This window comes from Spirillospora albida (genome assembly GCF_000718255.1).
In the GTDB taxonomy this organism is placed as follows: Bacteria; Actinomycetota; Actinomycetes; order Streptosporangiales; family Streptosporangiaceae; genus Spirillospora; species Spirillospora albida.
In genome coordinates this window covers 1-57671 of the sequence record NZ_JOFJ01000017.1, presented here as the reverse complement: position 1 = coordinate 57671, position 57671 = coordinate 1, and the positions used below count along the sequence as shown (strand labels likewise).

Below are 57671 nucleotides of genomic sequence, written 5' to 3'. Positions count from 1 at the left end.
GGCGCCGACTGCGGGGTCCTCGTCCTGCACGCCGTCATCCGGGGCTGCTGGTTCCGCTGGTACGAGGCCGGGACGCTGCGCCGCGACGTCTTCGTCACCGCCGATGACGGCGTCGTCGTCGACCAGGGCGCCCGCCTCCCCGCCGAGCGCCCCTTCTGGGCGGCGATCGACGCCGGCGCCCCCGACGTCCCGCTGCCGTTCGACCCGGAGGCGTTCGGGCTCGCGCTCGCCGAGACCCACATGTTCGGCCGCGGCATCGCCGACCGCGGCGACGACGGCTTCCTCCCCCTCGAACTGCCGATGCGGCGGTTCAAGCACGCGTGACCGGAGGCGTCCCGGGAAGACGCCCCCCGTCCCGGAGCGTTGCAATCACCGTCTAGGCTTCGGCAGATCCCCCACTCGCCCTCCGGAAGGTGCCCGTGACCGCTGCGCCGCCCACGATCGGTGTCCTCGCCCTGCAGGGAGACGTGCGCGAGCACGCCCGCGCGCTGGAGTCCGCCGGCGCGAAGGTGATCACCGTGCGCCGCCCCGGGGAGCTGGAGCGCGTGGACGGGCTCGTCCTGCCCGGCGGGGAGTCCACCACGATGTGGCGCCTCGCCCGCACCTTCGACCTCCTCGAGCCGCTCCGCAAGCGCGTCGAGGGCGGGATGCCCGCCTACGGCTCCTGCGCCGGCATGATCATGCTCGCGGATCGGATCCGCGGCGGCGTCGCGGGCCAGGAGACCGTCGGCGGCATCGACATGACGGTGCGCCGCAACGCGTTCGGCCGCCAGGTCGACTCGTTCGAGTGCGCCGTCCCCCTCACGGGCATGGGCGAGGAGCCCTACCGCGCCGTCTTCATCCGCGCGCCCTGGGTCGAGTCCGTCGGCGAGGGCGTCGAGGTCCTCGGACGAGCCGAGGGCGGCCGGAACGCCGGTAGGATCGTCGCCGTCCGTCAGGGCCGCCTCATGGCGACCTCCTTCCATCCGGAGCTGACGGGCGATCACCGCGTGCACCGCTACTTCGCCGATCTGGTGCGCCGGGCGATGACCGAGGAGGACTGACAGCCATGTCCGGCCATTCCAAATGGGCGACCACCAAGCACAAGAAGGCCGCCCTCGACGCCAAGCGGGGCAAGCTCTTCGCCAAGCTGATCAAGAACATCGAGGTGGCGGCGCGTACCGGCGGCGGCGACCCCGACGCCAACCCGACGCTCTACGACGCCATCTACAAGGCGAAGAAGAACTCCGTCCCCAACGACAACATCGAGCGCGCGCGCAAGCGCGGCGCCGGTGAGGAGGCGGGCGGCGCCGACTGGCAGAACATCACCTACGAGGGCTACGCCCCGGGCGGCGTCGCGGTGCTCATCGAGTGCCTCACCGACAACCGCAACCGGGCCGCCTCCGAGGTCCGCGTCGCCCTGACCCGCAACGGCGGCTCCCTCGCCGACCCGGGCTCGGTGTCGTACATGTTCACCCGCAAGGGCGTCGTCATCGTCCCGAAGACGGGCATCGAGGAGGACGACCTCATGATGGCCGTCCTGGACGCCGGCGCCGAGGAGGTCAACGACCTCGACGACAGCTTCGAGGTCGTCTGCGAGGCCGGCGACCTGCTCGCCGTCCGCACCGCCCTCCAGGACGCCGGCATCGACTACGAGTCCGCCGAGTCGAAGTTCCTGCCCAGCGTCTCCGTCCCCCTCGACGAGGAGAACGCCAAGAAGGTGTTCCGCCTCCTCGACGCCCTGGAGGACTCCGACGACGTCCAGGAGGTCTACGCGAACTTCGACGTGAGCGACGAGATCATGGCGGCGATCGACGCCTGAGCCGGTGCGGCGCCGCGATCTTGAGGATCGCGGCGACCCCGGTTGACCTGGGGTGCCGTACGGTCGAGATCATGCAGATCCGTGTACTCGGCTCGGGGGAGCTCGACGAGACCCGCGACATCCGGTCGCGCGCGTTCGGGCGGCTGTCCGACTCGGCGTGGGCGCAGAGCGCCCGGATGGCGCGGCCCGCGCTGGAGGCCGGCCGGCAGTTCGCCGGGTTCGAGGGCGGCCGGATCGTCGCGACCGGGCGGCTGAACGACCTGACGCAGTGGTGGCAGGGCCGCGCCGTCTCCGTCGCGGGCGTCGGCGGGGTGGCGGTCGCGCCCGAGGCGCGCGGCCGGGGGCTCGGCCGGGCGCTGCTGACCGACCTGCTGGAACGCTGCGTCCGGTTCGGGCATCCGCTCGCGATGCTGTACCCGGCGACCACGCCGCTGTACCGATCGCTCGGCTGGGAGCACGCGGGCGGCCTCCACCACGTCGAGTTGCCCGCGGAGGCGCTGCGGACCCTCGCGGCCGAGCGGGTCCCCGTCCGCCGGGTCGGGCCGCAGGACGCGGAGGAGGTCGCGGCCGTGGTGGCCCGCGTCCACGAGGCGGCGGGCGACTGCGGGCCGATCGGCTGGCGGCACGGGGTGTGGCGCGTCCTGCTCGGCACCGAGGGCCACTACACCTACCTGGCGGAGGACGGGTTCGTCTCCTACCGGTGGGACGGGAACGGGGAGGGCCTGGAGGTGACGCGGCTCGTGGCGGGCTCCGAGGGGACGCTCCGGGCGCTGTGGGCGCTGGTCGGGTCGGGTTCCTCCACGGCGGCCTCCGTCCGGGCCTGCGTCGCGCCGTCCGACCCGGTGCTGTGGGCGATCCGCGAACGCGAGTGCGAGACCGTCGACCGCCGCCAGTGGATGCTCCGCGTCGTGGACGCGCCGGCCGCGATCGGGGCGCGCGGATTCCCCGCGGGCGTGTCGGCTCGGGCGGCGCTGCTGATCGACGACCCGGACGTCCCCGCGAACGCGGGCCACTGGCACCTCACGGTCGAGGACGGGACGGGCCGGCTGGAGCGCTCCGGCGGCGATCCCGACCCGGTCCGGCTGGGCGCCCGGGGCCTGGCCGCGCTCTACGCGGGCGTCCCGGTCCCCACGCTGCGCCGCGCGGGCCTCCTGCACGGCGGCGACGCCGGGACGCTGGGGGCCGCGTTCGCCGCCACGCCGTACGCGCTGGACTACTTCTGAGAGCGCGGCGGGCTTGATAGCGTGGCGGCCGAACACATGATCGAAGGAGCGGCCGTGCGGGTGATGGGGGTCGACCCCGGGCTCACCCGGTGCGGGGTGGGCGTCGTGGAGGGCGTCCCCGGCGCGCGGCTGCACCTGGTGCACGTGGCCGTCGTCCGCACGCCGCCGGACGACGACCACGCGCTCCGGCTGCTCGGCATCGAGCGGGGCATCGAGGCCCTGATGGACGAGCTGGCCCCCGAGGCCGTCGCCGTCGAGCGGGTGTTCTCCCAGCACAACGTCCGCACGGTGATGGGCACCGCGCAGGCCGCCGGGATCGCCATGCTGGCCGCCGCCCGCCGCGGGCTGCCCGTCGCGCTGCACACCCCGTCCGAGGCGAAGGCCGCCGTCACCGGCAACGGCCGCGCCGACAAGGCGCAGGTGACCGCGATGGTGACCCGGCTGCTGCGGCTGGACGAGGCGCCCCGCCCGGCGGACGCGGCGGACGCGCTCGCGCTCGCGATCTGCCACGTGTGGCGGGGCGGCGCGCGGCAGCGGCCGGCCGCGGCGGCGCGGTCCCGGATCGAGGAGGCGGCACTGGCCGAGCGCGCCCGGCTCGCCGCCCGGAACAGAGGAGGAGACGTTCGGTGATCGCCTTCGTCAGCGGCCGGGTGGCCGCCGCCGGGCCGGACGGGGCGGTGATCGACGTGCACGGCGTCGGCCTCGCCGTCCAGTGCACGCCCGCGACCCTCGCCGGGCTGCGGGTCGGCGAGCAGGCGACCGTGCCGACGTCCCTGATCGTCCGGGAGGACTCGCTCACCCTGTTCGGGTTCGCCGACGACGACGAGCGCGCCGTCTTCGAGATGCTGCAGACCGCGAGCGGGGTGGGGCCCCGCCTGGCGCTCGCGATGCTCGCCGTCCACACCCCCGACGCGCTGCGCCGCGCCGTCTCCGCCGAGGACCTGAACGCCCTCACGAAGGTGCCCGGCATCGGGAAGAAGGGCGCGCAGCGGATCGTGCTGGAGCTGAGGGACCGGCTGGGAGCCCCCGTCGGCGCCGCCGCCGCGGAACGCGCCCCCGCCGCGTCCGAGGCGTGGCGCGAGCAGGTCCGGATGGGCCTGGTCAACCTCGGCTGGTCCGGGCGGGACGCCGACGCCGCCGTGGACGCGGTCGCCGCCGACCTCGACGGCGCCGAGACGCCCCCGGTCGCGACCCTGCTGAAGTCCGCCCTCAGGAAGCTGAGCAGGTGAGCGGGCCGGAGCGGCTCGTGTCGCCCGACGCCGACGGCGTCGACGAGCAGATGATCGAGGCCGCGCTGCGGCCGAAGCGGCTCGCGGACTTCGTCGGGCAGGAGCGGGTGCGCGAGCAGCTGTCGCTGGTGCTGCACAGCGCGCTGCGGCGCGGCCGGACGCCCGATCACGTGCTGCTGTCCGGCGGTCCGGGGCTCGGCAAGACCACCCTCGCGATGATCATCGCGGCGGAGCTGGGGCAGCCGCTGCGGATCTCGTCCGGCCCCGCGATCGAGCGGGCCGGCGACCTCGCCGCGGTGCTGTCCACCCTGGCCGAGGGCGAGGTCCTCTTCCTGGACGAGATCCACCGGCTGGCGCGGCCCGCCGAGGAGATGCTCTACATGGCCATGGAGGACTTCCGGGTCGACGTCGTCGTCGGGAAGGGGCCGGGCGCGACCGCCGTCCCGCTCGACATCGCGCCGTTCACGCTGGTGGGCGCCACGACCCGGGCGGGGATGCTGCCGGGGCCGCTGCGCGACCGGTTCGGGTTCGTCGCCCACATGGACTTCTACGCCCCCGCCGACCTGGAGGAGATCGTCCGGCGGTCGGCCCGGCTGCTCGGCGTCCGGGTCGAGGACGACGCCGCGGCCGAGGTCGCCGGCCGGTCCCGGGGCACCCCGCGGATCGCGAACCGGCTGCTGCGCCGCGTCCGCGACTACGCCGAGGTGCGCGCGGACGGAGTGGTCACCCTCGAGCTGGCGCGCGCCGCGCTGCGCGTCTACGAGGTGGACGAGCGCGGCCTGGACCGCCTCGACCGCGCCGTCCTCGACTCGCTGCTGCGCAAGTTCGGCGGCGGCCCGGTGGGGCTGTCGACGCTCGCGGTGTCGGTGGGGGAGGAGCCCGAGACGGTCGAGGTGGTCGCCGAGCCGTTCCTGGTCAGGCAGGGCCTGCTGGCCCGGACGCCGCGCGGCCGGATCGCGACCCCCGCAGCGTGGGAGCACCTCGGCCTCACCCCGCCGCCGTCCGTTCCGCCGTCCATGCCCCCGGCGCTTTTCGAGGTGGACGACGACACCGCGGATCAGCCCGAATAGTGATCATCGGGTAACGGCTTGGGAACTTCCCGGCCTCGCCGGCCGTCGTCTCGTTGCCGGTGCCTGGCGTACTCTCTAGACTCCGGGACCGGTTCACCGTCACCAGCCGACGCGTCTCCGGGACGGCCGATCAGGCCACAGGCTGGGCACACCAATGCGGAAGGATGCCCCACTGATGGGCGGCGACATGATTCTCGCGGCGAACAACGGCGGCAGCGGCGCCTTCAACCTGCTGCTGCTCCTCGCCGTACCCCTGGTCTTCTACTTCCTGCTGATCCGCCCGCAGAGCAAGCGGCGCAAGGAGCAGCTGCAGATGCAGACCTCCATCCAGCCGGGATCGCGCGTCATGACGACCAGCGGGATGCACGCGACCGTGGTCGCGGTCGACGACGACGGCCTCCTGCTGGAGATCGCCCCGGGCGTCGAGGCGCGCTTCATCAAGCAGGCCGTCATGCAGGTCCTGAAGGACGACGAGCCCGAGGAGCTCGACGACGAGGCCGATGAGGCCGACGAGGACCTCGACGGCTCCGCCGAGCGGGCCGAGGCCCGCGACGACGACGCCGTGGAGCTCACCAAGGACGGCGCCGCGAAGAAGCCCAGCGCCTGAGTTCCCCCCAGGTGACGATCCGAGACGGGAAGTAAACCGAACCAGTGGCCTCGCCCAACAACGTCCCCAAGCCGGGGCGCACGCTCCTCGTGCTGTTCGCGGTCCTGGTCCTGCTGGCGGGGGTGACGTACCTGCAGGGGTCGACCACGCCCAAGCTGGGCCTCGACCTCGCCGGCGGGACGACCGTCACGCTGACCGCCGAGACCGAGAGCGGAAAGAACCCGCCCGCCGCCCTGATGGACCAGGCCGTCAAGATCATGACGCAGCGGGTCAACGGGCTCGGCGTGTCCGATGCGGAGGTCGCCAAGCAGGGCGGCAACAACATCGTCGTGAACGTGCCGGGCGAGGGTCAGGGCCGGGTCGTCGAGCTGATCGGCACGACCGCCAAGCTCCAGTTCCGGCAGGTGTTCGCGACCGCCGACGGCCGGCCGTCCACGGCGCCGTCGCCGTCGCCGTCGCCGTCCGGCAAGAAGGGCAAGGACGACGAGAAGGGGAAGAAGAAGCCGGGCACCTCGCTGATCCCGTCCGGCTCGCCCTCGCCCTCGCCGTCCGCGTCGGCCACGCCCTCTCCATCCGCGTCGGCCACGCCGCGGGGCCGCGCGCTTTCGCAGGCCCTCGCCGCCCCGACGCCCTCGCCGTCCGGGTCGGGGACGGCGTCGCCCACCGCCAAGCCGTCGGCCGAACCGTCCGCGTCGTCGTCGCCCGCCCCCTCGGCGATCCTGCCGAGCCAGCTCCAGCAGGGCCTCGGGCAGGACTACACCGGCATCGACGACAAGCAGGTCATCGCCCAGTTCGAGGCGCTGAACTGCTACACCGGCGACCGCCGGGTGCCCGGCGCGAACGACCCGAACCGCAAGTGGGTCGTCTCCTGCGACCAGGAGCCCGAGGAGGACGGCTCGATCGCCAAGTACATCCTCGGTCCCGTCCGCGTCCTCGGCGAGAACGTCGACGAGGCCGCCGCGATGCCGCCGGACGCGCAGAACAACCAGCCGAGCTGGTCGGTGTCGCTGGAGTTCGACGGCAAGGGCGCCCGCCAGTTCGGCGAGGTCACCACCGAGGCGTTCCAGGCGTACCAGCAGAGCCAGGGCTCGCCGCGCTCGCAGATCGCGATCGTCCTGGACGGCCAGGTCGTGTCCGCGCCCAGCATCAACCGGGGCGCGATCACCGGCGGCACCGCCAGCATCGACGGCCCGCCCGACAGCTTCGACCAGCAGTACGCCACGGACCTCGCGAACGTGCTGAAGTACGGGGCGCTGCCGCTGGAGTTCAAGCAGAGCTCCATCGACGAGGTGTCCTCCACGCTGGGCTCCGACCAGCTGCGCGGCGGCCTCATCGCGGGCGGCATCGGCCTCGTCCTCGTCGTCCTGTACTGCATGTTCTACTACCGGGGCCTCGGCCTCGTCGCGGTGTCCAGCCTGGTCGTCGCGTCCGCGATCACGTACGTGTCGGTGGTGCTGCTCGGCGAGGGGATGGGCTTCCGGCTCTCGCTGCCGCACATCATCGGCCTGATCGTGTCCATCGGCATCACCGCCGACTCGTTCATCGTGTACTTCGAGCGGCTCCGCGACGAGCTGCGGGCCGGCCGCCGGCTCCGCCCGTCCGTGGAGACCGCGTGGAAGCGCGCCCGCCGCACGATCCTCGTCGCGGACGCCGTGACGTTCCTCGCCGCGCTGGTGCTGTACTTCCTCGCGGTCGGCGGCGTCGCCGGGTTCGCGTTCGCGATGGGCCTCACCACGCTGATCGACATCATCGTGGTGTTCTTCTTCACCAAGCCGCTGGTGGCGCTGCTGTCGCGCACCGACTTCTTCGGCAAGGGGCATCCCATGTCCGGGCTCGATCCGAGGCGCCTGCACAAGGCCACGCCGGAGGCGACCGCCTCCCGCCCGACCCGGCAGGGGGTGTGAGGGATGGCGTTCCGCGCGACGCTCGCCCGGCTCTACCGCGGTGAGGTCAGTGCCGACATCGTCGGCCGCCCGAAGCTCTGGTACTCCCTGTCCGGACTGCTCCTGGCGTTCTCGGTCGCCGGCCTGCTCGTCATGGGCCTGAACTTCGGCGTCGAGTTCAAGGGCGGCTCGGTCTTCACGTTCCCGGCGCAGAAGACCTCGATCGAGGACGTGCGCGCCGCCGTCCGCGACGGCGGCGTCCACCAGGTCATCGTGCAGAAGGCGGGCGACGACTGGCGGGTCACCACCGAAAGCCTCACCTCCGCCCAGGTGACGAAGGTGAAGGCCGGCGTCGCCCAGGACCTGGCGATACCGGCCGACAAGATCAGCACCCAGGTCGTCGGCGCCTCGTGGGGCGGTGAGATCCAGCAGAAGGCCTGGCAGGCGCTGATCGTCTTCATGATCCTGATCGTCGGGTACCTGTCGGTCGCGTTCGAGTGGCGGATGGCGATCGCGGCGGTCGTCGCGCTCGTCCACGACCTCGTGATCACGGCGGGCATCTACGCCTGGTCCGGGTTCGAGGTCACCCCGGCGACCCTGCTCGGCTTCCTGACGATCCTCGGCTACTCGCTGTACGACGCGGTCGTCGTCTTCGACATGATCAAGGAGGTCACCAAGCCGCTCGGCCCGACCTCCAGGACGACCTACAGCGAGGCCGCCAACGAGGCGCTGAGCAGCACCCTCGTGCGCTCCCTCAACACCTCGCTGGTGGCGATCCTGCCGGTCGCCGCGATCCTGTTCATCGGCACGACGCTGTTCGGCGCGGGTACCCTGAAGGACCTCTCGCTGGCGCTGTTCGTCGGCATGATCGTCGGGACGTACTCGTCGATCTGCGTGGCGACGCCGCTGCTCGTGCAGCTCAAGGAGCGGGAGCCGATGTACCGGCAGATCCGCGCCAACATCGCGCGCCGCGAGGCCAGTGCCAAGCGTAAGACCAAGGTCGCCGCCGCGACCTCCGTCGGTTCCGGGGCCGACGGCGATCCCGCCGGCGACGATGACTCCGACGCCGCCGAGCGGGCGCCCGACGGGAACGCCGAGCCGGGCCCGCCGCCCGGTGTCACGGTGCGCAAGGTGGTGCAGCAGGGGCCGCGGCAGCAGCCCAGGCGCGGCACCCGCCAGCAGCGCCGCGGCAGGTAGCGCGAACACGAATGGAACACCGGCCGTGTCCGGGCACCCCGAGCGGGTGCCCGGACACGGCCGAATTCATGATCTAAGGAGTGCGACGGTGGACCTCGAACGGCTGATCAGGGACCGGATCCGCGATGTGGCCGACTACCCGAAGCCCGGCGTGGTGTTCAAGGACATCACCCCGCTGCTCGCCGACCACACCGCGTTCGCGGGCGTCATCGACTCGATCGTCGACCACCACGGCCGGGGCGCCATCGACAAGATCGTCGGGATCGAGGCACGCGGCTTCATCATCGCCGCCCCGGTCGCCTACCACTTCGGCGCCGGGTTCGTTCCGGTACGGAAAAAGGGGAAGCTGCCCTCCCGGACGCACGAGGAGACCTATGATCTCGAGTACGGGACCGAGACGATCGAGATGCACGTCGACGCGTTCGCGCCGGGCGACCGCGTCCTGATCGTGGACGACGTCCTCGCCACCGGCGGCACCGCCGCCGCCGCGGCCGAACTCGTCCGCCGTGCGGGCGGCGAGGTCGCCGGACTGTCCGTCCTGATCGAGCTGTCGTTCCTCGACGGCCGCTCCAAGCTGGGGAATCTGGACGTCCATTCCCTCGTTTCGGTCTAAGCACGAAATAGGTGCCGGATACACTGGCACCACGTCCGGTGGGGACGGGGCATCCTGCGGGGCGGGTAGCGAACGGCGCCCCTTGGGACCAAGGAGGCTGGGTGCGCGGTGAGGCGGTATCGACCGACGCGGTGAGCGCCGCGGCCGGCGCCGACACGCCGGAGACGCGGCCCGCGCCGCCGGGCCCGGCCGCGACCGCCGGGGCGCCCGGCACGGACGCGGGCGGCGGCGCGACCGCCGCGACCGGCGACCGGACCGCCGCCGGCGATGCGCGCGGCGCGACACAAGAGAGCGACGGAGCCGGTGAGCCGCCGGCGTCAGGCCCCGCCCCGGGTTCCGGTGGCGGGGCCTCCCGTTCGGACGCGGTCGCCGGCGACGCGGCCGCCGCCGAGTCCGGTCAATCCGCCAGGCCGACGCCGGCCACGATCCCACCGTCCGCCGCCCGGGTGCGCCGCAGGCTCGCCCGCCTGGGAGCGCAGCGCGGTTCCGCCATGAATCCGGTACTCGAACCACTCATCAAGACGGTCCGCAACACGCATCCCAAGGCGGACCTCCGGCTCATCGAACGCGCCTACGACGTCGCCGCGCACTTCCACCGGCACCAGAAGCGCAAGAGCGGCGACCCCTACATCACGCACCCGCTCGCGGTCGCCACGATCCTCGCCGAACTCGGCATGAACACCGAGACGCTGTGCGCGGCGCTGCTGCACGACACCGTCGAGGACACCCCGTACACGCTGGAGGAGCTCCGCGACGACTTCGGCGACGAGATCGCCGCGCTGGTCGACGGCGTCACCAAGCTCGACAAGGTCAAGTACGGCGAGGCGGCCGAGGCCGAGACCGTCCGCAAGATGGTCGTCGCGATGTCGCGCGACATCCGCGTCCTGGTGATCAAGCTGGGCGACCGGCTGCACAACATGCGGACGCTGCGCTACATGCCGCGGCACAAGCAGGAGAAGAAGGCCCGCGAGACCCTGGAGGTGTTCGCGCCGCTCGCCCACCGGCTCGGCATGAACACCCTGAAGTGGGAACTCGAGGACCTCGCGTTCGCGACGCTGTACCCGAAGCGGTTCGACGAGATCGCCCGGCTGGTGTCCGAGCGCGCCCCGCGCCGCGACGTCTACCTGCAGGAGGTCATCGAGAACGTCTCGGCCGACCTGCGCGAGGCCCGCATCAAGGCGACCGTGACCGGCCGCCCGAAGCACTACTACTCGATCTACCAGAAGATGATCGCCCGGGACGTCGGCTTCGACGACATCTACGACCTCGTCGGCATCCGGGTGCTCGTCGACAGCGTCCGCGACTGCTACGCGGCGCTCGGCTCGATCCACGCGCGGTGGAACCCGGTCCCCGGCCGGTTCAAGGACTACATCGCGATGCCGAAGTTCAACATGTACCAGTCGCTGCACACGACGGTGATCGGCCCCGAGGGCAAGCCCGTCGAGCTGCAGATCCGCACCTGGGGCATGCACCGCCGCGCCGAGTACGGCGTCGCCGCGCACTGGAAGTACAAGGAGGAGACGGTCGGCGGCCGGAAGGCCGGCGACATGCAGTGGCTCCGCCAGCTCCTCGACTGGCAGAAGGAGACCGCGGACCCCGCGGAGTTCCTGGAGTCGCTGCGGTTCGACCTGTCGGTCTCCGAGGTGTTCGTGTTCACCCCGAAGGGCGACGTGATCGCGCTGCCGCAGGGCGCGACGCCCGTCGACTTCGCGTACGCGATCCACACCGAGGTCGGGCACCGATGTATCGGCGCCCGGGTCAACGGCCGGCTCGTCCCGCTGGAGTCGACGCTCGACAACGGCGACGCCGTCGAGGTGTTCACGTCCAAGTCGCCGGACGCCGGGCCGAGCCGCGACTGGCTCGGGTTCGTCAAGTCGGCCCGCGCCCGCAACAAGATCAAGCACTGGTTCTCGAAGGAGCGCCGCGAGACCGCGATCGAGTCCGGCAAGGACTCGATCGCCCGCGCGATGCGCAAGCAGAACATGCCGCTGCAGCGGATGATGTCGGCGGAGGCGCTGCTCGCCCTCGCCCGCGACATGCGCTACGCCGACGTGTCGTCGCTGTACGCGGCGGTCGGCGAGGGGCACGTGTCGGCGCAGACGGTCGTCCAGCGGCTCGTGGAGGCGCTCGGCGGGGTGGAGAGCGCCGAGGAGGACCTCGCCGAGATCGTCCTGCCGACGCACCGCCGGCGCAGCCGCCCGGCGGGCGGGCCGGGCGTGGTGGTCGCGGACGACCCCGATGTGTGGGTGCGGCTGTCCCGCTGCTGCACGCCCGTCCCCGGCGACGCGATCGTCGGGTTCGTCACCCGCGGGCACGGCGTGTCGGTGCACCGCGCGGACTGCGCGAACGTCGAGAGCCTGAAGTCGCAGCCCGACCGGCTGATCGACGTGAAGTGGTCCCCCGGGGAGGACTCGGTCTTCCTCGTCGCGATCCAGGTCGAGGCGCTCGACCGGCCGCGGCTGCTGTCGGACGTGACGCGCGTCCTGTCCGACCAGCACGTCAACATCCTGTCGGCGTCCGTCACCACGACCCGCGACCGCGTCGCGGTGAGCCGGTTCACGTTCGAGATGGGCGACCCGAAGCACCTCGGGCACGTGCTGCGGGCCGTCCGGTCCATCGACGGCGTCTACGACGTGTACCGCACGACCAGCGGCGCCACCCGCTGAGCGAGCGCGAGAAGGGCGGCCGCCGAACGGCGGCCGCCCTTCGACGTCCGCGGCGTCAGTCCCCGGCGGGCTCGTCCTCGGGGACGACGTCCACACCGGCCTCCTTGCGCTGCCCCGGCGTGATCGGGGTCGGCGCGGCGGTCAGCGGGTCGTAGCCGGACGCCGCCTTCGGGAACGCGATCACGTCCCGGATCGACTCCTGCCCGGCCAGCAGCATGATCGTCCGGTCCCAGCCGAACGCGATGCCGCCGTGCGGCGGCGGGCCGAACTTGAACGCCTCCAGCAGGAACCCGAACTTCGACTCCGCCTCCCCCTTCGTCATGCCGAGCACGTCGAAGACGCGCTGCTGCATCTCGGCGCGGTGGATACGGACGGACCCGCCGCCGATCTCGTTGCCGTTCAGCACGAGGTCGTAGGCGTTGGCGAGCGCGGCGCCGGGGTCGGTGTGGAAGGTGTCGGCGTACTCGGCCTTCGGGGCGGTGAACGGGTGGTGGACGGACGTCCAGCCGATCTGCTCGCCCTTGTCGTCCTCGACCGGCTCGAAGATCGGGGCGTCGACGACCCACACGAAGTTCCACGCGGACTCGTCGATGAGGCCGCGGCGGCGGCCGATCTCCAGCCGGGCCGCGCCGAGCAGCTCCTGGGTGGCGTGCCGCTTGCCGGCGCCGAAGAACACCGCGTCGCCGGGGGCGGCGCCGGTCTTCGCGGCGAGGCCGTCCTTCTCGGCGTCGGACAGGTTCTTCGCGACGGGGCCGGTGAGCGTCCCGTCCTCCTGGAGCAGGACGTACGCGAGGCCGCGGGCGCCGCGGGACTTCGCCCAGTCCTGCCAGGCGTCCAGCTCCTTGCGGGTCTGGGACGCGCCGCCCGGCATGACGACCGCGCCGACGTACGGCGCCTGGAACACCCGGAACGACGTGTCGGCGAAGTACTCCGTCATCTCGGTCAGCTCCTGGCCGAACCGCAGGTCCGGCTTGTCGGAGCCGTAGCGCGCCATGGCGTCGGCGTAGGTGATGTGGGGGATCGGCCGGGGGATCTCGTACCCGGCGATGTCCTTCCACAGGCGGGCGATGAGGTCCTCGCCGACGTTCAGGACGTCGTCCTGGTCGACGAACGACATCTCGATGTCGATCTGGGTGAACTCGGGCTGCCGGTCGGCGCGGAAGTCCTCGTCCCGGTAGCAGCGGGCGATCTGGTAGTACCGCTCCAGCCCGCCGACCATGAGCAGCTGCTTGAACAGCTGCGGCGACTGCGGCAGCGCGTACCAGTGGCCCGGCTTGAGGCGGGCGGGGACCAGGAAGTCGCGGGCGCCCTCCGGCGTGGACGCGGTCAGCGTCGGGGTCTCGACGTTGACGAACCCGTGCCCGCGCATCACCTCGTGGACGAGGAACGACGCCTCGGACCGGATCCGCATGGCGCGCGCGACGGCCTCGCGGCGGACGTCGAGGTACCGGTGCTTGAGCCGGATCTCCTCGTGGACGTTGACGTCCCCCTCGACCGGGAACGGCAGCGGCGCGGCCTCCGACAGGACCTCGATCTCCGCGGCGGCGACCTCGATCCCGCCGGTGGGGATCTCGGGGTTCTCGTTGCCCTCGGGCCGGATCCGGACCTCTCCGGTCACCTTCACGCAGAACTCGGACCGCAGGTCGTGCGCCGCGTCCTCCTCCCGGAAGACGACCTGGGCGGTGCCGGACGCGTCGCGCAGGTCGATGAACGTGACGCCGCCGTGGTCGCGGCGCCGCGCCACCCAGCCGGCGAGGACGACCTGCTGCCCGGCGTGCTCCGGGCGCAGCGTCCCCGCGTCGTGCGTGCGGATCATGTGGCGAGCCTTTCCTTCAACGTCGAAGTGATGTCGGCCAGGGGCACGGCGGTCTGCTCGCCGGCGGCGAGGTCCTTGACCTGGGCGACGCCGTCCGCGATGTCCCGCTCGCCGAGGATGACGGCGTAGCGGGCGCCGGAGCGGTCGGCGTCCTTCATCGCGCCCTTGAGCTTCTTGCCGCCGAACGCCATGTCGGCCGCGACCCCGGCCCGGCGCAGCTCGGCGACCAGCGCGAACATCCGGCGCTCGGCGGTCTCGCCGAGCGCGACCCCGAACGCCTCGCAGCGCGGCCGGGCCGCGAACCCCGCGCTCCCCGACGCGTTCTCGGCGTCCAGCGCGAGGATCGTCCGGTCGAGGCCCAGGCCGAACCCGATGCCGGGCAGCGGCGGGCCGCCGATGTCCTCGGACAGGCCGTCGTAGCGCCCGCCGCCGCCGATGCCGGACTGCGCGCCGAGCAGCGGGTGGTCGAACTCGTAGGTGGTGCGGGTGTAGTAGTCGAGGCCCCGCACCAGCCGCGGCGCGTCCTCCCAGGCGATGCCGAGGTCGCCGAGGAGTTCCCGGACGCGGTCGTGGTAGGCCTTGCACGCCCCGCACAGGTGGTCGGCCATCAGCGGCGCGTCGTCCAGTTGCGCCTTGACCTGCGGCCTCTTGTCGTCCAGGACGCGCAGCGGGTTGATCTCGATGCGGGCGCGGGTCGCCTCGTCCAGGTCGAGGCCCCGCAGGAAGCCCTGCAGCAGTTCCCGGTACGCCGGACGGCACTCCTTGCAGCCCAGCGAGTTCAGCAGCAGCCGCACCCGCGTCAGGCCGAGCGAGCGGTACCAGTTCGCCGCGATCGCGATCGTCTCGGCGTCGACCTGCGGGTCCTCGCTGCCGATCGCCTCCAGGTCGAGCTGGTAGAACTGCCGGTACCGGCCCTGCTGGGGCCGCTCCGCGCGGAACGCGGGGCCGCTCGTCCAGACCTTCACCGGCAGCGCGCCCTGCTTGTGCAGGTTGTTCTCCAGGACGGCGCGGAGCACGCTCGCGGTGAACTCGGGGCGCAGCGTCAGCGAGCGGCCGCCCTGGTCCTCGAACGTGTACATCTCCTTGGACACGACGTCGGTGGACTCCCCGACCCCCCGCTTGAACAGGTTCGTGTCCTCGAAGACGGCCAGCTCCAGATAGCCGTAGCCGGCCAGCCGGGCCTGCTCGGCGAACGCCTCGCGAATGGCGTAGAAGAGGTCCGCGCGCGGCGTGACGTATTCCTTGACCCCCTTGGGGGCCTGAAAGCTCGAACTCATGATCTTTTGGTCAGAATCCCTTGTGCGGGCCCTCGGCCGGCGTCAGGTCGGCCAGGAAGGGGTTGGTGGCGCGTTCGCGCCCGATGGTGGTCTGCGGGCCGTGGCCGGGCAGGACCGCGGTCTCCTCGGGCATCCGCAGGCATACCCGGGACAGGCTGGCGAGGATCTGCTCGTACGATCCGCCGGGCAGGTCGGTGCGGCCGATCGACCCCGCGAACAGCAGGTCGCCGGTGAACATCACGTCCGGGACCTCCCCGGCGGGCGGCGTCCGGAACGTCACCGAGCCGGGAGTGTGGCCCGGCGCGTGGTCGACGGTGAGGCTCAGCCCGGCCAGTTCCAGGACGGCTCCGTCAGCGAGCTCGCGGACGTCGTCCGGCTCCGTCAGCTCCAGCCCGCCGAACAGCTGCTGCCCGGCGCCCAGCGACAGGCCCTTCGCCGGATCGGTGAGCAGGTCGCGGTCGTCCGGATGGATCCAGGCGGGGACGTCCTTCGCGCCGCAGACCGGCGCGACCGACCAGACGTGGTCGAGATGGCCGTGCGTCAGCAGCACCGCGACCGGCTTCAGCCGGTGCTCGCGGAGGATCTCGTCGATCCCGGCCGCGGCGTCCTCGCCCGGGTCGATGATCACGCACTCCTCACCCGCGGCGGGCGCCACGACGTAGCAGTTCGCGGCGAACGATCCAGCGGGGAACCCGGCGACGAGCACGGCCGTCCTTCCTTGGAGCCATCGTGGGGTTCGAGCGTACCGGCGCGGCCGTGGCCATCGCGAACGAGATGCCGCTCGCCGTGTCGCCGCCGACCCGCCCGGTACCGCTACTATGCGCTGCACGTTCACCTGATCACACCGGAGGGGCTTGCACGTGGCGGCGAAGGACCGCAAGAAGCAGCTCGCGCGGCAGCGTTTCGAGCGCCAGCAGGAACGCCGGCGGGCGGAGCGCGCCCGCGCCCGCCGCATCAAGATCATCGGTGCGGCCGGGGCGGTCGCGGTGGTCGCGGCCGGGGGCGGCGGCGTCGCGCTCTACATGAACGACTCGGACGCCGACGAGGGCCGCTGCTCCTACACCGCGGCGCCCGGCGAGAGCGCCGGGAAGGCCGGCCGCCCGCCGTCCGATCCGGCCTACGGCGGCATGGTCCAGGCGACCGTCAAGACCAGCCAGGGCGACGTCGTGATGCAGCTGGACGCCGGCAAGGCGCCCTGCACCGTCAACTCCTTCGCCCATCTGGCGAAGAAGAACTTCTTCGACGGCACGCCCTGCCACCGGATGACGAGCGGGGGCGCCCTCAACGTCCTGCAGTGCGGCGACCCGCAGGGCACGGGGATGGGCGGCCCCGGGTACCAGTTCCCGAACGAGAACACGACCGGCGCGACCTACCGCAGGGGCACCCTCGCCATGGCGAACTCCGGGGCCGACACGAACGGCAGCCAGTTCTTCATGGTCTACAAGGACTCGGAACTGCCCCCGAACTACTCCGTCTTCGGCACGATCACGCGCGGGCTCGACGTGCTGGAGAAGGTCGCCAAGGGGGGCACGGAGCCCAAGGGCGACGGCGCCCCCAAGAAGAAGGTCACGATCCAGGACGTCACGATCGCCGGGAAATAGGCGAACGGGATACTAAGGTGTGGAGGGTCCGGTCGCCGGGAACGTGACCGGACCCGCGATTCAGGAGGCAAGGGTGTCCAGCGCGACCGATCCCTGGGGCCGGGTGGACGAGGACGGCACCGTCTACGTGAGGACGTCCGACGGTGAACGGGTCGTGGGGTCCTGGCAGGCCGGTGCCCCTGAGGAGGCCCTGGCCTACTTCAAGCGCAAGTACGACTCGCTGGTCACCGAGATCGGCCTGCTGGAGCAGCGCGTCCGCACGACCGACCTGCAGCCCGCCCAGGCGCAGCAGAGCATCGAGCGGCTCCGCGAGGCCGTCACCGGGGCGCACGCCGTCGGCGACCTCGACGCCCTCGCCCGCCGGCTGGACGGGCTGAGCGAGCTCGTCGGGCGGCGCCGCGAGCAGGTCAAGGCCCAGCGCGAGCAGCACCGCAGCGAGGCCCGCGAGGTCAAGGAGCGCATCGTCGCCGAGGCCGAGCGGATCGCGGCCGAGGAGACGCACTGGAAGAACGGCGGCGAGCGTCTCCGCAAGCTGGTCGACGAGTGGAAGGCCGCCGACCGCATCGACCGGCCGACCGAGACGGCGCTGTGGAAGCGGCTGTCGTCCGCCCGCAACGCGTTCACCAAGCGCCGCAAGGCGTACTTCGCGACGCTGGACGACCAGCGCGAGGAGGCCCGGCGCGAGAAGGAGCGGCTGGTCGCCGAGGCGGAGGCGCTCTCCGGCTCGACGGACTGGAGCGACACCGCCGCCGCCTACCGCGACCTCATGCGCCGCTGGAAGCTCGCCGGGCGCGCCTCCCGCGACGCCGAAGAGGACCTGTGGACCCGGTTCAAGGGCGCCCAGGACACCTTCTTCCAGGCCCGCAGCGCCGCGTTCGCCGAGCGCGACGCCGAGTTCCAGGGCAACGCCGAGGAGAAGGAGAAGATCCTCGCCGAGGCGGAGAAGCTGGTCCCGGTCACGGACGTCCGGCAGGCCCGGCAGGCGCTGCGGACCGTCCAGGAGCGCTGGGAGGCCGCGGGCATGGTGCCGCGCGACCAGCGCGACCGCCTGGAGGGCCGGCTCCGCAAGGTCGAGGAGGCGGTCCGGACGGCCGAGGAGGCCGAGTGGCGCCGCACCAACCCCGAGGCCCGCGCCCGCGCCGAGGCCACCGTCGGCCAGCTGCGCAGCTCCATCGAGCAGCTGGAGAAGCGCCTGGAGAAAGCCCGTGCGGCGGGCCGCGACAAGGACGTGAAGGAGGCGGAGGAGGGCCTCGTCGCCCGCCGCGCCTGGCTGGAGGAGGCCGAGCGCACGCTCGCCGAGTTCTCGTAGGCGGCCACCGCCGAATGCCCGAAGAGGCGGCCCCCTGCGCGGGGGCCGCCTCTTCGCGTCTCAGCGCGCGCCCCGCTCCCGGAGCATGCCCTCCATCAGCCGGATCTCGGCCTCCTGGCCGTCCACCATGGTGCGGGCGAGCCGCTCGACGCGGTCGTGGCCGGTGCGGGCGAGCACCGCCCGCGCCATCTCCACGCCGCCACGATGGTGCTCGATCATGAGGCTCAGATAGCGGGTCTCGGCGTCCCTGCCGTCCGCCTTCTGGAGCTCCCCGATCTGCGCCTCCGTCGCCATCCCGGGCATCCGCGCCCCGGACGCGCCGCCCGCTCCGCCGCCGTGGGCTCCGTGGCCCATCCAGCGCATCGAGCCGCCGGGGTCGGCCTTCGGGGCGTCCCACTCGTCCAGCCAGGCCGTCATCATGCCGATCTGCTGGGACTGGGTGTTGGCGATGTCGTAGGCGAGCAGCCGGACCCTCTCGTCGCGCGTCCGGTCCCGGACGATGAAGGACATCCGGACCGCCTGGGCGTGGTGGGCGCTCATGTCGCGGGCGAACCCGGCCTCCGGCCCGTCCGGGCCGGGGCCGCCGGACCGCAGGAACGCGGAGGCCGCCACCGCGGCGGCGGCGAGGAGGAGCACGGCCACGAGCACGGCCGTCGCCCGCCGGCCCGGGGCGGGGCGCTCGGTCACGGGGCGTCCTTCGCGCCGTCGCAGGCGGCGCCCGGCTCCGGCGTCTGCGGGCCCTTCACGAACGTCCGCAGGAACGCGTCGATCCGCGTGTCGGAGGCGCTCTGGACGCCGACCTGGCTGCCCCACGCGGTCAGCGTGATCGGGTCCTTCTGCGACGGGTACGGGCTGAGGAACGTGTAGCCCGTCGCGGACACCTTGGCCTTCAGCGCGCTCAGCTGGGCGGCGTCCAGGCCGGGCCGGTAGGTGATCCAGACGGCGCCGTGCTCCAGCGAGTGGACGGCGTTCTCGTTCCGGAGCGGCTGCTCGTAGACGCGGGCGTCGCAGTTCTGCCACATGGGGTCGTGGTCGCCGCCCATGGGCGGCGCCCCGTCGTACTTCACGGTGCCGGACGTGTGGTCGCGGCCCAGGTCGTCCTTCTGCACGAGGTCCTTGATGGACGCCCCGGCGGGCTCCGGCCGGGACAGGATGAACGCGTACGTGATCGCGACGATGGCCAGCACGCCGATCGAGCCGTAGAAGGCGATCACTCCCCAGGGGGTCTGGCGCTCGGTCAGGGCGTTGGGACGGGCCTTGCTGTTGCTGTTGCGGTTGCGGGCGCCCTTGGACATGAGGGGGTCCTCTCGAGGGTCTGGTTCAGGTGGACGGGAGGGACGCGGCGCGCCGCCGTGACGGCGCGTCGGGTGGCCTTGCGGCCGGCCCGTCACAGCCTGAGGACCTGCAGGGACGCCGGTGAGGGGGCGGGGAGCGGGGGACGGGGCGGCGGGGCGAGCACCCATCCGGACCGGGCCGGCAGGCGGACGGCCGGGCGGCGGAGCCCGGCCGCGAGGCCCAGGGCCACGAGCCCGAGCAGCACGGCCAGCGACAGGCACATGTGCAGGGGAAGGTCCTGCGGGGCCTTCAGGGGCGCGCTGAGCGTGCTGTGGGGGGTCTGGTCGGACAGCGCGCCGGCGGGAGCGGTCACCGCGTGCTCGGTGCAGATGCGGGGCGGAGGGCCGTGCCCGATGCCGTAGGCGGAGACGAGCCCGGCCACGGCGAACAGCGCGACGAGCAGGCCCGCGGGCCCGTGCCGCCGCAGCGCCGTCGTCCAGGTCACCGTCACGCTCCAGATTCTGCACCCTTCGGGCGGTCCCAACGCACGGGCACCCACCCCCGGTTCCCGCGTCATGGGTACGCGGTTCCGTTCCGCCCGCGAGGAGGGGAACGACCATCTTGCTGTAATGATTTCCCCCATGTGGCGATCAGTGGGCGGATTCCGGGCGCTCGGCGGCGGACGCGTCGTGCTCGCGGGGGCCCTGCAGGCGGGGCTCATGGCGGCCGCCCTCGCCGCCTACGGCTACGGCCGCCACCTCGTCGAGGCCGCGCCCGCGGAGGCGTTCGCGAACGCGCGGGCGCTGTGGGACCTCGAGCGCGCCCTCCTGCTGCCCGACGAGGCGGCCCTCCAGGACGCCGCGCTCCGCTGGGACGGCTGGGTCCGGCCGGCCAACGAGTACTACGTCCGCGTGCACTTCCCGGCGATCACCGTGTTCATGGCGTGGACGTGGCTCCTGCGGCGGCACGCCTGGCCCCGCGTCCGCGCGGTCGTCCTCGGGTCGGCGGCGGTGGCGCTGGCCGTGCACTTCGCCTACCCCCTCGCCCCGCCCCGCATGCTGCCGGAGCACGGGTTCGTCGACCTGATGACCGTCTACGGGCCCAGCGCGTACCAGACGGAGCCGGGGGAGGGGCTCGCCAACCAGTTCGCCGCGATGCCGTCCCTGCACGTCGGCTGGGCGCTGCTGATCGCCTGGGGCGTGGTCCGCCACGGCCGGGGCCGGGCGCGGTGGCTGATCGTCGCGCATCCCGTCCTCACGACCCTGATCGTCGTGCTGTCGGCGAACCACTACTGGCTGGACGGTGTCGTCGGCTCGCTGATCGTGGTGGGGGCGCTGTGGGCGACGTCGGCCGTCCCCGCCCTGCGGGACGGGCCGCCCGCCGGACGGGCGGGACCGTCGTCCCGCCGGGATAGTGTCGGAGCGTGACCAGCAGGGCGGAACCGGGCGGTGCCGAGGGCCTCTTCGAGGACCCGTCGGCGGAGGCCCCGGCCCCGGCGGCACCCGGGCGCGGCGAGGCCCGCGACGCCGTGGGCGGCGAGGCCCGCGACCCAGGCGGGGACGCCGCGCAGCCGCTCGCCGTCCGGATGCGGCCCCGCGCGCTCGACGAGGTCGTCGGGCAAAGCCACCTCCTCGGCCCCGGCACGCCGATCCGGCAGCTCGTCGACCGCGACGTGCCGATGTCGCTCGTCCTGTGGGGGCCGCCCGGCACCGGAAAGACGACCCTGGCCACCGTCGTCAGCCACGTCACGTCCCGCCGCTTCGTGGAGATCTCCGCCGTCAGCGACGGGGTGAAGCGGGTCCGCGCCGAGATCGACCTGGCCCGCCGCGAGCTCGGCATGGCCGGGCGGCGGACCGTCCTGTTCGTCGACGAGGTGCACCGGTTCAACAAGGCGCAGCAGGACGCGCTGCTCCCCGCCGTCGAGAACCGCTGGGTGTCGTTCATCGGCGCCACCACCGAGAACCCGTTCTTCTCCGTGATCAGCCCGCTGCTGTCGCGGTCGCTGCTGCTGACCCTCGAGCCGCTCGGCGAGGACGACCTGCGCGAGGTGGTCCGCCGTGCCCTCGCCGACGAGCGCGGTCTCGGCGGCGCCGTGACACTCGACCCCGCCGCCGAGGACCACCTCGTCCGGCTCGCGGGCGGTGACGCCCGCCGCGCCCTCACCTACCTGGAGGCCGCCGCCCTCGTCGTGGAGGACGGCGGCGTCATCGACCCGGACGTCCTGGAGAAGGCCGTCGACCGGGCCGCCGTCCGCTACGACCGCGAGGGCGACCAGCACTACGACGTCATCAGCGCGTTCATCAAGAGCATCCGCGGCAGCGACGTCGACGCGGCACTGCACTACCTCGCCCGCATGATCGAGGCGGGCGAAGACCCCCGGTTCATCGCGCGGCGGCTGATCGTCCACGCCAGCGAGGACGTCGGGATGGCCGACCCGACCGCGCTGCAGACCGCCGTCGCCGCCGCCCAGGCCGTCGAGTTCGTCGGGCTGCCCGAGGCCCGCATCAACCTCGCCCAGGCGGTGATCCACCTGTCCATGGCGCCCAAGTCGAACGCGGTGATCCGGGCGGTGGACGAGGCGCTCGGCGACGTCCGCAAGGGCCTGGCCGGGTCCGTCCCGGGCCATCTGCGGGACGCCCACTACAAGGGCGCCGCGAAGATCGGCCACGGTGAGGGCTACCAGTACGCGCACGACCACCCCGGCGGGGTCGTCCGGCAGCAGTACGCGCCGGACGCCGTCGACGGCCGCGAGTACTACCGCCCGACCCGGCACGGCGCCGAGGCCCGCTTCACCGAGGTCCTCGCCCGGATCCGGTCGGTCCTGCGCGGCGGTCCGGGCCGCTGAGCAGGCGTGGAAGCGCGCCCGCCGGTAATGGAACGGACAGCGGCGCCGGGGCCGGATAACCTGCCGACGGGACCCCGGACGCGCCGGGCACGGTGATCGTCCCGCGCGGCCCCGGGCGGCGCCCACGGTAAGGTCGGTCTGGCCCGAGCCGTGCGACACGCCGCACACCCGGCCGGACACGGCCCGGACACACAGCCCGAATACACAGCGAACGGAAAGCCCTGATGCTCACTGGCGGACAGTTGGCCGGCCTCATCGTGGCCGTGTTCTGGGCGGTGCTGGTCGCGTTCCTCGCGCTCACCCTGCTGAAGCTCTCCCGGCTGCTCGGCGAGGCCGGCAAGGTCGTCCGCGACCTCGGCGACCAGGCCGGGCCGCTGCTGGACGACATGAACCGCACGGTCCGGCGCGCCAACGAGCAGCTGGGCCGCACCGACGTGATCACCAAGCAGGTCGCGGGCGTCACGCAGAACGTCTCCGCGGTCACCACCGTCATGACGTCGGTGGTCGGCGGGCCGCTGGTGAAGGCGGCCGCCTTCTCCTACGGCGTCCGCAAGGCGCTCGGGAACGGCGGCGGCCGGGAGACCCCGTCCGACCGCCCGCAGCTGCCCGCGCCGCGCTCCCGTTCCGGGAAGGGGCGGCGATGAGGCGGATGTTCTGGCTGTCGGTCGGCGCCGGCGCCGGCGTGTACGCCACGCACCGCGTCAAGCGGCGGGTCGAGCGGTTCGCGCACGCCTGGTCGCCCGAGGGCGTCGCCGCGCGCGCCGTCACGACCGGGCAGGACGCCGGGACGCGGTTGAGGGTTTTCGCCGCCGACGTGCGTACCGGAATGCGGGCCCGCGAAGAGGAGCTGCGCGAGGCGATCCGCATGGACCAGGCTCCACCCGAGCCCGACGAGGTCCGGCCCCGCCGGATCCTGAAGGGCCGGTACACGATCATCGACGACGACAAGGATGGCCACTGATCATGGAGTCGGCAGAGGTGGCACGCCGCTTCCTCACGTTCTTCGAGGAGCGCGGCCACACCGTGGTGCCCTCGGCGAGTCTGATCGCCGAGGACCCGACCCTGCTGCTGGTCAACGCCGGCATGGTCCCGTTCAAGCCGTACTTCCTCGGCCAGCGCACCCCGCCGTCGCAGCGGATGACCAGCGCCCAGAAGTGCGTCCGGACGCCCGACATCGACGAGGTCGGCAGGACCACCCGGCACGCCACGTTCTTCCAGATGCTGGGCAACTTCTCCATCGGCGACTACTTCAAGGAGCAGGCGATCCCGTTCGCGTGGGAGATGCTCACCCGCTCCCGCGAGGACGGCGGGTTCGGGTTCCCCGAGGAGAAGCTCTGGGTCACCGTCTTCCAGGACGACGACGAGGCCCAGGACATCTGGCACAGGAAGGTCGGCGTCCCCCTCGACCGCATCCAGCGGCGCGGCATGGAGGACAACTTCTGGTCGATGGGCGTCCCGGGCCCCTGCGGCCCCTGCTCGGAGATCTACTACGACCGGGGCCCGGAGTACGGGCGCGAGGGCGGCCCCGTCGCCGACGAGGACCGCTACCTCGAGGTGTGGAACCTCGTGTTCATGCAGTTCGAGCGCGGCCCGGGGGAGAGCAAGACCGATTTCCCGATCCTCGGCGACCTGCCCGCCAAGAACATCGACACCGGCATGGGCCTGGAGCGCATGGCGGCGGTCCTGCAGGGCGTCGACAACATCTACGAGACCGACACCCTGTGGCGGGTCCTCGACCGCGCCGCCGGGCTGACCGGCACGTCCTACGGCCGCGACCACCGCGCCGACGTGTCGCTGCGGGTCATCGCCGACCACGTCCGCAGCGGGACGATGATGGTCGCCGACGGCATCCGGCCCGGCAACGAGGGCCGCGGCTACGTGCTGCGCCGCATCCTGCGCCGCTCCATCCGCAACCTGCGGCTGCTCGGCGGGCAGGACGCCGGGCTGATGCACGAGCTGACCGCCGTCGCGATCGCCGCGATGGGCGAGCAGTACCCCGACCTGGTGCGCACCGCCGCGAACATCCACACGGTCATCGACGCGGAGGAGGAGTCCTTCCTCCAGACCCTCCGCACCGGCACCGCGATCTTCGACACGGCGGTCGAGGAGACCAGGACCGCCGGACGGCCCGTCCTGGCCGGAGACGCGGCGTTCAAGCTGCACGACACCTACGGCTTCCCGATCGACCTCACCCTGGAGATGGCCGCCGAGCAGGGCCTCCAGGTCGATGAGGACGGCTTCCGCCGGCTCATGAAGGAGCAGCGGGACCGCGCCAAGAAGGACGCCCGGGACAAGAAGACCGGCAACCTCGACGTCTCCGTCCTGGACGAGCTGCTCACCGAGGCGGGCGGCCGGGTCGACTTCATCGGCTACGGGCACCTGCTCGGCGACGCCCGGGTCGTCGGGCTGCTGGTCAACGGCGCCAACGCCGCCGCGGCCGGGGAGGGCACCGAGGTCGAGGTCGTCCTCGACCGGACCCCGTTCTACGCCGAGGGCGGCGGCCAGCTCGCCGACCACGGCGTGATCAGGCTGGGGAACGGCGCGGTCATCGACGTCCACGACGTCCAGTCGCCGCTCGCCGGGCTCATCGTGCACCGCGGGAAGGTCCGCAGCGGCGAGGCGCAGGCCGGCGACTCCGCGCACGCCGAGGTCGAGGTGGAGCGGCGCCGGGCGATCTCCCGCTCGCACACCGCGACCCACATGGTGCACGCCGGGTTCCGCCGCGCGCTCGGCGAGTCCGCCGCACAGGCCGGGTCGGAGAACTCGCCCGGCCGGTTCCGGTTCGACTTCACCGCCTCCGGCGCCGTCCCCGTCAGCGTGCTGCGCGACGTCGAGGACGAGGTCAACGAGGTGCTGGTCAACGACCTGGACGTCCGGGCGTTCCAGACCTCGATCGACGAGGCCCGCGCGATGGGCGCGCTCGCGCTGTTCGGCGAGAAGTACGGCGACGAGGTCCGGGTCGTCGAGGTCGGCGACTACTCCCGCGAGCTGTGCGGCGGCACCCATGTCGGCAGCTCCGGCCAGCTCGGGCTGATCAAGGTGCTGGGCGAGTCGTCGATCGGCGCCGGCGTCCGCCGCGTCGAGGCCCTCGTCGGCATCGACGCGTTCCGGTTCCTGGCCCGCGAGAGCGTGCTCGTCGCGCAGCTCGCCGAGCAGATGAAGGCGCGCAAGGAGGAGCTGCCCGAGCGCATCTCCGGCGTCGTCACCCGGCTCCGGGACGCGGAGAAGGAGCTGGAGAAGCTGCGCTCGCAGCAGATCCTCGCGATCGCGGGGTCGCTCGCCGACGGCGCGTCCGACGTCGGCGGCATCGCCTTCGTCGGGCACCGCGCCCCCGACGGCACCGGCGCCGACGACCTGCGCAGGCTGGCGACGGACGTGCGGGGCCGGCTCCAGGGCCGCCCGGCCGTGGTGATGGTGACGGGCGTCCCGAAGGACCGCCCCGTCGTCGTCGTGGCCGTCACCGAGGGCGCCCGCGACCGCGGCCTCAAGGCCGGTGCGCTCGTCGGCGTCGCGGCCGGGACCCTCGGCGGCGGGGGCGGCGGCAAGGACGACCTCGCCCAGGGCGGCGGGGCGGACCCCGCGGCCATCGGCGACGCGCTCGCCGCCGTCGAACGCGCGGTAGGGGCCGCGTGAGCCCGGACCGGACGGAGGGACTCCGTGACAACGGCACCGATCGGGGGAAGTACCCGGGAGGCGCCGGTGAGGCGCCTGAGACTCCCGAATGGAGGGAGGCCATGAGGCCGCCGAGCGGAGCGAGGTCATGAGGCCGCCGAGCGGAGGGAGGCCATGAGACAGGGCGTGCGCCTGGGGGTCGATGTCGGGAGCGTCCGCGTGGGCGTCGCCCGCTGCGACCCCGGCGGGATCCTCGCCTCCCCCCTGGAGACCGTGAAGAGCGGGAGGGGGGACGTCGACCGGCTCGCGGACCTCGCCCGCGAGCACGAGGCGATCGAAGTGGTGGTCGGGCTGCCGACGTCGCTGTCGGGCCGGGAGGGCCCGGCGGCGGAGGCGGCCCGCAGGTTCGCGGCGCGGCTGGCGGACCGCCTCCCCCCGGAGGCGGTCAGGCTGTACGACGAGCGGCTCACGACGGTGACCGCGGAGGCCGGCCTGCGCGCCGGCGGCGTGCACGGCCAGGCGCGGCGCAAGGTCGTCGACCAGGCCGCCGCGGCGGTCCTGCTGCAGGCGGCCCTGGACGGTGAAAGGTCGACCGGACGCCCCCCCGGGGAGATCGTCCGGGCAAGCTCATGAACGATCTGGATCTCTTCTCCGACCCGTACGGCGACGGGCACCCCCCCGAGGAGCAGCTCGGCAGGCGGGCGCAGCGGCGCCTGCGCAAGCGGCAGAAGCGCCGCAAGCGCAGCGGCCGCGCGGCCGCCCTGTTCGCGATGGCGTTCATCGTCGCGGTGTTCGGCACCGGCGGCGTGCTCGGCGTCGCGTGGCTCGACAACAGGATGAACCCCCCCGACTACGGCGGATCGGGGAGCGGCAAGGTCAGCGTCCAGGTCCGGGAGGGCGACAGCGGCTCGGTGATCGGCCTGCGGCTGGAGCAGCACGAGGTGGTGAAGAGCGCGCGGGCGTTCGTGAAGGAGTACGCCAAGGATCCGAAGCGCGCCTCGCAGATCCAGCCGGGCTTCTACCAGATGAGGCGGAAGATGTCGTCGGCGGCGGCGATGGCCCTGCTGCTGGACCCGAAGTCGCGGGCCGGGACGCAGATCACCATCCCCGAGGGCCGGCGCGCCATCGAGACGTACGAGCTGCTGTCCAAGAAGACCGGCATCTCCGTTCGGGAGTTCCAGTCCGCCGCGAAGAACACCGGCGGCCTCGGGCTGCCGCCGTACGCGAACGGCAAGGTGGAGGGCTTCCTGTACCCGGGGCGCTACGACCTCGACCCGAACGGGAACGCCCGCGGCATCATCAAGGCCATGGTGGACCGGTTCAACAAGGCCGCCGAGAGCGACGGCCTGGTGCGCAAGGCCCGCGCCAGGGGGCTCGATCCGGCGAAGGTCGTCACGCTCGCCAGCCTGATCCAGGCGGAGGGCGGCAAGCCGGAGGACCTGCCGAAGATCTCCCGCGTCGTCTACAACCGGCTCAAGGTCGGGATGCCGCTGCAGTTCGACACGACCGTCCTGTACGCCCTGAACAAGCGCACGCTGGACGTCCGGGATCGCGATCTCCAGGTCCAGTCGCCCTACAACACCTACAAGTACAAGGGGCTGACACCCGGGCCGATCTCCAACCCGGGCCCGGACGCGATCGACGCGGCGCTGAACCCGGAGCCGGGGACATGGCTGTTCTTCATCGCCACCGACCCCACAAACAAGATCACCGAGTTCGCCACCACCGAGGCGGAGCGGGTGCGCCTGGAGAAGAAGTTCCGGGCGTGGCAGCGGGCGAACCCCGGGAACTGAGGGAGCCGCGTTGAGGGGGAGAGCGTGACGGGCGCGGTCCGGCGGGCCGCGGTGCTGGGGTCGCCGATCGCCCACTCGCTGTCGCCGGCGCTGCACCGCGCCGCGTACACGGCGATGGGCCTGGACGGCTGGTCCTACGACGCGATCGAGTGCGGCGAGGACGGCCTCGCCGCCGTCCTCGACGGGCTCGGACCCGAGTGGGCGGGCCTGTCGCTGACGATGCCGCTCAAGCGGGTCGCGCTGAAGCTCGCGGACGAGGTCAGCGAGCTCGCCGCGAACGTCGGGGGCGCCAACACGATCGTCCTGCGGGACGGGCGCCGGCTCGCCGACAACACCGACGTGCACGGCGTCGTGGCGGCGCTGCGGGAGGCGGGCCTCGGCGCGCCCGGATCCGCGGTCGTCCTCGGCGGCGGCGCCACGGCGGCATCGGCCCTCGCGGCGCTCGCCGAGCTCGGCCTGACCGAGGCGGTCCTCGCGGTCCGCACCCCGGAACGCGCCGCCGCCACGGCCGAGGCGGGGGAGCGGTGCGGGCTCGCCGTCCGCGTCGCGACCCTCGACCGGCTCACCGCCGAGCTCCCCGCCGGACTGGTGGTGTCGACGCTCCCCGGGCGGGCCGCCGACGCGTACGCCGGGCCGGTCGCCGCGTCCGGCGCCGCGCTGTTCGACGTCGTGTACGCGCCGTGGCCGACGGCGCTCGCGACCGCGGTGCGGGAGGCAGGCGGCACCGCCGTCGGCGGCTTCCCCATGCTGCTGCACCAGGCCGTCCGGCAGGTGGCCCTGATGACCGGACGGGACGATGTCCCGGTCGCGGCGATGCGCGCCGCAGGGGAGGCCGAACTCGCCCGCCGAGCCTGACCGTCACGCGGTGGGCGGCGGGGCGCGCGGCTCCCGGCGCCGCCGCACCGACCGGTCGATCATCGCGAGCACCACCGGCAGGATCACGCTCAGCCAGAAGTCCCGCCACTTCCACGCGCCGGCCGCGACCCCGGCCGCGCTCGCCAGGCACACGAACCCGAGCAGCAGCGACGACCAGTGCCGCCGCGCCGCCCGCACCGGGTCGAACCGGCGGCGCCGCGGCAGCAGCGCCGCCAGCGGCCGCTCCCGCGCCGCGCCCCGCTGCACCACGGCCGCGTCCGGCAGCCAGTGCAGGACGTCGCCCGCGCCGGTCAGCGGGAGGCGGGCCAGCGCGAACAGCGCCTCCAGCCGCCACCACAGCGTCCACAGCGACGTCCGGCCGCGCGAGCCGCCCGGCCGCGGGCCGGCGACCTCGCCGCGCAGCAGGGTCCGGCAGGCGCGCGCGACGAGCGGGCCGTCCGGTCCGCGCGGGTCCCGCAGCAGCGCCATCAGCGCGATCGGCAGCCCGTAGTGCCACAGCGCGAGCCGCCAGACCGGCTTGGACGCGGTGCCGTGCGGCGAGACGTCGTAGGTCTCGATCCAGACGTGCTCGTCGTCCGGGTCCAGGTTGGCCCGCAGCCAGTCGTACCCGCCGAGGATCCGCTCGGTGGGCGGCTCCGGCCGCGCCTCGGCCAGCGTGACCAGGACGAACGCCGTGTGCGTGACGGTCGGCCCGGCCGCCGGGGTGGGGCCCCACGCGGGCCGGCGCGCCGTCCGGTCGGCGGTCAGCCACTCCACGCCCCGCCCGACGGCCGGGTCGTACGGGTTGAGCCGGGCCAGCGCCCGCAGCGCGAGGCAGGTCTGCCACACCCGCGACGGGCAGCCGTGCAGCGACCCCCAGCCGCCGTCGGGGTTCTGGTTGCGGACCAGCCAGCGGTAGGCGCGGCGCACGTCCGGCGCGTCCTCCCGGAGGTCGCAGCGGGCGAGGGCGAGGAACCGCGCGATCCATCCGGTCGCCTCCACCACCGGCATCCCGAGGCTGGTGTTGGTGGCCCACCCGCCGTCCCGCAGCCCGTCGCCCGACGCGGTCTGCCGCGCCGCGAGGAACGCGAGCCCCTCGTCGAAGTACTCGAACGGGCGCCCCGCCTCGGTGAACGCGAGCAGGCCGAGCGCGGTCGCGGTCGTGCCCGGCTCCGGCCGCCCGAGCTCGTGGTACCAGCCGCCGCCGCTGCCGGGCACGGGGGCGTAGCTGCCCCGCAGGACGTCCAGGGACTCCTCGAGGCGGCGCGCGACGACGGCGAAGTCGAGCGCGGGCACGGCGGCGGGCTCGTCGGGCGGGTGCGCGACGCGGTGCCACAGGGCGGGAAGGCGGGGGATCTGCTGCATTGTTCCTCTGACGGAATCGTTCCCATTCGGCCACGCTTTGTACCCTTCCGGTCCCGCCGGTCTATCCCCCGCCGCACCGATCGCCGGGAGCGGGCGGCGGGCACCCTGGAAGGGAGATCAGGTGCTGGAGGACGCGGGTTGGCGGAGCCATGGGGGCGCGACGAGCCGGGCCGCGACTGCGTGCTGTGCCCGCCGCTGCGCTTCCGGCTGAACGCGATGGCCGATCTGCCGGGCGCCGCGTCCGTCCTCGCGTCCGACGCCGCATTCCTCCTCATGCCCGACCTCGCCCCGCTCGCCGACGGGCACCTGCTCCTCGTCACCCGGGCGCACCTGGCCTGCGCCGGGGCGTTCGACGAGCCCACCTGGGAACGGGCGCTCCGCTGGCGCGACCACGTCGCCGCCCTCTACCGCACCGCCTACCGGACCGCCGACCTCGTCCTGCTCGAGCACGGCCCCGGCACGCCCCAGGGCGGCGGCGCGTGCGTCGACCACGCGCACTGGCACCTGCTGCCGGGCGTGCGCGGCGTCCGGGCCGCCGTCGAGGGGTGCGGCCCGCCCGGCACGCCCGCCCCGGACGGATCCCTCCGCGCCGCCCTCGCGGCACGGCACCGGGCGGGCCGCTCCTACCTGCTGGTGGGGGAGGGCGGCACGGCGACCGTCCACCCCGGCGACGGCGTCCGCAGCCAGTTCCTGCGGTGGAGCGTGACGGCGGCCTCCGGCGGGCCGGACGGCCCCTGGCGCTGGCAGGAGACGTTCGGGCTGCCCGCCAGCCGCCGCCGCTTCCTGCGGACGCTCCGCACCCTGCGCTGGGCGCCGCCGCCCGGCGGTCAGCCAGCGGCCAGCCACCGGTAGAGCTCCGCCGCCGCGAGCCGGTCCCCGAATCCGGTGCGCTCCACGCCCTCCCGGTAGCCGGTGGCGTACTCCTCGGGTTCACGCCCCCGACGGTGGACGAGAGTGCACTCGAGGGACGTCTCCCCATGGCGGAGGAAGCACAGCGGGCTTCCCTCTATCGCCGCGTCCAGTGCGCGGGTGAGAGCACGGATCTCGGAGGTGCCGACGGGGACGGGCCGGCGCAGGACCCTCGCCAGGGTGTGGGCCTCCGCGAACACGACGTCCGCGAGGCCGAGGAAGGGCAGCACCTCCGCCGAGGGCAGCCGCGCGTCGATGTCGTGCGGGACGAGGTCGAACGCCACCCGCGTGCCCGCCGCCCGCGCGATCTCCGCCGCCGCCCGGACCGCCGCCCGCGACACCGGCGACAGCAGGGCGTAGCCGTCCAGGACCAGGACGTCCGCGCGGCGGATCCCGGCCGCCGCGGCCCCGACCTCCGCCGCCGTGAGCCGCCGCCCCGGCGCGTCCTCCTCGGCGACGAGCAGGCGCACGCCCGGCCCCGGCCCGTCCGGGCGGTCGCGGAGCATGACCGTCACCCCGTTCCGCGCCCCCCGCTCGGCCCGAACCCGGTCCCGGACGCCGATCCGCCGCAGCTCCTTGCGGATGACCGGGGTGAAGTCGTCGTCCCCGACCTTCGCCAGCACCGTGACCCGGCGGAAGCGGCGCACCGCGACCCGCGCGAAGTTCACCGCCGTGCCCGCGACCACCGCCCGCGCCGGCGCGTAGGACAGCCGGTCGGACGTCAGGTCGCGGAACGCCACGTCCGGCAGAACCGCGCGGACCTCGACCCGCACGTCCCCGATCACGAACAGGGAGAACCGGCGCCGCTCCGCCCCGTCGAGGCTCGGCCACCGGACGGGGGAGCTGCCCGGAGCGTCCACCGCCTCAGCCCCGCGACAGGAGGAACGCGCGCATCACCGGGCGCAGGCTCGGAATGAGGTCCTGGTCGGGCGCCATCTCCAGCGGCACCCACGCGTAGTCGGCGAGGTGGTCGCCCCCGTCCTGGTTCTCCAGGCCGACGTCCAGGGTCACCGGCGCGCACCGCCGCGCCGCCGCGACGACCCGCACCCGCCCCCCGGGCCGGACGCGGTCCGGCATGAACCACTGCCACAGGTGGAACGGCGGACCGGGCTCGACCTTGAGACCGACCTCCTCCCAGACCTCCCGCCTGATGTGGTCGTCCAGGTCGAGGTCCCCGGCCACCTGGAGCCGCCCGCCCGGCACCTCCCACCGGCCGGGGTGGAACGGGTCGGAGTCCGCCTTGCGCACCATCAGCAGCTCGTCGCGCGCCACGATGAACGCCTTCTGCGCGAACTCCAGCCTGATCGGCTCCATGGCGGCGAGCGGACCGGCCGCACCGGCCTCGTCCGGGGACATGGGGGTTCCTCCCTGGCGCCGGCCCCGCCGGGCCGTCCTCGCCCCACCGTAACAAGCGCCGCCCCGCCCGCCGAGCGCCCCGCAGGGCACAAGCCCCTTCCCGCCCCCGCCTGCTCAGCCCCCGCTCTCCCCGTCCCCTCCGCCCGTACGGACGCCGCCCGGCGCGCGTGCGGGCGTAGAGCCGTCCGGGTGCGTGGTATCGTGGGTGGTCGACCGGCCCTGTGCGCGCGATCATCCCGATCACCCGCGCGGGGCGCTCAAGCGGAGGCCACCTCCCACCTGACCGGCCATGCGGCCGGTGGGTATCGGTCCGGCGAAGCGGGCGCGTGCGTCCGGCTCGCCGTCGTCCCTGGACGCGTCGGCGTCCCGGGCGACCGATGGTGGCCCCGCATGTGAGTCGTGCGGGGCTTTTCTCGTTGAGGGCCCCAGGGTACGACCGGTCACACGGAACTTGAGAACGGCCCGTAGGAGGTCCCATCAGCGCCGAACCGCGTATCAACGACCGCATTCGCGTGCCCGAGGTCCGGCTCGTCGGCCCGAACGGCGAACAGGTGGGCATCGTGCCCATCGCCAAGGCCCTTGAACTCGCCCGCGAGTCGGATCTCGACCTCGTCGAGGTGGCGCCGACCGCGCGCCCGCCCGTCGCCAAGCTCATGGACTACGGCAAGTTCAAGTACGAGTCCGCGATGAAGGCGCGTGAGGCGCGGAAGAACCAGGCGCACACGGTCATCAAGGAGATCAAGCTCCGCCCGAAGATCGACCCGCACGACTACGAGACCAAGAAGGGTCACGTGGTGCGGTTCCTGAAGGCGGGGGACAAGGTCAAGGTCACGATCATGTTCCGCGGTCGTGAGCAGTCCCGTCCCGAGCTCGGTCGCCGGCTCCTGCTGCGGCTCGCCAACGACGTCGAGGACCTCGGCTTCGTCGAGTCGCTGCCCAAGCAGGACGGCCGGAACATGATCATGGTGATCGGTCCGCACAAGAAGAAGACGGCCCGCGGCCAGGAGGCCGAGCCCGAGGCGACCGCCTGATCCGCTCCGGCCCGCGGAGCGCGGGCCGGCGGGGTTCGCGGCCGGGCCTGCGGGCAGGCCGTGGAGCCGGGCTCGAAGGCGGCGCCGGCCGGCGGGTACCGCCGGGCTCCGGAAGCGACCGGACGTCCGGTGCGGGACCGCTCTACCGGGTGGTTCCGACCCATGGCCCCGTCCTGGACGGGGCCGTGACGCACGTACATTGAGGCCTGACCCGGCGCCTCCCGCGGGAAACCGCGAGATGCGCCGATCAGGCGCGCCTCCGTGCCGCCGCACGGGGGCCCGAAGCGAGGGAGACGACGGCGACCATGCCGAAGACCAAGACCCACAGCGGTGCCAAGAAGCGGTTCAAGCTGACCGGCTCCGGCAAGGTGATGCGCCGCCGCGCCAACAAGAACCACCTGCTCGAGCACAAGGCGTCCAAGCGGACCCGGCGGCTCGACGGCATGGCCGTGGTGTCCGACGCCGACGCGAAGAACATCAAGAAGCTGCTGCGCAAGTAAGCACGCTCACCGGCAACATCAGCGACCGGCCGAGGCCCGCATGGCCCCGGCCCCCACGAAGGAGTTCAGCACGTGGCACGCGTGAAGCGGGCGGTCAACGCCGCCAAGAAGCGTCGGGTCGTCCTGGAGCGGTCGAGCGGCTACCGCGGCCAGCGGTCGCGCCTGTACCGCAAGGCGAAGGAGCAGCAGCTCCACTCCATGACCTACGCCTTCCGTGACCGCAAGGACCGGAAGGGCCAGTTCCGCCGGCTGTGGATCCAGCGGATCAACGCCGCCGCCCGCGCGAACGGCATCACCTACAACCGGTTCATCCAGGGCCTGAAGGCCGCCGGCGTCGAGGTCGACCGCCGCATGCTGGCCGAGCTGGCCGTGAACGACGCGGCCGCGTTCGCCGCGCTGGTCACGGTCGCCAAGGACGCGCTGCCCACCGAGGGAAGCGCGGAGGCGGCCTGATCCGGCCCCCGGCCGGACGGACGGAAGCGATGTGATGGCGGGCCGCGAGCTGACCTCTCTCCGATCACCGCGGGTGAAGGCCGCTCGCCGGCTCGCCAAGCGGGCGTTCCGGCGCCGCGAGCGCCGGTTCCTCGCCGAGGGCCCGCAGGCGGTGCGCGAGGCCCTCGCGACGCCCGGCGGGCTCGCGGAGCTGTTCACCACCGCCGAGGCGGAGACCCGGCACGCCGATCTGGTCCTCGCCGCCGAGCGCGCCGGTGTGCCGGTGCTGCGGGTGAGCGGCGAGGTCATGGCCGAGCTGGCGCAGACCGTCACCCCCCAGGGGCTGCTGGCGGTCTGCGAGTTCCTCGACGTCGGGCTGGACGCGGCGCTCGCGTCCGGCCCCCGTCTGGTCACGGTCCTCGCGCACGTCCGCGACCCGGGGAACGCCGGCACGGTGCTGCGCACCGCCGACGCCGCGGGCTCGGAGTCGGTCGTGTTCACCGACGCGTCCGTCGACCCGTACAACGGCAAGTGCGTGCGGGCGTCGGCGGGCAGCCTCTTCCACCTCCCGGTGGTCGTGGGCCCGCGCTTCGGCGACCTGATTTCCGAACTCAAGGGCGCGGGCCTGACGGTCCTCGCCGCGGACGGCGCGGGCGAGCGCACCCTCGACGACGCGATGGACGGCGGCCTCCTGGCCAAGCCCACCGCGTGGGTCTTCGGGAACGAGGCGTGGGGCCTGCCGGACGAGATCCTCCAGCACGTCGACGAGGTGGTCCGCGTCCCGATCCACGGCCGCGCCGAGAGCCTGAACCTGGCCACGGCGGCGGCCGTATGCCTGTACGCCTCGGCCCGGGAACAGCGCCGCACCTGACCGCCGGGGCGGGACGAGCGGTCCGTGACGGGCGACGAGCCGCGCGCGATTCGCGTCTCGGCGGGCGAGACAAACCGTTGGACGCGAAACGGGGGCGAAGAACGCCACCGTGTGATGCACTGATTTTCCCGATTTGACCGCGTTCTGTGATCGACTGGCCGCAACCGGTCGCGAGTTCCCCCGCTTCATCGGCGGTGACCTGCAAGGATGGTGGCCCGAACGGGGGAGTCGGGGCTGTTCTTCCGGGCCGGGGATGTTCCGGGCGACCGGCTCGTTCTCAGGGAGGAGCGAAGACCGGTCGTGCGAGGGATACCCGTGTTCCACCGGGTGCCTACGGTGGTGTTGACCAGGGCGGCGACGATGCCGCGCGGAGTGGGGGCTATGGGATGACCGAGGACACGAGGGCGGGCAGGAGGCAGGTCCGGCGGGCGCCGGAGACACGGTGCCGGACGGGCGCGTCCGTGCCGCCGGCCGTGCCCGGCGCGTGGCCCCAGGGCGCGGTGGCCGAGGTGGAGGTCGAGGTGTCCGCGGTCCGCGGCGGCACGGCCGTCGCGACGGTCACCGGCGAGCTCGACGTGCACACGGCCGACACGCTCCGCGCCCGGCTCACGGGCCTGCACGAGGCGGGGTTCCGGAGGATCGTGGTCGATTTCGCCGGGGTCCCGTTCTGCGACGCGGCCGGGCTCGGCGCGCTGGTGTCGGCGCACAACCACGCGAGCGCGGCGGGCGGGGAGATCGTCCTCGCCGGGGTCCGGCCCGCCCAGCTGCGGCTCCTGCGGATCACCGGGCTGCACCGGCTGTTCGTCGTGCACCCGGACGTCGCGGACGCCGTCGCGGGGGCCACATCCGCCTAGCCGCGGGGTGTTCCACGGGTCCCCGCGGTGCCCGACTGGGGCTAGAGTCTGATGTCGACAGGCCGCGTACTGATCGGTGTTCTGGAGGCCGCTGTGGGCGGAGAGGAACCGTCTCGCGTGGCCGCGCGCGCGCCCCGTTCCGGGCCGCTCGTGCCCGCCGCGCGGCGCCCGCCCGCGGCGTGCGCCGCGGCGGGGCCGGCGGACGACCTGCCCGACGGCCTGCTGGTGGCCGACCGCGACGCCCGCGTCGTGGTGTTCAACGCCGCCGCCGTCCGGATGACCGGCACCACCGCCGAGTCCGCGCTCGGCGGCGACTTCCGCGACGTGCTGCCGCTGCACGACGCCGACGGCCGCGACTGGTGGAAGTTCCTCGCGCCCTACGACGGCCTCAGCACCCGCACGCGGCACCCCGAGCGGGTCCTGTTCCTGCCGGACGGCACCGAGCTGCTGGTCACCGCCGGGTACCGGCGCGACCGGACGGGCAGGGTCGAGCGGTTCACCGTCTGCCTGCGCGACGCCGTGCAGCGCGCGCGCCGCGAGCGCGACCGCGCCGACCTCGTCTCGACCGTGGCGCACGAGCTGCGGTCGCCGCTGACCAGCGTGAAGGGCTTCACCGCGACGCTGCTGGCGAAGTGGCACCGGTTCAACGACGACCAGAAGCGCGTCATGCTGGAGACGGTCAACTCCGACGCCGACCGGGTCACCCGCCTGATCACCGAGCTGCTGGACGTGTCGCGCATCGAGGCCGGCCGGCTGGAGATGCGCCGCCAGGTCGTCGATCTGCCGGCGGCCGTCCGCAAGGTGCTCGCCGGACGGGTCGCGGCCGGCGACCCGGAGGACCGGTTCCGGTTCGAGGTGCGGGGCGCGCTGCCCGATCTGTGGCTCGACCCCGACAAGATCGACCAGATCCTCGGCAACCTCATCGAAAACGCCGTGCGGCACGGCGCCGGAACCGTCACGATCGTGGTGGAACCGACCGCACACGAGGAAGGGGCCGCCGTGTCGGTGCGCGACGAGGGCGAGGGCATCCCGCCCGAGGCCGCCCAGCGCGTGTTCCGGCGGTTCTGGCGCGGCCCCGGCGGCAACCGCCGCGGCGGCACCGGGCTCGGCCTCTACATCGTGAAGGGCCTCGTCGAGGCGCACGGCGGCGGGATCGCGGTGCGCCGCGCGCCCGGCGGCGGCGCCGAGTTCCGATTTACCGTGCCCGCAGGGGCCCCCGACCACGCCGGCTGAGCCCGGCGCGTCCCGCCGGACCGGCGGTCATCGGGAGTTCCTGTCGGGCCGCGCGCCACGCGCACGCCGTACGTCCCGTTTCCGGATCCTCACCGCCCGCGCACTAGACTGCGGGCGTCCCACGCCGACCGGAGTCTCACACCACCATGTCTGCACCCAACAAGTCCTACGATCCCGTCGAGGTGTCCGCGCTCCAGCCGGAGTCGCTGGAGCGGGCCCGCGACGAGGCGCTCGCCGCGATCGCGGCGGCCGCCGACCTCGACGAGCTGAAGCAGGTCCGCCTGGCGCACGCCGGCGACCGGTCCCCCCTCGCGCTCGCCAACCGGGAGATCGGCGCGCTGCCGCCCGCCGGCCGGGCCGAGGCGGGCAAGCGGATCGGCGCCGCCCGCGGCGCCGTGTCCCAGGCGCTCAAGACCCGCCAGGCGGAGCTGGAGGAGGAGCGCGACCAGCGCGTCCTCGTCGAGGAGACCGTCGACGTCACGCTGCCGTGGGACCGCGCCCCGCGCGGCGCCCGGCACCCGCTGACGACCATGCAGGAGCGGATGGCGGACGTGTTCGTCGCCATGGGCTTCGAGGTCGCCGAGGGGCCCGAGGTCGAGGCGGAGTGGTTCAACTTCGACGCCCTGAACTTCAAGCCCGACCACCCGGCCCGCACCATGCAGGACACCTTCTTCGTCGAGGCGGAGGAGTCCGGCCTGGTCATGCGGACGCACACGTCCCCGGTGCAGATCCGGTCGCTGCTGTCGCGGCCGCTGCCGGTGTACGTGGTCGCGCCGGGCCGCACGTTCCGCACCGACGAGCTGGACGCGACGCACAGCCCCGTCTTCCACCAGCTGGAGGGCCTCGCGATCGACGAGGGCCTGACCATGGCGGACCTGCGCGGCGGCATCGACGCGTTCGTGACCGGCATGTTCGGCGCCGGGCTGAGGACGCGGTTCCGGCCGTCGTACTTCCCGTTCACCGAGCCGTCGGCCGAGGTCGACATGCAGTGCTTCGTGTGCCGGGGCGCGTCGGCGGAGCCCGGCGGCGACCCGTGCCGCACCTGCGGCTCCGAGGGCTGGATCGAGCTCGGCGGCTGCGGCATGGTCAACCCGCGCGTCCTCGTGGCGTGCGGGGTCGACCCGGACCGCTACAGCGGCTGGGCGTTCGGGCTCGGGGTGGAGCGGACGCTGATGTTCCGGCACGGCGTCGAGGACATGCACGACATGGTGGAGGGCGACGTCCGGTTCACCCTCCCGTTCGGGACGGAGATCTGATGCGGGCCCCGCTTTCCTGGCTGCGCGAGTACGTCGACCTGCCCGCCGAGGTCACGGGACGCGACCTGGCCGAGAAGCTGATCGCGGCCGGCCTGGAGGTCGAGACGGTCGACCGCGCCGGCGCCGACCTCGAGGGCCCCCTGGTGGTCGGGGAGGTCCTCGCGATCGAGGAGCTCACCGGGTTCAAGAAGCCCATCCGGTTCTGCCAGGTGGACGTCGGCGACGCCAACGGCACCGGCGAGCCGCAGAACATCGTCTGCGGCGCGACGAACTTCGCCGTCGGCGACCGCGTCGTGGTGATCCTGCCGGGCGGCGAGCTGCCCGGCGGCTTCAAGATCGGCTCGCGGAAGACCTACGGGAAGCTGTCCGAGGGCATGATCTGCTCGGTCAGCGAGCTGGGCATCGGCGAGGACCACGGCGGCATCCTGGTCCTCCCGGCCGACACCCCCGTCGGCGTCGACGCGATCGGGCTGTTCGGGCTGCGCGACGACGTCCTCGACATCGCCGTCACCCCCGACCGCGGCTACGCCCTGTCGATCCGGGGCCTGGCCCGCGAGGCGGCGACCGCGTACGGCCTGCCGTTCAAGGACCCCGCCGACGTGGAGCTCCCCGGCGAGACCGCCGAGGCGTACCCGGCGGCGATCGCCGACCCGTCCGCGTGCGACCGGTTCGTCCTGCGCGAGATCCGCGGCCTCGACCCGGACGCGCAGACCCCGGTGTGGATGCGGGTCCGCCTGCACCGCGCCGGGATGCGCCCGGTGTCGCTCGCCGTGGACGTGACGAACTACCTGATGCTGGAGCTCGGGCAGCCGCTGCACGCGTTCGACCGGTCCGCCCTCACCGGCCCGATCGTGGTGCGGCGCGCCGCGCCCGGCGAGAGCCTGGAGACCCTCGACCACGTCAAGCGGACGCTCGACCCCGAGGACATCCTGATCACCGACGACTCGGGCCCGATCTCGCTGGCGGGCACGATGGGCGGCCTCACCACCGAGATCGGCGACCGCTCCACCGACATGGTGATCGAGGCGGCGCACTTCGACGACATCGGCGTCGCGCGCATGGTGCGCCGGCACCGGCTGCACAGCGAGGCGTCCTACCGGTTCGAGCGCGGCGTCGACCGCGACCTGCCGCTGTACGCGTCGTACCGCGCGGCCCGGATGCTCGCCGAGCTGGGCGGCGCCGAGATCGTCCCGGGCGTGACGCACGCCGAGGCGCCGGTGGAGGCCGCCGCGATCACGATCCCGGCGGCCCACCCGGGCCGCGTCGCGGGCGTGGCCTACGACCGCGACACCGTCGTCCGGCGCCTGGAGCAGGTCGGCTGCGCGGTGACGGGCGGCGAGACGCTCACGGTCACGCCGCCGTCGTGGCGTCCCGACCTCACCGACCCGAACGACCTCGCGGAGGAGGTCATCCGGCTGGAGGGGTACGAGGCGATCCCGTCGCGGGCGCCGCGCCCCGCCGCCGGTCAGGGCCTGACCGCCGCGCAGCGGCTCCGCCGCCGGGTCGGCCGCGCGCTGGCGGGCGCCGGATACACCGAGGTCCTCGCGTTCCCGTTCGTCGCCGCGAAGGACTGGGACGACCTCCAGCTCCCGGCCGGCGACGCGCGCCGCACGACCCTGCGGCTGGCGAACCCCCTGTCGGAGGACGAGCCGCTGCTGCGCACGACGCTGCTGCCCGGCCTGCTGCGGGCCCTCGCGCACAACGTCGGGCGCGGGTTCGGCGACGCGGCCCTGTTCGAGATGGGCGTGGTGTTCCGGCCCCGCCCGGACGCCCCGGCCCGCGCGCCGCGCCTCGCCGTGGACCGCGGCCCGACCGCCGAGGAGGTCGCGTCCGTGGACGCGGCGCTTCCCGACCAGCCGCACCGCGTGGCGGTCGTGCTGTCCGGCGACCGTGAGCGGTCGAGCTGGTGGGGCGCGGGCCGTCCGGCCCTGTGGGCGGACGCGGTCGAGGCCGCCCGCACGGTCGCGGCGGAGGTCGGCGTCGAGCTGACGGTGAAGCAGGACCGGCACGCCCCCTGGCACCCGGGACGCTGCGCCGCGCTCTACGTCGGCGACACGCTCGTCGGTCACGCGGGCGAGCTGCACCCGCGCGTCACCAAGGCGTACGGGCTGCCGGCCCGGAGCTGCGCGATGGAACTGGAGCTGCGCCGCCTCGGCGAGCCGGTCACGCCGCGCGCGCCGCACGTGTCGACCTACCCGGTCGCCACGCAGGACGTCGCGCTGGTCGTGGACACCGCCGTCCCGGCCGCCGAGGTCGAGGCGGCCCTGCGCGACGGCGCCGGCGCCCTGCTGGAGGCCGTCCGGCTGTTCGACGTCTACACCGGCGAGCAGATCGGGGAGGGCCGCAAGTCCCTCGCCTACGCGCTCCGCTTCCGCGCGCCGGACCGGACGCTCACCGCCGAGGAGGCGTCGCAGGCCCGCGACGCCGCGGTGGCCGTGGCGTCCGAGCGCACCGGCGCGGTCCTGCGCGGCACCTGACCGCAGGCGCGAAGGGGCGGCTCGAAGATTCCTTCGGGCCGCCCCTTGCTTATTCGGCTGTGATCGCTTACGCTTTCCTGGTTCTATCGTCGCCCGGTTGGGGAGTCCATTGGAGAACTGAGGTCCGGCACCGCGCCACGGCCGTTATCGGCCCGCGCCTGCGTACCTCAGTGCTGACTCTCGTCCAGCCGGGTTTTTTCGCGCCCTGAGCGCGGTGCCTCCAGCTATCCGCATCCCATCCATGCGTAGTGGAGGCCGCTTTGTCATATGCCATCGTGTGCTCGGACCTGACCTTCTCCCACCCCGACGGAACCCCCGTCCTGGACGGACTGGACGCCGCGTTCGGCACCGGCCGCACCGGGCTGATCGGTGTCAACGGGTCCGGGAAATCGACCCTGCTCAAACTCATCGCGGGGGAGCTGCGCCCCGTGTCCGGGACGGTCGACGTCCGGGGTGCGGTCGGGTACCTGCCGCAGGACCTCGTCCTGGACGGCACCGCCACCGTCTCCGACCTGCTCGGTATCACGGCGGCGCGCACCGCGCTGCACGCGATCGAGCGAGGCGGGGCGACCGAGGAGAACTTCGCCGCCGTCGGTGACGACTGGGACGTGGAGGAGCGCGCCCGCGCCGAACTGGACCGGCTCGGCCTCGCCCACCTCGGCCTCGACCGTCCGGTCCCGACCCTGTCGGGCGGGGAGGCCGTGCTGACCGGGCTGGCCGCGCTGTTCCTGGCGCGTCCGGCCGTCCTGCTGCTGGACGAGCCGACCAACAACCTCGACGTCGACGCGCGCCGCCGCCTGTACGACGCGGTCGATTCCTGGACGGGGGTGCTCGTCGTCGTCAGCCACGACCGGGAGCTGCTCGACCGCGTCGACGCGATCGCCGACCTGCGGGACGGCGCCGTCCGGACGTTCGGCGGGACCCTGACGGCCTACGAGGACCTCCTCGCGGTCGAGCGGGAGGCCGCCGAGCGGGCCGTCCGGACGGCGGAGACCGACGTGCGCCGCCAGAAGCGGGAGCTGGCGGAGGCGCACGTCAAGCTCGCCCGCCGGAAGCGCTACGGGAACAAGATGTACGAGCAGAAGCGCGAACCGAAGATCGTCATGGGCGCGCGGAAGCGGGAGGCGCAGGTCTCGGCCGGCAAGCACCGCATCATGCACGAGGGGCGCCTCGCCGATGCCCGCGCCCGTCTGGACGAGGCGGAGGAACTGGTGAGGGAGGACGCCGAGATCCGGATCGCCCTCCCGGCGACGGCGGTCCCGGCGGGCCGCACCATCGTCACCGTCACCGGCCTGACGGCGCCCGACCCGGTGCCCGGCACGCTCACCGAGCTGATCGTCCGGGGACCGGAGCGGATCGCGCTCGTCGGTCCGAACGGCTCCGGCAAGACGACGCTCCTGCGGGCGCTCGTCGGGGAAGCGGTGCCGGACGGTATGGAGGTCGAGATCGGCGTGCAGGGCGTCCGGTACCTGCCGCAGCGGCTGGACGTCCTGGATGAGGATCTCACCGTCGCGGAGAACGTCCACCGGCACGCCCCGGACGCGTCGCCGAACGAGATCCGGGCGGGTCTCGCCCGGTTCCTGTTCAGGGGCGCTCGCGCCGACCAGCGCGCGGGCACGCTGTCCGGCGGCGAGCGGTTCCGCGCCGTCCTGGCGTCGCTGCTGCTCGCCGACCCGGCGCCGCGGCTGCTCCTCCTGGACGAGCCGACGAACAACCTCGACCTGGCGAGCGCCCGGCAGCTCGCCGAGGCCCTGTCCGCCTACCGGGGCGCGCTGATCGTGGTCAGCCACGACCTGCGCTTCCTCCGGACCCTCGACATCACCCGCCGCCTGCACCTCGACCGGGCGACGGGCCTCACAGAAGGGGAGCCGATGGACGAATTAATGCGGTGATGTCACCGATGAATCACTGTTACGGTCGTGCCCGAGAAGCGAAGGGGGCGGACGGGGTGCCGACGAAGCTGAACCAGATCATCGCGGTCGAGAAGGGCGTGAAGAGCAAGTCCTTCCAGGACCTGACCGCGGCGCATCACGCCGTCCAGAAGGCTCCGCTGCTGTCCGGCATCTCGCGGACGTACCAGCCGAAGGACGAGGAGGGCGAGCAGCTGCCGCCGGAGTCCACCCGCGTCCAGGTCAAGGTCGACGACGTCCTCGGTGACGTGACGCGGTCGCTGACGCGGCTGTTCGATGTCACGGCGACGAAGGACTGGGCGAACTGCACGGCCCGCGCCGACGTGACCGTGGACGGCACGACCCTCCTGCGCGACGTGCCGGTGTCCTACCTGCTGTTCCTGGAGAAGCAGCTCAAGGACCTGCACACGTTCGTGAAGAAGCTGCCGGTTCTGGACGCCGCGGAGACGTGGGTGTTCGACCCGTCCACCGACGTGTGGCGGACGGAGCCGGTCCGCACCGTGAAGACCAAGAAGGTGCCGCGCAACCACGTCAAGGCGGAGGCGACCGAGAAGCACCCGGCCCAGGTCGAGGTGTACTACGAGGACGTCGCCGTCGGACACTGGACGACGGTGAAGTTCTCGGGGGCGCTTCCGGCTCAGCGCGTCAACGAGCTGCTCGGCCGGGTCGAGCGGCTGCAGGACGCGGTGAAGTTCGCCCGCGAGGAGGCCAACGGCGCCGAGGTGACCGACCGGAACGTCGGCGAGGCGGTCTTCCGGTACCTCTTCGCCTGACCGATGAGCCACCCGACAACTGAATAGGATCCCCCCGTCAGAGCGCGGGGGGTGCGCATGGAGCGCAATCTGAAGCTGAAGTCGAAGCTGATCAGGGCGTGTGACAGTGCGGGTTCGAATCCCGCCCCCGGCATTCGCGCCGGGGTGGCCCAACCGGTAGAGGCGGCCGCCCGCTCAATCTCAGACTCTCGCTCCAGTTTCAGCATTCGCCGCCGATCGCCGGATCGCGCGGACGTGGACGATGACCATCGAGATGCTGGTTCGATTCCGGCTCGCTCCGCTTCATGGAGCGATGGCGTAAAGGTAACGCGCGAGGGCTTGAGCATGATCCGCGTCCATCCACGTGCCGGCGTGCCGAACGGGCGGCAGCCCAGGGGACCGGGGGGCGGCTAAACCCCCGGTCCCCGCTCCTGCGCCCGGCGCGGCCGGCTCAGGTCAGGACGCGCTTGGTGAAGGTGCGGGTCGCCGCCCAGGTCAGTAGGACCGTCCCGCCGAGGACGGCGAGCAGGAACGCCCACGCGGGCATGTGGGGGATGTCCGGGGTGAGGGCGGCCCGCAGCCCCTCGCTGATGTAGACGAGCGGGTTGAACAGGCTGACGATCTGCAGCCAGCGGATGTCCTCAAGCGCCGACCACGGGTAGTAGACGCAGCCGAGCATCGTCATGGGCAGCAGGACGATGGCGAACAGCACCTGCACCTTCTGCGGGTTGAGCAGGGTGCCGAGCAGCAGCCCGCCCGCCGCCGCGAGCAGCGATCCGGCGAGCATCACGACGATCAGCACCGGCCAGTTCGCCACGTGCACCTCGGGCGCCTGGCCGTCGGCGTGGATGAACAGCACGGCGGGGAACACCAGGAGCCCGCCGATGAGGCCCTGCAGCGCCGCCGCGAGGATCTTCTGGACGGCCAGCAGCGGGATCGGGACCGGCGCGAGCGCCCGGTCGGTGATGGACTTCTGCCAGTTCAGCTCCATCATCAGCGGGAAGATCACCGCCATCATCGCCTGCATGATGATGGACGAGCCGACGAGGCCGGGCACGAGGATCGTGGAGAACGTGGGCCCGCCGGGGCCGCCCGCCATCGCGCCGCCGCCGAGCTTCGGCAGGACGTAGGCGAACACGAAGACGAACATGACCGGCTGCACCAGCACCCGGACGAACGTCGACAAAAAGTTCTTGCGCATGACCCGCGCCTCGCGGGCCATCATCGCCGCGAACGTGCGGGGCAGCGTCGCCCGCGCCGGGGGCGGCGGGGCCAGGACGGGTGCGGTCACTCGCGGTAGTCCCTTCCGGTGAGGGTGAGGAAGACGGTCTCCAGGCTGGGGCGCAGCTGGCTGGCGTCGGTGACGCCGACGCCCTCCGCGGCCCCGAGGGCGACGAGCTCGCCGAGCAGTCCGTCCGGTTCGGTGGCGAAGACCCGGACCTGGCCGCCGTTGATCTCGACCTTGCTGATGCCGGTCCGGTCGGCGAGGGCGTGGATCCGGTCGGGCGGGGGCGCGTCGTAGGCGACGGTGATGACGGTGTCGGCGCCCGCGGTGCCCTTCAGCTGGTCGACGGTGCCGCTGGCGAGGATCTTGCCGTGGTCGACGACCGCGACCCGGTCGCAGAGCGCCTCGGCCTCCTCCATGTAGTGGGTGGTGAGCAGGATGGTCTGGCCGGACGCCTGCAGTTCGCGCAGCACCTCCCACAGGTTGGTGCGGGTCTGCGGGTCGAGGCCGGCGGTCGGCTCGTCCAGGAACAGGACCTCGGGGCCGTGGACGAGCGCCCGGCAGATCATGACCCGTTTGGCCTGCCCGCCGGAGATCTCGAACGGGTTGCCGCCGCGCGTGTCGCCCAGCCCGAACAGCTCGAGCAGTTCGTCGGCGCGCTTGCGGGCCTCGCGGGCGCCGAGGCCGAAGAACCGGCCGCGGAACTCCAGGTTCTCGGCGACGGTGAGGTCGCTGTCGAGGGTGTTGTTCTGCGACACGACGCCGATCCGCCGCTTGATCTCGACGGCGTCCCGCACGACGTCCAGCCCGCAGACGTGCGCGGTGCCGCCGGTCGGGACGACGAGGGTGGTGAGCATGCCGATGGTGGTCGACTTGCCGGCGCCGTTCGGGCCGAGGAGCCCGAAGAACTCGCCGCGCGGGACGTCCAGGTCGATGCCCTGGACGGCGGGCACGGCGGGTCGCGGGCCGGATGCCGGGTAGGTCTTCTGGAGGCCGGCCGTGCGGACGGCGGCCCCGGGCGGTGCGGTCACGTGTCGTCTCCCTTCGCGTCCCCCTCGGGGGCGCAGAACCGTTCGGGGGAGTGGCTGTCGAACTGCTGGATCAGGCCGAGCAGGAACCGGCGGACGGCGGGCTCGTCGGCCGGGTCGATGAAGCCGTAGAGGCGGCCGAGGTCGCGGCCGATGGGCCCGGACTTCTCCGCGATGAGGCGGCGGCCGGAGTCGGTGATGCGGATGAGCACGCCGCGCCGGTCGCGGTGGCTGCGCTCCCGGACGACGTGGCCGTTGCGCTCCAGCGTGTCGACGACCGAGGTGACGGACGCGGGCGTCACCATCAGCCGCTTGGCGATCTCGCCGGCGCGCAGGCCGTCCTCGACGACGAGGATGCGCAGCAGGAAGAACCCGGTGGGGCTGAGGCCGTGCCGCTCGATGGTGCGCCAGACGGCGGGGCCCGACAGGCGGGAGGCGACCGCGAACAGCCGCCCGATCGGCCACTCCTCCATGGGCCCGATGTCCAGGAGGTCGCCGAAGCCGAGTTCCTTCATGGCGGTGAGGTTAGCCGCCTGAAAGTTAGAGGGCAAATCATTAGGTGCCGAAATATCCTGATCGGGTCCCAAAATTGTTGAATAGACATGCGTTCTCATGCATAATCTTGCTGATCGCTTCCGAAGGGGGATCATGGGAATCCGGACGGCCGTCGCCGGCGCCAGCGGCTACGCGGGCGGCGAGGTGCTGCGCATCCTGGCGGGACACCCCGAGTTCGAGATCGGCGCGCTCACCGCGGGCTCCAACGCGGGCACCGAGCTGGGCGCGCACCAGCCCCACCTGCGCTCCCTGGCCGGGCGCGTCCTGGAACCCACCACCCCGGAGGTCCTCGCCGACCACGATGTCGTGTTCCTCGGGCTGCCGCACGGGCAGTCCGCCGCGCTCGCGGAGCGGCTCGGCGACGACGTCCTGATCGTCGACTGCGGCGCCGACTTCCGGCTCACCGACCCCGCCGCGTGGGAGAGGTTCTACGGCTCGCCCCACGCGGGCACCTGGCCCTACGGCCTCCCCGAACTCCCCGGGCAGCGGGACGTCCTGCGCGGTACCAGGCGGATCGCCGTCCCCGGCTGCTATCCGACGTCCGCCACCCTCGCGCTGCTCCCCGCGTTCGCCGCCGGTCTCGCCGAACCCGACGTCGTCGTGGTCGCCGCGTCCGGCGCCTCCGGCGCCGGACGGTCGCTCAAGCCGCACCTGCTCGGCAGCGAGGTCATGGGCTCGGTCAGCGCGTACGGGGTCGGTGGCGTCCACCGCCACACCCCCGAGATGGCGCAGAACCTCAGTGCCGTCGCGGGCGAGCCGGTCACCGTGTCGTTCACCCCGACGCTCGCGCCGATGAGCCGCGGCATCCTCGCCACCTGCACGGCGAAGGCCCGCCCCGGCGTGACCGCCGCGACCCTGCGGGACGCCTACGCCACCGCCTACGCCGGCGAGCCGTTCGCCCACCTCCTCCCGGAGGGGCGGTGGCCCGCCACGTCCATGACCCTGGGCGCGAACACCGCGCTCGTCCAGGTGGTCCTGGACGAGGCCGCCGGACGCATCGTCGCCGTCGCCGCCCTCGACAACCTCACCAAGGGCACCGCGGGCGGCGCCGTGCAGAGCGCCAACCTCGCCCTCGGACTCCCCGAAGAACTCGGGCTCACCACGATCGGAGTGTCCCCTTGAGCGTCACCGCCCCCCGGGGCTTCCGCGCCGCCGGCGTGGTCGCCGGGCTGAAGGAGAGCGGCACCCGCGACCTCGCCCTCGTCGTCAACGACGGGCCGTCCCGCGCGGCCGCCGGCGTCTTCACCCGCAACCGGGTGAAGGCCGCGCCGGTGCTGTGGTCGGAGCAGGTCGTCAAGGGCGGGCGCGTCCGCGCGGTCGTGCTGAACTCCGGCGGGGCCAACGCCTGCACCGGCGCGCCTGGCTTCCAGGACACCCACGCCACCGCCGAGAAGGCCGCCGAGCTGCTGGACGACTCGGCGGGCGAGATCGCGGTCTGCTCCACCGGCCTGATCGGCACGCGGCTGCCGATGGACGCGCTGCTGCCCGGCCTCGGCCTCGCCGCCGCGCAGCTGTCCCGGGGCGACGGCGGGCTCGCCGCCGCCGACGCGATCCGCACGACCGACACCGTCGGGAAGATCTCGTTCCGGCAGGGCGCCACCGGCTACATGATCGGCGCGATGGCGAAGGGCGCCGGGATGCTCGCCCCGTCCCTCGCCACGATGCTGTGCGTCATCACCACCGACGCCGACCTGCCCGCCGAGACCCTCGACCGGGCGCTGCGCGCGGCGACCGGCGTGACGCTCGACCGGCTCGACTCCGACGGCTGCATGTCGACCAACGACACCGTCCTGCTGCTGGCGTCCGGCGCCGCCGAGGTCGTCCCGTCCGAGGACGAGTTCACCGCGCTGCTCACCGAGGTGTGCGCCGACCTGACCCGGCAGCTCCTCGTGGACGCCGAGGGCGCGTCCAAGGCCATCGCGATCGAGGTCGTCGGCGCCGCGTCCGAGGACGACGCGGTCACCGTGGGCCGCTCGATCGCCCGCAACAACCTGCTGAAGTGCGCCATCCACGGCGAGGACCCGAACTGGGGCCGCGTCCTGTCGGCCGTCGGCACCACCGACGCCGAGTTCGACCCCGACCAGGTCAGCGTGGCGATCAACGGCGTGTGGGTGTGCCGGAACGGCTCGTTCGGCGACGACCGCGACAAGGTCGACCTCCGCCCCCGCGACGTGGCGATCACCGTGGACCTGTCCGCCGGCCCCGCCACCGCCACCGTCTGGACGACCGACCTCACGGCCGAGTACGTCCACGAGAACTCGGCGTACTCGACATGACCGGGACGAACGGCCGGGCGGGCGTGATGGCGAAGGCCGAGACGCTGATCAAGGCGCTGCCGTGGCTGGAGCGGTTCCACGGCCGGACCGTCGTGATCAAGTACGGCGGGCACGCGATGTCCGACCCGGCGCTGCGGCACTCGTTCGCCGAGGACGTCGTGTTCCTCCGCTACGCGGGGCTCAGGCCCGTGATCGTGCACGGCGGCGGCCCGCAGATCAACGCGGCGCTGGAGGCCAGCGGGATCGACTCGACTTTCACCGCCGGGCTGCGGGTGACGACGCCGGAGGCCATGGAGGTCGTCCGGATGGTCCTCACCGGCCAGGTGCAGCGCGACGTCGTCGGGCTGATCAACCGGCACGGCCCGTTCGCCCTCGGCATGTCCGGCGAGGACGCGAACCTGTTCACCGCCGAGCGCAAGCACGCCGTCGTGGACGGCGCGCCGGTCGACATCGGCCAGGTCGGCGAGATCGTCGAGGTGCAGGTCGGAGTGGTGCGGGCGCTGCTGGACGACGGCCGGATCCCGGTCATCTCCAGCGTCGCGCGCGGCGACGACGGCGAGGTCTTCAACGTCAACGCCGACACCGCCGCCGCCGCGATCGCCGTCGCGCTGGACGCCGCGAAGCTCGTCGTCCTCACCGATGTCGAGGGCCTCTATGCGAACTGGCCCGACACCGACGACGTGATCGACCGGCTCACCACCGACGAGCTGGCCGCGCTGCTGCCCGGCCTGTCGTCCGGGATGGTGCCGAAGATGGAGGCGTGCCTGGCGGCGGTGCGCGGCGGCGTCCCGCAGGCCCACGTGCTGGACGGACGCAAGCCGCACGCGCTGCTGCTGGAGATCTTCACCGACGAGGGGATCGGAACGATGGTGGTGCCCGCCCCCGCGGGGCCGCTCGTTCGGGAGACGGCCGAGGAGGAGACGGCGTGAGCGGGCTCAGGGAGCGGTTCGAGGCCGCGTTCATGCCGAACTACGGCGTCCCGCCGCTGGCGCTCGCGCGCGGCGAGGGGTGCCGGGTCTGGGACGAGGACGGCCGCGAGTACCTCGACCTCATCGCGGGCATCGCGGTCAGCTCGCTCGGGCACGCCCACCCGGCGCTCGTCGAGGCCGTGACCGCGCAGGTCGCGACCCTCGCGCACACGTCCAACCTGTTCGTGCACGAGCCGGAGGTGCGGCTCGCCGAGCGGCTGCGCGGCCTGCTGGGCGGCGACGGGCGGGTGTTCCTCACCAACAGCGGCACCGAGGCGAACGAGTGCGCGCTCAAGCTCGCGATCAAGTACGGGAAGGCGAACGGCCGGTCGTACTTCGTCGCGACGGAGAACGGGTTCCACGGGCGGAGCATGGGCGCGCTGTCGCTCACCGGCAAGGCGTCGATCCGGGAGCCGTTCGGGCCGTACGCGCTGGACGTCCGGTTCGTCCCCTACGGTGACGCGGACGCGCTGAAGGCCGCCGTGGACGGGGACTGCGCCGCCGTCATCCTGGAACCCACCCAGGGCGAGGCCGGGGTCGTCCCGCCGCCGGACGGCTACTTCGCGGCCGCCCGCGCGGCCTGCGACGCGACCGGCGCGCTCTTCATCGCCGACGAGATCCAGTCGGCGATCGGCCGGACCGGCGCCTGGTTCGCCTTCCAGCACGAGAACGCCAGGCCGGACGTCCTGACCCTCGCCAAGGGGCTCGGCGGCGGCCTCCCGATCGGCGCGTGCGTCGCGTTCGGCGAGCACGGCGTGATCTTCGCCAAGGGCGACCACGGCAGCACGTTCGGCGGCAACCCGGTCAGCGCCGCCGCCGCCCTCGCCGTCATCGACACCATCGACGCCGACGGGCTGCTCGGACACGCCACCGAGGTCGGCGAGATCCTGGCGGCCGGCATCGCCGCGGTCGACCACCCGCTGCTCGCCGGCGTCCGGGGCCGCGGCCTGTGGCGCGCCGCTGTCCTCACCGGGCCGCACGCCCCCGCCGTCGAGGCCGCCGCCCGCGCCGCCGGGTTCCTGGTCAACGCCGTCCAGCCGGACGCGCTGCGGATCGCCCCGCCGCTGATCCTCTCCGCCGCCGGCGCCCGCGCGTTCACGACCGCCCTGCCCGCGATCCTCGACGCCGCGACCCCCCAGGAGAGCTGACGTGAACAGGCACTTCCTCCGCGACGACGACCTCGCCCCCGACGAGCAGGCCGAGGTCCTCGACCTCGCCGCCCGCGTCAAGGCCGACCGGTTCGCGTTCCGCCCGCTGGACGGTCCGAAGTCGGTCGCGGTGCTGTTCGACAAGGCGTCCACCCGGACCCGGATCTCCTTCACCGTAGGGATCGCCGAACTCGGCGGCCATCCCCTGATCATCGACGCCGGATCCAGCCAGCTCGGCCGCGGCGAGACCATCGCCGACACCGCCCGCGTCCTGGAACGCCAGGTCAGCGCCATCGTGTGGCGGACGGCCGGGCAGGAGCGCATCGAGGAGATGGCGGCCGGAACGGCCGTCCCCGTCGTGAACGCCCTCACCGACGGGTTCCACCCCTGCCAGGTCCTCGCCGACCTGCAGACCGTCCGGGAGGCGAAGGGCGGCCTCGCCGGAGTCACCCTCGCCTACTTCGGCGACGGCGCCAACAACATGGCGCACTCCTACCTGCTGGGCTGCGCCACCGCCGGGATGCACGTCCGGATCGGCGCGCCCGCGTCCCTGCCGCCCGACCCGGCGGTCGTCGCCCGCGCCACAGAGATCGCCCGTGGGACCGGCGGGTCCGTCACCGTCACCGACGACCCCAAGGCCGCGGCGGCGGGCGCCGACGTCCTCGCCACCGACACCTGGGTCTCCATGGGCCAGGAGGGCAAGGACACCGCCCTGTACGAGCCGTACTCGGTGGACGAGGAGCTACTCGCCCTCGCCGACGGCGACGCGATCGTCCTGCACTGCCTGCCCGCCTACCGCGGCAGGGAGATCGCCGCGTCCGTCCTCGACGGCCCGCGGAGCCGGGTCTGGGACGAGGCGGAGAACCGGCTGCACGCCCAGAAGGCGCTGCTGATCTGGCTCCTGGAGCGGTCCCCATGATCACGCCTGTCACCAAGGCGGCGCGGCACGCCCGCGTGATCGAGCTGCTGACCCGGCGGCACGTCCACTCCCAGGGGGAGCTCGCCCGCCTGCTCGCCGAGGAGGAGGGCATGGAGGTCGCGCAGGCCACCCTCTCCCGCGACCTCGTCGAGATCGGCGCGGTCCGGCTCCGCGCCGACGACGGCAGCCTGATCTACGCCGTCCCCGGCGAGGGCGGCGAGCGGATCCGGCGCACCCGCACCGGCGCCACCGAGACGTTCGCCGGACGGCTGTCCCGGCTCGCCGCGGAACTGCTGGTGTCCGCCGAGGCGTCCGCGAACCTCGTCATCGTGCGGACGCCGCCCGGCGCCGCCCAGTACCTGGCCTCCGCGATCGACCACGCCGAATGGCCGTCGATCCTCGGGACCGTCGCCGGCGACGACTCCATCCTCGTCATCGCCCGCGACCCGGACGGCGGGGAGGAGGTCGCCCAGGCCCTGCTCAGGCTGACGGGCGGCCGCGAACGACGAAGCTAGGGGCGCGCCGCGCCCCGCATCCGGCACCGCACGACCACCAGACCACGCATTCTTTCCAGGGAGATAAAGATCATGAGCGAGCGGGTCGTCCTCGCGTACTCCGGGGGCCTCGACACCTCCGTGGCCATCCCGTACCTCGCCGAGCAGACCGGCGGCGAGGTCATCGCCGTCGCCGTCGACCTCGGCCAGGGCGGCGAGGACCTCGAGGCCATCCGGCTGCGCGCCCTCGCCTGCGGTGCCGTCGAGTCCGTCGTCGTCGACGCCAAGGAGGAGTTCGCCAGGGACTTCTGCGTCCCGGCCCTCCAGGCCAACGCCCTCTACATGGACCGCTACCCGCTGCTGTCCGCGCTGTCCCGGCCGCTGATCGTCAAGCACCTCGTCACCGCCGCCCGGCAGTACGGCGGGACGACCGTCTCGCACGGCTGCACCGGCAAGGGCAACGACCAGGTCCGGTTCGAGGCCGGGCTGTCCGCCCTCGCGCCCGAGCTCAAGGTCATCGCGCCCGCCCGCGACTTCGCCTGGACGCGCGACAAGGCCATCGCGTTCGCCGAGGAGAAGGGCCTGCCGATCGACGTCACGTCGAAGTCGCCCTACTCCATCGACCAGAACCTGTGGGGCCGCGCCGTCGAGACCGGCTTCCTCGAGGACATCTGGAACGGCCCCATCGAGGACGTCTACGACTACACCGCCGACCCGGCGCAGCTCCGCGAGGCCGACGAGGTCGTCATCGCCTTCGAGGGCGGCGTCCCCGTCCGCCTCGACGGCCGGGCCCTCACCCCGTACCAGATCATCGCCGAGCTGAACGCGCGGGCGGGCGCGCAGGGCGTCGGCCGCATCGACATGGTCGAGGACCGGCTCGTCGGCATCAAGAGCCGCGAGGTGTACGAGGCGCCCGCCGCCATCGCGCTGATCACCGCGCACATGGAGCTGGAGAACGTCACCGTCGAGCGCGACCTCGCCCGCTTCAAGCGGTCCGTCGACCAGCGGTGGGGCGAGCTCGTCTACGACGGCCTCTGGTTCTCCCCGCTGAAGGACGCCCTGGACTCCTTCATCGGCGACGCCCAGCGGGCCGTCACCGGCGAGGTCCGCATGACGCTGCACGGCGGCCGGGCCGTCGTCACCGGCCGGCGCAGCGCCGCGTCCCTCTACAGCCACGACCTCGCCACCTACGACACCGGCGACACCTTCGACCAGAGCCTCGCCAAGGGCTTCGTCGAACTGTGGAGCCTGCCGAGCAAGATCGCGGCGAAGCGGGACCGCGACCTCGGCGCCTGACACGCGCGCCCTCCCCGCCCGGCGCGCGCGGCCGCGCCGGGCGTGGTGGGATGGGCATCGAAGGCACAAGCGCTGAACGACGAACGCAAGCGGTGGGAAGAAGAGGATTTCCGTGACCAAGGCACCGACGCGACTGTGGGGCGGCCGGTTCGAAGGCGGCCCGTCCGACGCGCTCGCGCGGCTCTCGGTGAGCGTCCAGTTCGACTGGCGGCTCGCCCCCTACGACCTGATGGGCTCGCGCGCGCACGCCCGCGTCCTCAACCGGGCGGGGCTGCTCACCGACGACGAGCTCGACCGCATGATCGGAGCCCTGGACGACCTGGAGGCCGCCTGCCGGTCCGGGGAGTTCCGGCCCACCGTCGCCGACGAGGACGTCCACACCGCCCTGGAGCGCGGCCTCCTCGAGCGCCTCGGCGCGCTCGGCGGCAAGCTCCGCGCCGGCCGCAGCCGCAACGACCAGGTCGCCACCGACCTGCGCCTGTACCTGCGCGACGCCGTCCGGCAGATCGTCTCCCGGCTCGTCGAGCTGGAGACCGCCCTGATCGCGCAGGCCGAGCACAACCTCGGCGTCGCGGCCCCCGGCATGACGCACCTGCAGCACGCCCAGCCCGTGCTGTTCTCGCACCAGCTCCTCGCGCACGTCCAGCCGCTCACCCGCGACATCGACCGGCTCCGCGACTGGGACAGGCGCGCCGCGGTCTCGCCGCTCGGCTCCGGCGCCCTCGCCGGCTCCTCCCTGCCGCTCGACCCGCAGGCCACCGCCGCCGAGCTCGGCTTCGACGCCGCCGCCGCGAACTCCATGGACGCCGTCGCCGACCGCGACTTCGTCGCCGAGTTCCTCTTCGCGGCCGCGCTCATCGGCGTCCACCTGTCCCGCCTCGGCGAGGAGATCTGCCTCTGGGCGTCGCAGGAGTTCCGCTGGATCGAGATGGACGACACCTACGCCACCGGGTCGTCGATCATGCCGCAGAAGAAGAACCCGGACGTCGCCGAGCTCGCGCGCGGCAAGGCCGGCCGCCTCATCGGCCACCTCGTCGGGCTGCTCACCACCCTCAAGGGCCTCCCGCTCACCTACAACCGCGACCTCCAGGAGGACAAGGAGGGCGCCTTCGACTCCGTCGAGACGCTCCTGCTCGTCCTGCCCGCCATGTCCGGCCTCATCGCCACGATGCGGGTCAACACCGAGCGCCTGGAGGCCCTCGCGCCCGAGGGGTTCGCGCTCGCGACCGACCTCGCCGAGCTGCTCGTCCGGCGCGGCGTCGCGTTCCGCGACGCCCACGAGGTCGTCGGCCACCTCGTCGTCTGGTGCCAGGTCAACGACAAGGACTTCGACGACCTCACCGACGACGAGCTGGCCAAGGTGTCGCCGCACCTGACGCCGGACGTCCGCGAGGTCCTGAACGTCCAGGGCGCCCTGGCGTCCCGCAAGGCCTACGGCGGCACCGCCCCGGACCGCGTCCGCGAGCAGATGGACGCCCTCCGCGCCCTCGTCAACGATCACGCGGCGTGGGCCGCGGCGACCGACTGACGCACCGTCCGCAGCCTCCCCGGCCCGCCGGGCCGGGGAGGCCGGGCGCGGACAGGGGACCGATTCTGTCGCGGGCGGCTCGTATGCTGGCGAACCGGTGGATCCCGGCGACATCACGGTGAGGCGATGGACGGAACGCTGCTGCCCCGCGACTTCTTCGACCGCCCGGTGGACGAGGCCGCGCCCGCCCTCCTCGGCCGGGTGCTCCGGCACCGCACCCCCGAGGGCACGGTCGCGGTCCGCCTCACGGAGGTCGAGGCGTACGCGGGGCCGCTCGATCCCGCGTCCCACGGGTACCGGGGGCCGACCCGGCGGAACGCCGTCATGTTCGGGCCGCCCGGCTTCGTCTACGTGTACTTCACCTACGGCATGCACTTCTGCATGAACCTCGTCTGCGGGCCGGACGGGACGTGCATGGCCGTCCTGCTGCGCGCCGGCGAGATCATCGAGGGCGTGGAGACGGCGCGGGCGCGGCGGCCCCGATCGTCCGACCGCGACCTGGCCCGCGGGCCCGCGCGGCTCTGCCAGGCGCTCGGCATCGACCGCGCGCACGACGGCCTGGACGTCTGCACGCCCGGGGAGCTGACCGTCCACGCCGGCACGGCGCCGGCCCCCGAACTCATCAGGACGGGCCCGCGGACGGGCGTGTCCAGCGCCAAGGAGACCCCCTGGCGGTTCTGGATCGACGGCGACCCCACCGTGTCCCCCTACCGGGCCCACGTCCCCCGGGTCCGGCGCGCGGTTCCCGCGGAGGGGTGAGCGGCGCCGACGGGCGGCGAATATCGCTACCGTGGAGCGCGGTCCATCGGGCAGGCTGGTGGACGCGGCACAGAGCAAGGCGGAGACGAGGGAGAACGTGACCGACATCCTGGACGACCTCGCGTGGCGCGACCTGATCGCGCAGTCCACCGACCAGGGCGAGATGCGCGCCCTGCTCGCCGCGGGTCCGGTCACGCTGTATTGCGGGTTCGACCCGACGGCGCCCTCGCTGCACCTCGGCAACCTCATCCAGATCCTCGTGCTGCGGCGGTTCCAGCGCGCCGGCCACCGGCCGCTCGGCCTCGTCGGCGGCGCCACCGGCCTCATCGGCGACCCGAGCGGAAAGAGCGCCGAGCGCGTACTGAACTCCGAGGACACCGTCGCCGGCTGGGTCGAGCGGATCCGCGCCCAGGTGTCGAAGTTCCTCGACTTCGACGAGGGCCCGACCGGCGCCACCATGGTCAGCAACCTCGACTGGACCGGCCCGATGACCGCGATCGAGTTCCTCCGCGACATCGGCAAGCACTTCCCGGTCAACAAGATGCTGGCCCGGGAGACCGTCAGGGCACGGCTCGACACGTCCGGGATGAGCTACACCGAGTTCAGCTACGTCCTGCTCCAGTCCATGGACTTCCTGGAGCTGTACCGGCGGTACGGGTGCCGGCTCCAGACGGGCGGCAGCGACCAGTGGGGCAACCTCACGGCGGGCGTCGACCTCATCCGGCGCGTCGAGGGCGGCAGCGCGCACGCCCTGACCACACCGCTGCTGACCAAGGCGGACGGATCCAAGTTCGGCAAGACGGCAGGCGGGGAGACCTACTGGCTCGACCCCGAGCTGACCTCGCCGTACGCGTTCTACCAGTTCTGGATCAACGCCGACGACCGGGACGTCGAGAAGTTCCTCAAGGTCTTCAGCTTCCGCTCCCGCGAGGAGATCGAGGACCTGATCAAGCAGGGCGCGGAACGTCCCGCCGCGCGGATCCCGCAACGCGCGCTGGCCGAGGAGATGACGACCCTCGTCCACGACGCCGCCGAGACCGCGAGCGTCATCGCCGCGTCCAAGGCCCTGTTCGGGCAGGGCGCCCTGGAGGAGCTGGACGAGCGGACCCTGCGCTCAGCCCTCGCGGAGGTCCCGCGCGCCGAGGTGCCGCCCGGCGAGCTGCCCACCGTCGCTGACCTGCTCGCAGCCTCCGGCCTGTGCAAGAGCAAGTCGGAGGCGCGGCGCGCGATCGCGCAGGGCGGCGCCTACCTGAACAACGCGAAGGTCGAGTCCGAGGACGCGGCGCCGACCGCGTCGGACCTCCTGCACGGGCGCTACCTCGTGCTGAGGCGGGGCAAGCGCAACGTGGGCGGGGTCGCCGTGGCCGCCCCCTGACGCCGCACGGCTCGGCGTGACGCTCGTCCGGAGCGATCCGGGCGGGCGTTCACCATTTCCTGGTCGAGACTCGGTAGATCTACGTCACATTGCGGTCACGGTGCGGCGTCACAGACGCCGTCCAAACCTCGGAAAAGCCTGCCTCACCTGGGGTTTCGAAGGATGGAGCGGTCGATTTGACCACCTCGCCGGAGGGGCCTATCGTTCTATACGCCCCACGGGGGAGCGGGACGCAGAGAAGGCGGCCGGCCCCGGGGGACACCTCCAAAGATCAGATGGATCGCCGTTCGGCGTGCCCAAATGGGACGTGGAGGGACGAACCGCCCAGAGTTTGACAAACCAGGCGGCTCGGATAGGCTAGAAGGGTTGCCCCGGGGCGAGACTCGCGGATGCGGGTCGAGCGCGGTGGGTGTCCGTTTCTTGAGAACTCAACAGCGTGTTAAAAGCCAGTGCCTTTATCGATCCGGTCTTTTGGGGCCGGG

At 73.2% G+C, this 57671-nt stretch carries 55 protein-coding genes (1 of these 55 running past the window's edge); 43 read left to right on the top strand and 12 right to left on the bottom strand.

What is annotated here, in order from left to right; all coding sequences use genetic code 11:
- The 12 genes from IE99_RS0121665 to IE99_RS0121610 all read left to right on the top strand — a co-directional run.
- Positions 1–324 carry the 3' portion of a DUF6928 family protein gene (locus IE99_RS0121665; RefSeq protein ID WP_030173814.1) on the top strand. The gene continues 291 nt to the left of window position 1, outside the view, so the window shows 324 of its 615 coding nt (coding positions 292–615); the start codon falls outside the window, past its left edge; the stop codon is at positions 322–324.
- Positions 325–419: 95 nt separating this feature from the next.
- Positions 420–1043: a pyridoxal 5'-phosphate synthase glutaminase subunit PdxT gene (pdxT, locus tag IE99_RS0121660; RefSeq protein ID WP_030173811.1), complete on the top strand. Its 624-nt coding sequence runs from the start codon at positions 420–422 to the stop codon at positions 1041–1043.
- Between the two features lie 5 nt (positions 1044–1048).
- Entirely contained in the window at positions 1049–1801 is a 753-nt protein-coding gene (locus IE99_RS0121655; protein ID WP_030173808.1) for a YebC/PmpR family DNA-binding transcriptional regulator, read from the top strand.
- 71 nt (positions 1802–1872) lie between these two features.
- The gene (locus tag IE99_RS0121650) at positions 1873–3024 is read left to right on the top strand and encodes a GNAT family N-acetyltransferase (RefSeq protein ID WP_030173805.1); all 1152 of its coding nucleotides are present in this window, start codon (positions 1873–1875) and stop codon (positions 3022–3024) included.
- Positions 3025–3060: 36 nt separating this feature from the next.
- The gene (gene ruvC / locus IE99_RS0121645; RefSeq protein WP_245623301.1) at positions 3061–3654 is read left to right on the top strand and encodes a crossover junction endodeoxyribonuclease RuvC; all 594 of its coding nucleotides are present in this window, start codon (positions 3061–3063) and stop codon (positions 3652–3654) included.
- Positions 3651–4253: a Holliday junction branch migration protein RuvA gene (gene ruvA, locus IE99_RS0121640; protein WP_030173799.1), complete on the top strand. Its 603-nt coding sequence runs from the start codon at positions 3651–3653 to the stop codon at positions 4251–4253. Before ruvC ends, ruvA begins: the two co-directional genes overlap by 4 nt.
- A 50-nt stretch (positions 4254–4303) precedes the next feature.
- Complete coding sequence (gene ruvB, locus IE99_RS0121635; RefSeq protein WP_169744468.1) at positions 4304–5323, top strand: Holliday junction branch migration DNA helicase RuvB; 1020 nt, start codon at positions 4304–4306, stop codon at positions 5321–5323.
- Between the two features lie 175 nt (positions 5324–5498).
- Entirely contained in the window at positions 5499–5930 is a 432-nt protein-coding gene (yajC, locus tag IE99_RS0121630) for a preprotein translocase subunit YajC (RefSeq protein WP_030173793.1), read from the top strand.
- Between the two features lie 44 nt (positions 5931–5974).
- The gene (gene secD / locus IE99_RS0121625; protein ID WP_037559884.1) at positions 5975–7834 is read left to right on the top strand and encodes a protein translocase subunit SecD; all 1860 of its coding nucleotides are present in this window, start codon (positions 5975–5977) and stop codon (positions 7832–7834) included.
- 3 nt (positions 7835–7837) lie between these two features.
- Entirely contained in the window at positions 7838–9010 is a 1173-nt protein-coding gene (secF, locus tag IE99_RS0121620; protein WP_030173785.1) for a protein translocase subunit SecF, read from the top strand.
- Between the two features lie 88 nt (positions 9011–9098).
- Complete coding sequence (locus IE99_RS0121615) at positions 9099–9623, top strand: adenine phosphoribosyltransferase (RefSeq protein ID WP_030173782.1); 525 nt, start codon at positions 9099–9101, stop codon at positions 9621–9623.
- A gap of 491 nt (positions 9624–10114) precedes the next feature.
- Positions 10115–12289, top strand: a complete 2175-nt coding sequence (locus tag IE99_RS0121610; protein WP_037559897.1) for a RelA/SpoT family protein — start codon at positions 10115–10117, stop codon at positions 12287–12289.
- Positions 12290–12344: 55 nt separating this feature from the next.
- Here the strand turns inward: IE99_RS0121610 and aspS are convergent, their stop codons facing one another.
- Genes aspS through IE99_RS0121595 form a run of 3 tightly spaced genes read right to left on the bottom strand, consistent with a single transcriptional unit; the run spans position 12345 to position 16088 of the window.
- Positions 12345–14105: an aspartate--tRNA ligase gene (aspS, locus tag IE99_RS0121605; protein WP_030173776.1), complete on the bottom strand. Its 1761-nt coding sequence runs from the start codon at positions 14103–14105 to the stop codon at positions 12345–12347.
- Positions 14102–15382 carry a histidine--tRNA ligase gene (gene hisS, locus IE99_RS0121600; protein ID WP_030173772.1) on the bottom strand — a complete coding sequence of 427 codons (1281 nt, stop codon included), beginning with the start codon at positions 15380–15382 and terminating at the stop codon, positions 14102–14104. Before hisS ends, aspS begins: the two co-directional genes overlap by 4 nt.
- A gap of 10 nt (positions 15383–15392) precedes the next feature.
- Positions 15393–16088, bottom strand: a complete 696-nt coding sequence (locus tag IE99_RS0121595) for an MBL fold metallo-hydrolase (RefSeq protein WP_030173770.1) — start codon at positions 16086–16088, stop codon at positions 15393–15395.
- Positions 16089–16242: 154 nt separating this feature from the next.
- On the opposite strand from IE99_RS0121595, the gene IE99_RS0121590 reads away from it, so the two are divergent.
- Positions 16243–16983 (top strand): peptidylprolyl isomerase, encoded by a 741-nt coding sequence (locus tag IE99_RS0121590; RefSeq protein WP_030173767.1) that lies wholly within the window; start codon positions 16243–16245, stop codon positions 16981–16983.
- Between the two features lie 73 nt (positions 16984–17056).
- Entirely contained in the window at positions 17057–18292 is a 1236-nt protein-coding gene (locus IE99_RS0121585; RefSeq protein WP_030173764.1) for a DUF349 domain-containing protein, read from the top strand.
- Between the two features lie 60 nt (positions 18293–18352).
- Here the strand turns inward: IE99_RS0121585 and IE99_RS0121580 are convergent, their stop codons facing one another.
- The 3 genes from IE99_RS0121580 to IE99_RS0121570 all read right to left on the bottom strand — a co-directional run bounded on the left by IE99_RS0121580 (position 18353) and on the right by IE99_RS0121570 (position 20078).
- Entirely contained in the window at positions 18353–18979 is a 627-nt protein-coding gene (locus IE99_RS0121580) for a DUF305 domain-containing protein (RefSeq protein ID WP_030173759.1), read from the bottom strand.
- Positions 18976–19587 (bottom strand): thioredoxin-like domain-containing protein, encoded by a 612-nt coding sequence (locus tag IE99_RS0121575; protein WP_030173756.1) that lies wholly within the window; start codon positions 19585–19587, stop codon positions 18976–18978. Before IE99_RS0121575 ends, IE99_RS0121580 begins: the two co-directional genes overlap by 4 nt.
- 92 nt (positions 19588–19679) lie before the next feature.
- Complete coding sequence (locus tag IE99_RS0121570; RefSeq protein WP_157610433.1) at positions 19680–20078, bottom strand: hypothetical protein; 399 nt, start codon at positions 20076–20078, stop codon at positions 19680–19682.
- A 130-nt stretch (positions 20079–20208) separates the two neighbouring features.
- On the opposite strand from IE99_RS0121570, the gene IE99_RS0121565 reads away from it, so the two are divergent.
- From IE99_RS0121565 to IE99_RS0121530, 8 genes are all read left to right on the top strand, one after another.
- Positions 20209–20994: a phosphatase PAP2 family protein gene (locus IE99_RS0121565; protein WP_169744465.1), complete on the top strand. Its 786-nt coding sequence runs from the start codon at positions 20209–20211 to the stop codon at positions 20992–20994.
- Positions 20995–21152: 158 nt separating this feature from the next.
- On the top strand, positions 21153–22412 hold the full coding sequence (locus IE99_RS0121560) for a replication-associated recombination protein A (protein WP_084219771.1): 1260 nt from the start codon (positions 21153–21155) through the stop codon (positions 22410–22412).
- Between the two features lie 224 nt (positions 22413–22636).
- Entirely contained in the window at positions 22637–23056 is a 420-nt protein-coding gene (locus IE99_RS0121555; protein WP_030173743.1) for a DUF948 domain-containing protein, read from the top strand.
- On the top strand, positions 23053–23373 hold the full coding sequence (locus tag IE99_RS0121550; RefSeq protein ID WP_030173739.1) for a DUF6167 family protein: 321 nt from the start codon (positions 23053–23055) through the stop codon (positions 23371–23373). The genes IE99_RS0121555 and IE99_RS0121550 overlap by 4 nt, the downstream gene beginning before the upstream one ends.
- A gap of 2 nt (positions 23374–23375) precedes the next feature.
- Entirely contained in the window at positions 23376–26045 is a 2670-nt protein-coding gene (gene alaS, locus IE99_RS0121545) for an alanine--tRNA ligase (RefSeq protein WP_030173736.1), read from the top strand.
- 153 nt (positions 26046–26198) lie between these two features.
- On the top strand, positions 26199–26657 hold the full coding sequence (gene ruvX / locus IE99_RS0121540; protein WP_030173733.1) for a Holliday junction resolvase RuvX: 459 nt from the start codon (positions 26199–26201) through the stop codon (positions 26655–26657).
- Entirely contained in the window at positions 26654–27817 is a 1164-nt protein-coding gene (gene mltG, locus IE99_RS0121535) for an endolytic transglycosylase MltG (protein ID WP_037559883.1), read from the top strand. Before ruvX ends, mltG begins: the two co-directional genes overlap by 4 nt.
- A gap of 24 nt (positions 27818–27841) precedes the next feature.
- Positions 27842–28672 carry a shikimate dehydrogenase gene (locus IE99_RS0121530; protein WP_030173727.1) on the top strand — a complete coding sequence of 277 codons (831 nt, stop codon included), beginning with the start codon at positions 27842–27844 and terminating at the stop codon, positions 28670–28672.
- A 3-nt stretch (positions 28673–28675) separates the two neighbouring features.
- On the opposite strand, the gene IE99_RS0121525 is transcribed toward IE99_RS0121530, so the two are convergent.
- The gene (locus tag IE99_RS0121525; RefSeq protein ID WP_030173724.1) at positions 28676–30037 is read right to left on the bottom strand and encodes a prenyltransferase/squalene oxidase repeat-containing protein; all 1362 of its coding nucleotides are present in this window, start codon (positions 30035–30037) and stop codon (positions 28676–28678) included.
- A 138-nt stretch (positions 30038–30175) separates the two neighbouring features.
- On the opposite strand from IE99_RS0121525, the gene IE99_RS0121520 reads away from it, so the two are divergent.
- Entirely contained in the window at positions 30176–30889 is a 714-nt protein-coding gene (locus IE99_RS0121520) for an HIT family protein (RefSeq protein WP_030173722.1), read from the top strand.
- On the opposite strand, the gene IE99_RS0121515 is transcribed toward IE99_RS0121520, so the two are convergent.
- Complete coding sequence (locus IE99_RS0121515; RefSeq protein WP_030173719.1) at positions 30865–31806, bottom strand: PfkB family carbohydrate kinase; 942 nt, start codon at positions 31804–31806, stop codon at positions 30865–30867. The genes IE99_RS0121520 and IE99_RS0121515 overlap by 25 nt on opposite strands.
- Positions 31807–31810: 4 nt before the next feature.
- Complete coding sequence (locus IE99_RS30580) at positions 31811–32302, bottom strand: NUDIX domain-containing protein (protein WP_030173716.1); 492 nt, start codon at positions 32300–32302, stop codon at positions 31811–31813.
- Positions 32303–32778: 476 nt separating this feature from the next.
- Here IE99_RS30580 and infC point away from each other — a divergent pair, with 476 nt between their 5' ends.
- The 10 genes from infC (at position 32779) to IE99_RS0121460 (ending at position 43639) form a co-directional block, all read left to right on the top strand.
- Positions 32779–33333, top strand: coding sequence for a translation initiation factor IF-3 (gene infC, locus IE99_RS0121505; protein ID WP_211258880.1), 555 nt, complete (start codon positions 32779–32781; stop codon positions 33331–33333).
- A 305-nt stretch (positions 33334–33638) separates the two neighbouring features.
- Positions 33639–33833 (top strand): 50S ribosomal protein L35, encoded by a 195-nt coding sequence (gene rpmI, locus IE99_RS0121500; RefSeq protein WP_030173710.1) that lies wholly within the window; start codon positions 33639–33641, stop codon positions 33831–33833.
- Between the two features lie 72 nt (positions 33834–33905).
- Positions 33906–34286 carry a 50S ribosomal protein L20 gene (rplT, locus tag IE99_RS0121495; RefSeq protein WP_030173708.1) on the top strand — a complete coding sequence of 127 codons (381 nt, stop codon included), beginning with the start codon at positions 33906–33908 and terminating at the stop codon, positions 34284–34286.
- 34 nt (positions 34287–34320) lie between these two features.
- Positions 34321–35136 carry a TrmH family RNA methyltransferase gene (locus IE99_RS0121490; protein ID WP_030173705.1) on the top strand — a complete coding sequence of 272 codons (816 nt, stop codon included), beginning with the start codon at positions 34321–34323 and terminating at the stop codon, positions 35134–35136.
- A gap of 386 nt (positions 35137–35522) precedes the next feature.
- Positions 35523–35990 carry an STAS domain-containing protein gene (locus tag IE99_RS0121485; protein ID WP_051712968.1) on the top strand — a complete coding sequence of 156 codons (468 nt, stop codon included), beginning with the start codon at positions 35523–35525 and terminating at the stop codon, positions 35988–35990.
- Positions 35991–36083: 93 nt separating this feature from the next.
- Positions 36084–37223 carry a PAS domain-containing sensor histidine kinase gene (locus IE99_RS0121480; protein WP_425423847.1) on the top strand — a complete coding sequence of 380 codons (1140 nt, stop codon included), beginning with the start codon at positions 36084–36086 and terminating at the stop codon, positions 37221–37223.
- 146 nt (positions 37224–37369) lie between these two features.
- Positions 37370–38479, top strand: a complete 1110-nt coding sequence (gene pheS / locus IE99_RS0121475) for a phenylalanine--tRNA ligase subunit alpha (protein WP_030173697.1) — start codon at positions 37370–37372, stop codon at positions 38477–38479.
- Entirely contained in the window at positions 38479–40956 is a 2478-nt protein-coding gene (gene pheT, locus IE99_RS0121470; protein ID WP_030173694.1) for a phenylalanine--tRNA ligase subunit beta, read from the top strand. The genes pheS and pheT overlap by 1 nt, the downstream gene beginning before the upstream one ends.
- Positions 40957–41216: 260 nt before the next feature.
- Complete coding sequence (locus IE99_RS0121465) at positions 41217–42848, top strand: ABC-F family ATP-binding cassette domain-containing protein (RefSeq protein WP_030173691.1); 1632 nt, start codon at positions 41217–41219, stop codon at positions 42846–42848.
- 56 nt (positions 42849–42904) lie between these two features.
- The gene (locus IE99_RS0121460; protein ID WP_030173688.1) at positions 42905–43639 is read left to right on the top strand and encodes a DUF7873 family protein; all 735 of its coding nucleotides are present in this window, start codon (positions 42905–42907) and stop codon (positions 43637–43639) included.
- A 430-nt stretch (positions 43640–44069) separates the two neighbouring features.
- Here the strand turns inward: IE99_RS0121460 and IE99_RS0121455 are convergent, their stop codons facing one another.
- From IE99_RS0121455 to IE99_RS30575, 3 genes are read right to left on the bottom strand one after another with little or no spacing between them, the layout of a single operon-like run.
- Positions 44070–44909 (bottom strand): ABC transporter permease, encoded by an 840-nt coding sequence (locus IE99_RS0121455; protein WP_030173685.1) that lies wholly within the window; start codon positions 44907–44909, stop codon positions 44070–44072.
- Complete coding sequence (locus tag IE99_RS0121450) at positions 44906–45874, bottom strand: ABC transporter ATP-binding protein (protein WP_030173682.1); 969 nt, start codon at positions 45872–45874, stop codon at positions 44906–44908. The genes IE99_RS0121455 and IE99_RS0121450 overlap by 4 nt, the downstream gene beginning before the upstream one ends.
- Positions 45871–46386, bottom strand: a complete 516-nt coding sequence (locus tag IE99_RS30575) for a MarR family winged helix-turn-helix transcriptional regulator (protein ID WP_051712966.1) — start codon at positions 46384–46386, stop codon at positions 45871–45873. The genes IE99_RS0121450 and IE99_RS30575 overlap by 4 nt, the downstream gene beginning before the upstream one ends.
- Before the next feature lie 133 nt (positions 46387–46519).
- Between IE99_RS30575 and argC the strand changes: the two genes are divergently transcribed.
- The 10 genes from argC (at position 46520) to tyrS (ending at position 57189) form a co-directional block, all read left to right on the top strand.
- Positions 46520–47548: an N-acetyl-gamma-glutamyl-phosphate reductase gene (argC, locus tag IE99_RS0121440; protein ID WP_030173677.1), complete on the top strand. Its 1029-nt coding sequence runs from the start codon at positions 46520–46522 to the stop codon at positions 47546–47548.
- Positions 47545–48702, top strand: a complete 1158-nt coding sequence (gene argJ, locus IE99_RS0121435) for a bifunctional glutamate N-acetyltransferase/amino-acid acetyltransferase ArgJ (protein ID WP_030173675.1) — start codon at positions 47545–47547, stop codon at positions 48700–48702. Before argC ends, argJ begins: the two co-directional genes overlap by 4 nt.
- The gene (gene argB, locus IE99_RS0121430) at positions 48699–49631 is read left to right on the top strand and encodes an acetylglutamate kinase (RefSeq protein ID WP_030173673.1); all 933 of its coding nucleotides are present in this window, start codon (positions 48699–48701) and stop codon (positions 49629–49631) included. The genes argJ and argB overlap by 4 nt, the downstream gene beginning before the upstream one ends.
- A 32-nt stretch (positions 49632–49663) precedes the next feature.
- The gene (locus tag IE99_RS0121425) at positions 49664–50818 is read left to right on the top strand and encodes an acetylornithine transaminase (RefSeq protein ID WP_051712988.1); all 1155 of its coding nucleotides are present in this window, start codon (positions 49664–49666) and stop codon (positions 50816–50818) included.
- A 1-nt stretch (position 50819) separates the two neighbouring features.
- Positions 50820–51737, top strand: coding sequence for an ornithine carbamoyltransferase (gene argF / locus IE99_RS0121420; RefSeq protein WP_030173671.1), 918 nt, complete (start codon positions 50820–50822; stop codon positions 51735–51737).
- Positions 51734–52252, top strand: coding sequence for an arginine repressor (locus IE99_RS0121415; protein ID WP_030173670.1), 519 nt, complete (start codon positions 51734–51736; stop codon positions 52250–52252). The genes argF and IE99_RS0121415 overlap by 4 nt, the downstream gene beginning before the upstream one ends.
- Before the next feature lie 72 nt (positions 52253–52324).
- Positions 52325–53527: an argininosuccinate synthase gene (locus tag IE99_RS0121410; protein ID WP_030173668.1), complete on the top strand. Its 1203-nt coding sequence runs from the start codon at positions 52325–52327 to the stop codon at positions 53525–53527.
- Positions 53528–53639: 112 nt separating this feature from the next.
- Positions 53640–55055, top strand: coding sequence for an argininosuccinate lyase (argH, locus tag IE99_RS0121405; RefSeq protein ID WP_030173665.1), 1416 nt, complete (start codon positions 53640–53642; stop codon positions 55053–55055).
- Between the two features lie 126 nt (positions 55056–55181).
- Positions 55182–55814, top strand: a complete 633-nt coding sequence (locus IE99_RS0121400; protein WP_030173663.1) for a DNA-3-methyladenine glycosylase — start codon at positions 55182–55184, stop codon at positions 55812–55814.
- Positions 55815–55911: 97 nt separating this feature from the next.
- The gene (tyrS, locus tag IE99_RS0121395) at positions 55912–57189 is read left to right on the top strand and encodes a tyrosine--tRNA ligase (protein ID WP_030173661.1); all 1278 of its coding nucleotides are present in this window, start codon (positions 55912–55914) and stop codon (positions 57187–57189) included.
- Positions 57190–57671 lie beyond the last annotated feature (482 nt).

Bases quoted from the DNA above. Each gene is read 5' to 3' on its own strand.
- alaS (WP_030173736.1), top strand. From the start codon at position 23,376: ATGGAGTCGGCAGAGGTGGCACGCCGCTTCCTCACGTTCTTCGAGGAG.
- IE99_RS0121490 (WP_030173705.1), top strand. From the start codon at position 34,321: ATGGCGGGCCGCGAGCTGACCTCTCTCCGATCACCGCGGGTGAAGGCC.
- rpmI (WP_030173710.1), top strand. From the start codon at position 33,639: ATGCCGAAGACCAAGACCCACAGCGGTGCCAAGAAGCGGTTCAAGCTG.
- IE99_RS0121525 (WP_030173724.1), bottom strand. From the start codon at position 30,037: ATGCAGCAGATCCCCCGCCTTCCCGCCCTGTGGCACCGCGTCGCGCAC.
- yajC (WP_030173793.1), top strand. From the start codon at position 5,499: ATGGGCGGCGACATGATTCTCGCGGCGAACAACGGCGGCAGCGGCGCC.
- IE99_RS0121650 (WP_030173805.1), top strand. From the start codon at position 1,873: ATGCAGATCCGTGTACTCGGCTCGGGGGAGCTCGACGAGACCCGCGAC.
- ruvX (WP_030173733.1), top strand. From the start codon at position 26,199: ATGAGACAGGGCGTGCGCCTGGGGGTCGATGTCGGGAGCGTCCGCGTG.
- hisS (WP_030173772.1), bottom strand. From the start codon at position 15,382: ATGAGTTCGAGCTTTCAGGCCCCCAAGGGGGTCAAGGAATACGTCACG.
- pheS (WP_030173697.1), top strand. From the start codon at position 37,370: ATGTCTGCACCCAACAAGTCCTACGATCCCGTCGAGGTGTCCGCGCTC.
- argC (WP_030173677.1), top strand. From the start codon at position 46,520: ATGGGAATCCGGACGGCCGTCGCCGGCGCCAGCGGCTACGCGGGCGGC.
- aspS (WP_030173776.1), bottom strand. From the start codon at position 14,105: ATGATCCGCACGCACGACGCGGGGACGCTGCGCCCGGAGCACGCCGGG.
- IE99_RS0121550 (WP_030173739.1), top strand. From the start codon at position 23,053: ATGAGGCGGATGTTCTGGCTGTCGGTCGGCGCCGGCGCCGGCGTGTAC.
- IE99_RS0121560 (WP_084219771.1), top strand. From the start codon at position 21,153: ATGCGGCCCCGCGCGCTCGACGAGGTCGTCGGGCAAAGCCACCTCCTC.
- IE99_RS0121410 (WP_030173668.1), top strand. From the start codon at position 52,325: ATGAGCGAGCGGGTCGTCCTCGCGTACTCCGGGGGCCTCGACACCTCC.
- IE99_RS30575 (WP_051712966.1), bottom strand. From the start codon at position 46,386: ATGAAGGAACTCGGCTTCGGCGACCTCCTGGACATCGGGCCCATGGAG.
- IE99_RS0121565 (WP_169744465.1), top strand. From the start codon at position 20,209: ATGTGGCGATCAGTGGGCGGATTCCGGGCGCTCGGCGGCGGACGCGTC.
- IE99_RS0121610 (WP_037559897.1), top strand. From the start codon at position 10,115: ATGAATCCGGTACTCGAACCACTCATCAAGACGGTCCGCAACACGCAT.
- ruvB (WP_169744468.1), top strand. From the start codon at position 4,304: ATGATCGAGGCCGCGCTGCGGCCGAAGCGGCTCGCGGACTTCGTCGGG.
- IE99_RS0121575 (WP_030173756.1), bottom strand. From the start codon at position 19,587: ATGTCCAAGGGCGCCCGCAACCGCAACAGCAACAGCAAGGCCCGTCCC.
- IE99_RS30580 (WP_030173716.1), bottom strand. From the start codon at position 32,302: ATGTCCCCGGACGAGGCCGGTGCGGCCGGTCCGCTCGCCGCCATGGAG.
- IE99_RS0121425 (WP_051712988.1), top strand. From the start codon at position 49,664: ATGCCGAACTACGGCGTCCCGCCGCTGGCGCTCGCGCGCGGCGAGGGG.
- secF (WP_030173785.1), top strand. From the start codon at position 7,838: ATGGCGTTCCGCGCGACGCTCGCCCGGCTCTACCGCGGTGAGGTCAGT.
- pheT (WP_030173694.1), top strand. From the start codon at position 38,479: ATGCGGGCCCCGCTTTCCTGGCTGCGCGAGTACGTCGACCTGCCCGCC.
- mltG (WP_037559883.1), top strand. From the start codon at position 26,654: ATGAACGATCTGGATCTCTTCTCCGACCCGTACGGCGACGGGCACCCC.
- IE99_RS0121655 (WP_030173808.1), top strand. From the start codon at position 1,049: ATGTCCGGCCATTCCAAATGGGCGACCACCAAGCACAAGAAGGCCGCC.
- argB (WP_030173673.1), top strand. From the start codon at position 48,699: ATGACCGGGACGAACGGCCGGGCGGGCGTGATGGCGAAGGCCGAGACG.
- IE99_RS0121415 (WP_030173670.1), top strand. From the start codon at position 51,734: ATGATCACGCCTGTCACCAAGGCGGCGCGGCACGCCCGCGTGATCGAG.
- IE99_RS0121555 (WP_030173743.1), top strand. From the start codon at position 22,637: ATGCTCACTGGCGGACAGTTGGCCGGCCTCATCGTGGCCGTGTTCTGG.
- ruvC (WP_245623301.1), top strand. From the start codon at position 3,061: ATGATCGAAGGAGCGGCCGTGCGGGTGATGGGGGTCGACCCCGGGCTC.
- IE99_RS0121485 (WP_051712968.1), top strand. From the start codon at position 35,523: ATGACCGAGGACACGAGGGCGGGCAGGAGGCAGGTCCGGCGGGCGCCG.
- IE99_RS0121400 (WP_030173663.1), top strand. From the start codon at position 55,182: ATGGACGGAACGCTGCTGCCCCGCGACTTCTTCGACCGCCCGGTGGAC.